This is a genomic window from Azoarcus sp. DN11, assembly GCF_003628555.1.
Lineage (GTDB): Bacteria > Pseudomonadota > Gammaproteobacteria > Burkholderiales > Rhodocyclaceae > Aromatoleum.
Genome location: NZ_CP021731.1, coordinates 4032541 through 4087987 on the forward strand (window position 1 = coordinate 4032541; position 55447 = coordinate 4087987).

53 protein-coding genes and 1 pseudogene (2 of these 54 running past the window's edge) are annotated in these 55447 nt (G+C 68.5%); 32 read left to right on the forward strand and 22 right to left on the reverse strand.

All coding sequences use genetic code 11. The annotated features are described in order from the left end of the window. Together CDA09_RS18645 and CDA09_RS18650 are read right to left on the reverse strand one after the other, a co-directional pair. A protein-coding gene (locus CDA09_RS18645; RefSeq protein ID WP_121430016.1) for a pyrroloquinoline quinone-dependent dehydrogenase crosses the window boundary here: on the reverse strand, nucleotides 1-438 show its 5' portion. Its footprint begins 1224 nt before the window's first position; only the first 438 of its 1662 coding nucleotides appear in the window; the start codon lies at nucleotides 436-438; its stop codon lies off the left edge, out of view. A gap of 29 nt (nucleotides 439-467) precedes the next feature. Then, nucleotides 468-1343, reverse strand: coding sequence for a transporter (locus CDA09_RS18650; RefSeq protein ID WP_121430017.1), 876 nt, complete (start codon nucleotides 1341-1343; stop codon nucleotides 468-470). A gap of 295 nt (nucleotides 1344-1638) precedes the next feature. Between CDA09_RS18650 and CDA09_RS18655 the strand changes: the two genes are divergently transcribed. From CDA09_RS18655 to mgtE, 11 genes are all read left to right on the forward strand, one after another. Beyond that, nucleotides 1639-2166 carry a DUF2478 domain-containing protein gene (locus CDA09_RS18655; protein ID WP_121430018.1) on the forward strand — a complete coding sequence of 176 codons (528 nt, stop codon included), beginning with the start codon at nucleotides 1639-1641 and terminating at the stop codon, nucleotides 2164-2166. Nucleotides 2167-2169: 3 nt separating this feature from the next. Further along, on the forward strand, nucleotides 2170-2460 hold the full coding sequence (locus tag CDA09_RS18660) for a YkgJ family cysteine cluster protein (RefSeq protein WP_121430019.1): 291 nt from the start codon (nucleotides 2170-2172) through the stop codon (nucleotides 2458-2460). A 71-nt stretch (nucleotides 2461-2531) separates the two neighbouring features. Beyond that, nucleotides 2532-3347, forward strand: a complete 816-nt coding sequence (locus tag CDA09_RS18665; RefSeq protein WP_121430020.1) for an undecaprenyl-diphosphate phosphatase — start codon at nucleotides 2532-2534, stop codon at nucleotides 3345-3347. Nucleotides 3348-3396: 49 nt separating this feature from the next. Further along, a complete protein-coding gene (locus tag CDA09_RS18670) occupies nucleotides 3397-3984 on the forward strand; it encodes a YqiA/YcfP family alpha/beta fold hydrolase (protein WP_121430021.1) in 588 nt (195 codons plus the stop codon). Then, nucleotides 3981-4826 carry a methyltransferase domain-containing protein gene (locus CDA09_RS18675; protein WP_121430022.1) on the forward strand — a complete coding sequence of 282 codons (846 nt, stop codon included), beginning with the start codon at nucleotides 3981-3983 and terminating at the stop codon, nucleotides 4824-4826. Before CDA09_RS18670 ends, CDA09_RS18675 begins: the two co-directional genes overlap by 4 nt. Further along, nucleotides 4823-5743, forward strand: coding sequence for an EamA family transporter RarD (gene rarD / locus CDA09_RS18680; RefSeq protein ID WP_121430023.1), 921 nt, complete (start codon nucleotides 4823-4825; stop codon nucleotides 5741-5743). The genes CDA09_RS18675 and rarD overlap by 4 nt, the downstream gene beginning before the upstream one ends. Nucleotides 5744-5835: 92 nt before the next feature. Further along, nucleotides 5836-7749: a ribonuclease catalytic domain-containing protein gene (locus tag CDA09_RS18685; protein WP_121430024.1), complete on the forward strand. Its 1914-nt coding sequence runs from the start codon at nucleotides 5836-5838 to the stop codon at nucleotides 7747-7749. Between the two features lie 12 nt (nucleotides 7750-7761). Next, nucleotides 7762-8694 (forward strand): energy transducer TonB, encoded by a 933-nt coding sequence (locus CDA09_RS18690; RefSeq protein ID WP_502697076.1) that lies wholly within the window; start codon nucleotides 7762-7764, stop codon nucleotides 8692-8694. An 8-nt stretch (nucleotides 8695-8702) separates the two neighbouring features. Then, nucleotides 8703-9533: a shikimate dehydrogenase gene (aroE, locus tag CDA09_RS18695; RefSeq protein WP_121430025.1), complete on the forward strand. Its 831-nt coding sequence runs from the start codon at nucleotides 8703-8705 to the stop codon at nucleotides 9531-9533. Further along, nucleotides 9530-10222, forward strand: a complete 693-nt coding sequence (gene mtgA / locus CDA09_RS18700) for a monofunctional biosynthetic peptidoglycan transglycosylase (RefSeq protein ID WP_121430026.1) — start codon at nucleotides 9530-9532, stop codon at nucleotides 10220-10222. Before aroE ends, mtgA begins: the two co-directional genes overlap by 4 nt. Nucleotides 10223-10361: 139 nt before the next feature. Continuing rightward, nucleotides 10362-11804 carry a magnesium transporter gene (gene mgtE / locus CDA09_RS18705; RefSeq protein WP_121430027.1) on the forward strand — a complete coding sequence of 481 codons (1443 nt, stop codon included), beginning with the start codon at nucleotides 10362-10364 and terminating at the stop codon, nucleotides 11802-11804. Between the two features lie 107 nt (nucleotides 11805-11911). Here the strand turns inward: mgtE and hemL are convergent, their stop codons facing one another. From hemL to thiD, 3 genes are all read right to left on the reverse strand, one after another. After that, a complete protein-coding gene (gene hemL / locus CDA09_RS18710) occupies nucleotides 11912-13195 on the reverse strand; it encodes a glutamate-1-semialdehyde 2,1-aminomutase (RefSeq protein ID WP_121430028.1) in 1284 nt (427 codons plus the stop codon). Nucleotides 13196-13272: 77 nt separating this feature from the next. After that, the gene (thiE, locus tag CDA09_RS18715) at nucleotides 13273-13911 is read right to left on the reverse strand and encodes a thiamine phosphate synthase (RefSeq protein ID WP_121430029.1); all 639 of its coding nucleotides are present in this window, start codon (nucleotides 13909-13911) and stop codon (nucleotides 13273-13275) included. Next, nucleotides 13898-14881: a bifunctional hydroxymethylpyrimidine kinase/phosphomethylpyrimidine kinase gene (thiD, locus tag CDA09_RS18720; RefSeq protein ID WP_174718460.1), complete on the reverse strand. Its 984-nt coding sequence runs from the start codon at nucleotides 14879-14881 to the stop codon at nucleotides 13898-13900. The genes thiE and thiD overlap by 14 nt, the downstream gene beginning before the upstream one ends. Nucleotides 14882-15271: 390 nt before the next feature. Here thiD and CDA09_RS18725 point away from each other — a divergent pair, with 390 nt between their 5' ends. The 5 genes from CDA09_RS18725 (at nucleotide 15272) to CDA09_RS18745 (ending at nucleotide 24914) form a co-directional block, all read left to right on the forward strand. Then, nucleotides 15272-15667 (forward strand): response regulator, encoded by a 396-nt coding sequence (locus CDA09_RS18725; RefSeq protein ID WP_121430030.1) that lies wholly within the window; start codon nucleotides 15272-15274, stop codon nucleotides 15665-15667. A 16-nt stretch (nucleotides 15668-15683) separates the two neighbouring features. Next, a complete protein-coding gene (locus tag CDA09_RS18730) occupies nucleotides 15684-16049 on the forward strand; it encodes a response regulator (RefSeq protein ID WP_121430031.1) in 366 nt (121 codons plus the stop codon). Nucleotides 16050-16054: 5 nt separating this feature from the next. Further along, nucleotides 16055-16570 carry a chemotaxis protein CheW gene (locus CDA09_RS18735; protein WP_121430032.1) on the forward strand — a complete coding sequence of 172 codons (516 nt, stop codon included), beginning with the start codon at nucleotides 16055-16057 and terminating at the stop codon, nucleotides 16568-16570. A 66-nt stretch (nucleotides 16571-16636) separates the two neighbouring features. Continuing rightward, complete coding sequence (locus CDA09_RS18740; protein ID WP_121430033.1) at nucleotides 16637-18772, forward strand: methyl-accepting chemotaxis protein; 2136 nt, start codon at nucleotides 16637-16639, stop codon at nucleotides 18770-18772. A 28-nt stretch (nucleotides 18773-18800) separates the two neighbouring features. Beyond that, entirely contained in the window at nucleotides 18801-24914 is a 6114-nt protein-coding gene (locus tag CDA09_RS18745) for a hybrid sensor histidine kinase/response regulator (RefSeq protein WP_121430034.1), read from the forward strand. 41 nt (nucleotides 24915-24955) lie between these two features. Here the strand turns inward: CDA09_RS18745 and CDA09_RS18750 are convergent. Beyond that, nucleotides 24956-26396 (reverse strand): annotated as a pseudogene (locus tag CDA09_RS18750) (cryptochrome/photolyase family protein). 98 nt (nucleotides 26397-26494) lie between these two features. Here CDA09_RS18750 and CDA09_RS18755 point away from each other — a divergent pair. The 5 genes from CDA09_RS18755 to CDA09_RS18775 are packed head-to-tail and all read left to right on the forward strand — an operon-like array spanning nucleotide 26495 to nucleotide 30264. Then, entirely contained in the window at nucleotides 26495-27061 is a 567-nt protein-coding gene (locus tag CDA09_RS18755; RefSeq protein ID WP_121430035.1) for a YqgE/AlgH family protein, read from the forward strand. Next, complete coding sequence (gene ruvX, locus CDA09_RS18760) at nucleotides 27054-27533, forward strand: Holliday junction resolvase RuvX (RefSeq protein WP_121430036.1); 480 nt, start codon at nucleotides 27054-27056, stop codon at nucleotides 27531-27533. The genes CDA09_RS18755 and ruvX overlap by 8 nt, the downstream gene beginning before the upstream one ends. Further along, nucleotides 27520-28020, forward strand: coding sequence for a bifunctional pyr operon transcriptional regulator/uracil phosphoribosyltransferase PyrR (gene pyrR / locus CDA09_RS18765; RefSeq protein ID WP_121430037.1), 501 nt, complete (start codon nucleotides 27520-27522; stop codon nucleotides 28018-28020). Before ruvX ends, pyrR begins: the two co-directional genes overlap by 14 nt. Continuing rightward, entirely contained in the window at nucleotides 28013-28990 is a 978-nt protein-coding gene (locus CDA09_RS18770; protein ID WP_121430038.1) for an aspartate carbamoyltransferase catalytic subunit, read from the forward strand. The genes pyrR and CDA09_RS18770 overlap by 8 nt, the downstream gene beginning before the upstream one ends. Then, a complete protein-coding gene (locus CDA09_RS18775; protein ID WP_121430039.1) occupies nucleotides 28987-30264 on the forward strand; it encodes a dihydroorotase in 1278 nt (425 codons plus the stop codon). The genes CDA09_RS18770 and CDA09_RS18775 overlap by 4 nt, the downstream gene beginning before the upstream one ends. A gap of 75 nt (nucleotides 30265-30339) precedes the next feature. Here the strand turns inward: CDA09_RS18775 and CDA09_RS18780 are convergent, their stop codons facing one another. Genes CDA09_RS18780 through CDA09_RS18795 form a run of 4 tightly spaced genes read right to left on the reverse strand, consistent with a single transcriptional unit; the run spans nucleotide 30340 to nucleotide 32817 of the window. Beyond that, on the reverse strand, nucleotides 30340-30696 hold the full coding sequence (locus CDA09_RS18780) for a DUF167 domain-containing protein (protein WP_121430040.1): 357 nt from the start codon (nucleotides 30694-30696) through the stop codon (nucleotides 30340-30342). Next, nucleotides 30693-31271 carry a YggT family protein gene (locus CDA09_RS18785; protein ID WP_121430041.1) on the reverse strand — a complete coding sequence of 193 codons (579 nt, stop codon included), beginning with the start codon at nucleotides 31269-31271 and terminating at the stop codon, nucleotides 30693-30695. The genes CDA09_RS18780 and CDA09_RS18785 overlap by 4 nt, the downstream gene beginning before the upstream one ends. A 5-nt stretch (nucleotides 31272-31276) precedes the next feature. Beyond that, nucleotides 31277-32089, reverse strand: coding sequence for a pyrroline-5-carboxylate reductase (gene proC, locus CDA09_RS18790; RefSeq protein WP_121430935.1), 813 nt, complete (start codon nucleotides 32087-32089; stop codon nucleotides 31277-31279). Between the two features lie 23 nt (nucleotides 32090-32112). Continuing rightward, nucleotides 32113-32817, reverse strand: coding sequence for a YggS family pyridoxal phosphate-dependent enzyme (locus CDA09_RS18795; protein ID WP_121430042.1), 705 nt, complete (start codon nucleotides 32815-32817; stop codon nucleotides 32113-32115). Between the two features lie 99 nt (nucleotides 32818-32916). Here CDA09_RS18795 and CDA09_RS18800 point away from each other — a divergent pair, with 99 nt between their 5' ends. Then, entirely contained in the window at nucleotides 32917-33957 is a 1041-nt protein-coding gene (locus CDA09_RS18800) for a type IV pilus twitching motility protein PilT (RefSeq protein ID WP_121430043.1), read from the forward strand. Between the two features lie 137 nt (nucleotides 33958-34094). Beyond that, complete coding sequence (locus tag CDA09_RS18805; RefSeq protein ID WP_121430044.1) at nucleotides 34095-35228, forward strand: PilT/PilU family type 4a pilus ATPase; 1134 nt, start codon at nucleotides 34095-34097, stop codon at nucleotides 35226-35228. A 234-nt stretch (nucleotides 35229-35462) separates the two neighbouring features. Here the strand turns inward: CDA09_RS18805 and CDA09_RS18810 are convergent, their stop codons facing one another. The 3 genes from CDA09_RS18810 to CDA09_RS18820 all read right to left on the reverse strand — a co-directional run bounded on the left by CDA09_RS18810 (nucleotide 35463) and on the right by CDA09_RS18820 (nucleotide 38017). Further along, a complete protein-coding gene (locus tag CDA09_RS18810) occupies nucleotides 35463-36623 on the reverse strand; it encodes a THUMP domain-containing class I SAM-dependent RNA methyltransferase (protein WP_121430045.1) in 1161 nt (386 codons plus the stop codon). Nucleotides 36624-36704: 81 nt separating this feature from the next. Beyond that, nucleotides 36705-37115 carry a CopD family protein gene (locus CDA09_RS18815; protein ID WP_121430046.1) on the reverse strand — a complete coding sequence of 137 codons (411 nt, stop codon included), beginning with the start codon at nucleotides 37113-37115 and terminating at the stop codon, nucleotides 36705-36707. Then, the gene (locus tag CDA09_RS18820) at nucleotides 37115-38017 is read right to left on the reverse strand and encodes an NAD-dependent epimerase/dehydratase family protein (RefSeq protein WP_121430047.1); all 903 of its coding nucleotides are present in this window, start codon (nucleotides 38015-38017) and stop codon (nucleotides 37115-37117) included. The genes CDA09_RS18815 and CDA09_RS18820 overlap by 1 nt, the downstream gene beginning before the upstream one ends. A 21-nt stretch (nucleotides 38018-38038) precedes the next feature. Between CDA09_RS18820 and CDA09_RS18825 the strand changes: the two genes are divergently transcribed. Together CDA09_RS18825 and CDA09_RS18830 are read left to right on the forward strand one after the other, a co-directional pair. Continuing rightward, complete coding sequence (locus CDA09_RS18825; RefSeq protein ID WP_121430048.1) at nucleotides 38039-39061, forward strand: CDP-6-deoxy-delta-3,4-glucoseen reductase; 1023 nt, start codon at nucleotides 38039-38041, stop codon at nucleotides 39059-39061. 4 nt (nucleotides 39062-39065) lie between these two features. Then, nucleotides 39066-40202: an EAL and HDOD domain-containing protein gene (locus tag CDA09_RS18830; protein ID WP_121430049.1), complete on the forward strand. Its 1137-nt coding sequence runs from the start codon at nucleotides 39066-39068 to the stop codon at nucleotides 40200-40202. A gap of 65 nt (nucleotides 40203-40267) precedes the next feature. Here the strand turns inward: CDA09_RS18830 and CDA09_RS18835 are convergent, their stop codons facing one another. The 3 genes from CDA09_RS18835 to CDA09_RS18845 form a co-directional block, all read right to left on the reverse strand. Then, complete coding sequence (locus tag CDA09_RS18835; RefSeq protein ID WP_121430050.1) at nucleotides 40268-40576, reverse strand: c-type cytochrome; 309 nt, start codon at nucleotides 40574-40576, stop codon at nucleotides 40268-40270. Nucleotides 40577-40801: 225 nt separating this feature from the next. Continuing rightward, nucleotides 40802-41653 carry an NADPH-dependent 7-cyano-7-deazaguanine reductase QueF gene (gene queF / locus CDA09_RS18840; protein ID WP_121430051.1) on the reverse strand — a complete coding sequence of 284 codons (852 nt, stop codon included), beginning with the start codon at nucleotides 41651-41653 and terminating at the stop codon, nucleotides 40802-40804. Nucleotides 41654-41785: 132 nt separating this feature from the next. Beyond that, the gene (locus tag CDA09_RS18845) at nucleotides 41786-43249 is read right to left on the reverse strand and encodes a TolC family outer membrane protein (protein WP_121430052.1); all 1464 of its coding nucleotides are present in this window, start codon (nucleotides 43247-43249) and stop codon (nucleotides 41786-41788) included. A 314-nt stretch (nucleotides 43250-43563) separates the two neighbouring features. Between CDA09_RS18845 and CDA09_RS18850 the strand changes: the two genes are divergently transcribed. Both CDA09_RS18850 and CDA09_RS18855 read left to right on the forward strand, forming a co-directional pair. Then, the gene (locus CDA09_RS18850) at nucleotides 43564-44205 is read left to right on the forward strand and encodes a transglutaminase-like cysteine peptidase (RefSeq protein ID WP_286164241.1); all 642 of its coding nucleotides are present in this window, start codon (nucleotides 43564-43566) and stop codon (nucleotides 44203-44205) included. Between the two features lie 37 nt (nucleotides 44206-44242). Beyond that, entirely contained in the window at nucleotides 44243-46153 is a 1911-nt protein-coding gene (locus CDA09_RS18855) for a bifunctional diguanylate cyclase/phosphodiesterase (protein WP_121430054.1), read from the forward strand. Between the two features lie 23 nt (nucleotides 46154-46176). On the opposite strand, the gene CDA09_RS18860 is transcribed toward CDA09_RS18855, so the two are convergent. Genes CDA09_RS18860 through CDA09_RS18875 form a run of 4 tightly spaced genes read right to left on the reverse strand, consistent with a single transcriptional unit; the run spans nucleotide 46177 to nucleotide 50718 of the window. Next, on the reverse strand, nucleotides 46177-46503 hold the full coding sequence (locus tag CDA09_RS18860) for a hypothetical protein (RefSeq protein WP_121430055.1): 327 nt from the start codon (nucleotides 46501-46503) through the stop codon (nucleotides 46177-46179). After that, nucleotides 46500-47126, reverse strand: a complete 627-nt coding sequence (locus CDA09_RS18865) for a helix-turn-helix transcriptional regulator (RefSeq protein WP_121430056.1) — start codon at nucleotides 47124-47126, stop codon at nucleotides 46500-46502. Before CDA09_RS18865 ends, CDA09_RS18860 begins: the two co-directional genes overlap by 4 nt. Beyond that, nucleotides 47123-48541: an HlyD family type I secretion periplasmic adaptor subunit gene (locus CDA09_RS18870; RefSeq protein WP_121430057.1), complete on the reverse strand. Its 1419-nt coding sequence runs from the start codon at nucleotides 48539-48541 to the stop codon at nucleotides 47123-47125. The genes CDA09_RS18865 and CDA09_RS18870 overlap by 4 nt, the downstream gene beginning before the upstream one ends. Beyond that, complete coding sequence (locus CDA09_RS18875) at nucleotides 48541-50718, reverse strand: type I secretion system permease/ATPase (protein ID WP_121430936.1); 2178 nt, start codon at nucleotides 50716-50718, stop codon at nucleotides 48541-48543. Before CDA09_RS18875 ends, CDA09_RS18870 begins: the two co-directional genes overlap by 1 nt. A gap of 222 nt (nucleotides 50719-50940) precedes the next feature. On the opposite strand from CDA09_RS18875, the gene CDA09_RS18880 reads away from it, so the two are divergent. From CDA09_RS18880 to CDA09_RS18895, 5 genes are all read left to right on the forward strand, one after another. After that, the gene (locus CDA09_RS18880) at nucleotides 50941-51384 is read left to right on the forward strand and encodes a Fur family transcriptional regulator (RefSeq protein WP_121430937.1); all 444 of its coding nucleotides are present in this window, start codon (nucleotides 50941-50943) and stop codon (nucleotides 51382-51384) included. A gap of 63 nt (nucleotides 51385-51447) precedes the next feature. Further along, nucleotides 51448-51639: a hypothetical protein gene (locus CDA09_RS23210; protein ID WP_128106584.1), complete on the forward strand. Its 192-nt coding sequence runs from the start codon at nucleotides 51448-51450 to the stop codon at nucleotides 51637-51639. After that, nucleotides 51636-52394, forward strand: coding sequence for a zinc ABC transporter ATP-binding protein AztA (aztA, locus tag CDA09_RS18885; RefSeq protein WP_121430058.1), 759 nt, complete (start codon nucleotides 51636-51638; stop codon nucleotides 52392-52394). Before CDA09_RS23210 ends, aztA begins: the two co-directional genes overlap by 4 nt. Then, complete coding sequence (locus CDA09_RS18890; RefSeq protein WP_174718461.1) at nucleotides 52391-53260, forward strand: metal ABC transporter permease; 870 nt, start codon at nucleotides 52391-52393, stop codon at nucleotides 53258-53260. Before aztA ends, CDA09_RS18890 begins: the two co-directional genes overlap by 4 nt. A 16-nt stretch (nucleotides 53261-53276) precedes the next feature. Further along, nucleotides 53277-54212, forward strand: a complete 936-nt coding sequence (locus CDA09_RS18895) for a metal ABC transporter substrate-binding protein (RefSeq protein ID WP_121430059.1) — start codon at nucleotides 53277-53279, stop codon at nucleotides 54210-54212. 19 nt (nucleotides 54213-54231) lie between these two features. On the opposite strand, the gene rhtB is transcribed toward CDA09_RS18895, so the two are convergent. Further along, on the reverse strand, nucleotides 54232-54846 hold the full coding sequence (gene rhtB, locus CDA09_RS18900; protein WP_121430060.1) for a homoserine/homoserine lactone efflux protein: 615 nt from the start codon (nucleotides 54844-54846) through the stop codon (nucleotides 54232-54234). Between the two features lie 25 nt (nucleotides 54847-54871). Next, a protein-coding gene (locus tag CDA09_RS18905) for a sulfite exporter TauE/SafE family protein (protein ID WP_121430061.1) crosses the window boundary here: on the reverse strand, nucleotides 54872-55447 show its 3' portion. It continues 231 nt past the right edge of the window; only the last 576 of its 807 coding nucleotides appear in the window; its start codon lies beyond the right edge, outside the window — the gene reads right to left on this strand; it ends in the stop codon at nucleotides 54872-54874.

Consider the following 55447-nt stretch of genomic DNA (forward strand, 5'->3'; position numbering starts at 1 on the left):
GATGAAGCGCCCGTCGAGCGTGCCCAGGAACACCTTGCCGCGCCCGACCGTCACGCCGCGACTCGCCGACGCATAGAACGCCTGCTTCGCGATCGGATCGAGCTTCGGCTCGTAATGCCACAGCGTGCGCCCGTTCGCCGCATCGACCGCCCACACGTTGTTGTTCGCCGACACGTAGTACAGCACCCCGTCGATCACGATCGGCGTCGCCTGGATGCCGTGGGTGATGTTGCCCGGCTGGTGGATCCACGCGACCTTGAGCCGCCCGACGTTGTCGCGGTTGATTGCCGCGAGCGGGCTGAAGCGCCACGCGTTGTAGCTGCGGTGATACTGCGGCCAGTTGTCCGGGTCGTCAAAACCGGGACCGCTCGCACCCCATGCGCTTCCCGACAGCGCCCCCGCGCAGGCGAGCGCGACGATCAGTTTCTTGGTTTTCATGCAGTTCTCCTCCGGAATCCGGTTCGTGCTTACCAGACGTAGGCGTACTTGAGATTGAGGCTGTCGGTCGCGCCGTGGCTCTCGCCGTCGATGCCGCGCGAATAGCGCACGGTGATCGACTGGTTGCCGTAGCACTTGAACATCACGCCGATGCCGGCGGTGGTCTCGTGGCCTTCGGGCACCTTCAAGCCGGTCGCTCGGTTCTTCCAGCCTTGCTGCCGTTCGTAGTCGAGTGCGATGAAGGGCTCGATCGCGTCGTTCAGCTGGTAGCCGAGGCGATGGTTGGTGTGGAAGAGCGTCCCGGGCGACGCATCGGCCGCGGTCGACTCGCCGGAGAACACGAAGCCCGCGTCCGCCGTGTAGGTCAGCTTGCCGAACTGCACATCCCAGAACAGACTCGACAGGTTCTTCCACACGTCGCCGCCGCCGATGTCGCCGTCGCCAACCGGCACCTGCATGAAGGACTGGAAACCGAGGGTCGAGTTGGGGGTCGGCTTGTACCACAGCGCAAGCCCCGTGATCGGATCGCCGATACCGCTCGCAGAGGTCCGCGCATCCGAATTCCGCACGCCGACCTCAGGCACGATGATCTCGTAGGCGAGGCCGATCTTCGGATTCGACTCCGGCGTCCAGAAGCGCACGTATTTCGACAGGCCAACGATCGTGCGCGTCGACGACGTATGGCGCCGGTCGCCGTCGCGGTCCCACAGGCGGTCTCCGTCCTGGAAGGTCGCGTATTGCACGAACACGTTGAAGGGCTTGAAATCGACGGGGAGGTCGTACTCGTGCGGGCCGATCACGTCGAGCGTGACCTGGGCCTGCGCCGGCGCCGTGCCCCCAAGACTGCCAGCCAGCACCACAACCGCCAGCAGCGAACCTGCGCGGCAGGGTTTCTCCTCTTGCATGAATGTCTCCTTTGGTTTTTTGCGTGGTATCGCGAGACGGTCGGGCACTTTCGCGAGCACTCCGCCGACTCCTCCCCCAATTTGCGAAACCCATGCCAGGAGACTGCTTTCTTTCGAATCAATACGTTAAGACTTCGAACGCAGTGAAACGCGAGACAGGCGTCTCTCCCGCGCTGAGACGGCCGCGACAGCTGTCTCAGGGGTGCTTCCCGCCGCGGCGACAATTTGCGCAGCGCGCTTCGCGCCGACGATGCACGGTGCGACAATTGCCGGATCGCCCGCACCCGCCGCCGCCATGACCACCGACCAGTCCCTGCCGATCGCAGCCATCGTCTATCGCCCCACCGACCACATCGAGCCGGTGCTTCTCGAGGCCGCGCGCGCGCTGGCCGGCGAGGGCGTGCGGCTGGGCGGCATCCTGCAGCACGACATCCCGACGACGATCACCGACCCCTGCGGCATGGAGCTCGAGGACCTCGCGACCGGCGAGCGTTTTCCGCTGTCGCAGGACCTCGGCAGCGGCTCGGAGGCCTGCCGGCTCGATCCGGATGCGCTCGCCCACGCTGCGATGGCGGTGCGTGCCGCGCTCGAACGCGGTACGGAACTGGTGTTCATCAACAAGTTCGGCGCGCAGGAAGCGGGCGGCTCCGGCCTGCGCGCGGAGATGGCGATGGCCGTGACGAGCGGCGTGCCGGTCATCACCGCGGTCGGTGAGCGCTTCCTCGATGCATGGCGCCATTTCACCGGCGGCAGCACAGCCCTGCTCGACCCCAAGGTGGACGACATCCTCACGTGGTGGCACGGCCTGCCCGCCCGGAACTGAACGGTGGAGTGTCGCCCCGCCTGTGCGGCCTGCTGCATCGCGCCGTCGATCTCCAGCCCCATCCCGGGCATGCCGGACGGCAAGCCTGCGGGCGTGCGCTGCGCCCAGCTCGACGAGGCCGACCGCTGCCGTCTGTTCGGCGACCCGCGCCGTCCGGCCGTATGCGGCAGCCTCGCCCCCAGCCCGCAGATGTGCGGCACGCATCGCGAGGCAGCCATCCGCTGGCTCGGCGAACTCGAAGCGCTCACCGCCCCTGACAACCCCCGATCGCTGCACGACGCACCCTGCAACTGAATCCAATTTAACTTTCGTGCCACGGTGCACGGGTATCATGCCGGTCTTCGCCAGAATTTCCCCCCTGCCCCATGGACCTGCCCCACTACCTCGTCGCACTGATTCTCGGCATCATCGAAGGCATCACCGAATTCCTGCCGATCTCCTCCACCGGCCACCTCATCATCTTCGGCGACCTCCTCGGCTATAACGACGAGGCGAGCAAGGTCTTCGAGATCGTCATCCAGCTCGCAGCCATTCTCGCGGTGTGCTGGGATTACCGCGAACGGCTGGCGAAGGTCGCAACCGGCGTCGCCAGCAGTCCCGCCGCGCAGCGCTTCGTCGCCCTGCTGATCGTCGGCTTCCTGCCGGCGGCGGTGCTGGGCCTGATGTTCCATTCCAGGATCAAGGCGCTGCTCTTCAATCCGCTCACCGTCGCGACCGCGCTGATCGTCGGCGGCTTCGTGATCCTGTGGCTGGAAAAGCGCGACCACCGGCCGCGCATCCATGCCATCGACGAGATGCGCTGGCCCGACGCGCTCAAGGTCGGCTTCGCGCAGGCGCTGGCGATGATTCCCGGCACCTCGCGTTCGGGCGCGACGATCATGGGCGGACTGGTGTTCGGCCTATCGCGCAAGACCGCGACCGAGTTCTCGTTCTTCCTCGCGATCCCGACGATGTTCGCGGCAACCGCCTACGACCTCTACAAGGCCCGCGACCTGCTCCATGCGGGCGACGTGCCGGTGTTCGTCATCGGCTTCGTCGCTTCCTTCATCTCCGCGATGTGGGCGGTGAAGGGCTTCATCCGCTTCGTTTCCAACCACACTTTCGTCGCCTTCGCGTGGTACCGCATCGCCTTCGGCCTCATCGTGCTGGCAACCTGGAAATTCGGCCTCGTCGCGTGGTAGGCGTCCGAACGCGGTTAAACTCCGGGGTCCAGCCCCGTTCCCGCATACGATGATCATCTACCTGCACGGTTTCCGCTCGGCTCCTGCGTCGATCAAGGCGCAGGCGCTGCAACGCCGCGTCGCTGAAAAGGGGCTCGCCGACGAATTCTGGTGCGAGCAGCTGCCGCCCGAACCGGGCGCCGCGATCGCGCTCGCCGAACGCCGGATCGCCCGCTGCCGCGCAGAACGCCCCGCCCTTGCGCCGATGCTGGTCGGCAGCTCGCTGGGCGGCTACTATGCGACGCACCTCGCCGAAAAGCACGACCTCAGGGCCGTGCTCGTGAACCCGGCGGTCGTCGCGCCCTTGTCGCTGGAAGCCTACATCGGCCCGCAGACCAGCATCTACACCGGCGAAACCTTCGACTTCAAAGCCGAATACATCGCCCAGCTGCGGGCGATGGACGTCGCGACGATCACCCGCCCGCACAATTTCTGGCTGATGGTCGAGACCGGCGACGAAGTGCTCGACTACCGCGACGCGGTCGCGAAGTACGCCGGCGCGCGCCAGACCGTGCTCGAAGGCGGCGACCACGGCTTCTCGCGCTGGAGCGACTACCTCGACGACGTGATCGCCTTCGCCGGGCTCGCGGCACGATGAGCGCGCCCGCAGACTTCGACGCGCGCCGCTTCAAGGCGACGGAGCGCGCCGGCTTCAATCGCATCGCCGCACGCTACGCCGATGGCGCTCCCCTGCGAGCCGACCTCGCTGCCGCCCTGCTCGACGCGGCGGAACTCGCACCGGGCCAGCGCGTGCTCGATCTCGCGAGCGGTCCGGGACTGCTCGCCCGCGATGCCGCCGCGCGGGTCACCCCCGGCGGCTGGGTGCTCGCGAGCGACATCGCCGAAGGCATGCTCGCCGAAGGCGCCCGGCGCGCCGCCGTCGAAGACAGAGCCGACGCCCTCGCCTTCACCGCCGCCGATGCCGAACACCTGTGCCTGCCCGACGCGAGCTTCGACCGCGTCCTCGCCGGCCTCGCTCTCTTCATGTTCCCGCACCCGCCACAGGCGCTCGCCGAGATGCGCCGCGTGCTGCGCCCGGGCGGGCGGATCGCGCTCTCCGTGTGGGGCCCGCGCGAGGCCGTGCCGCTGCTCGCGTGCGCGCAGGACTGCATCGCCCGGCTGCTCCCGCCCCCCAAGGTCGCCCGCCCCTCGGTGTTCCGCTTCGGCGACGCTGCCACGCTGACGGCCGCCCTCACCGACGCGGGGTTCTCGGACGTGCGCATCGCCCCCTGCCCCGTCCGCTGCCACTTTCCGGACGCCGACGCCTACTGGCAGGCCTTCCTCGATCTCGCCGGCGGCGCGGCCGAAGCGCTCTCGCGCCTGCCCGAGGCCACCCGGGACGCCCTGCGCGCCGCCGTCGCAGCCGACCTCGAAAGCCATCGCACCGCGGACGGCTACGCCGTCGACGCCCTCGCGCTCGTGGCGACCGCGCGGACATGACCGCCACACTCGCCGACGCACAGCGACGCCGCCAGGGCGTCATCGCGACGCTGATCGCCTTCACCATGTGGGGGTTGATGCCGCTCTACTTCAAGGCGGTCGGCAGCGTTTCTCCCGGCGAGATCGTTGCCCACCGCGTGCTGTGGTCGGTCGTCTTCCTCCTCGCGCTGCTCGCCCTGTGGCGCGGCTTCGGCGGGTTGCGCCGCCTCGCCGCCCAGCCGCGCCTGATCGGCCTGCTCGCCCTGTCGGCCTCGCTCACCGGCAGCAACTGGCTCGTCTTCGTGTGGGCGATCTCCGCCGACCGCCTGCTCGAAGCCAGCCTCGGCTACTTCATCAACCCGCTCGTCAGCATCCTGCTCGGCCGCCTCGTGCTCGGCGAACGCCTGCGCCCGCTGCAGCAGGCTGCCGTCGCGCTCGCCTGTACGGGCGTCGCGTGGCGTGTATGGCAGGTCGGCTCGCTGCCGTGGATCGCGCTCTTCCTCGCCGGCACCTTCGGCCTGTACGGCCTGCTGCGCAAGCGCGCCCCGGTCGACGCGATCAACAGCCTCTTCGTCGAAACGCTGGTCACCGCGCCGCTCGCGATCGCCTGGCTGGCCTGGCTCGCGAGCCGCGGCACGCTGCATTTCGGCACGGACATCCTGACCGACGCGCTGTTGCCGCTCGCAGGCGTATTCACCGCCGTGCCGCTGATGCTGTTCGCGATCGGCGCGCAACGCCTGCCGCTGTCGATGGTCGGATTTCTGCAGTACCTCGCGCCCAGCCTCAACTTCCTCCTCGCCGTCTTCGTCTTCCATGAACCCTTCGACGCCGGTCAATTCGCCGGTTTCGCCCTGATCTGGGCGGCGCTCGCGGTCTATTCGGTGGACATGCTGCGCGCGCCCCGCCTTCCCGTCGTCAGCCCGGCCGCCGAACGCTGAACGGCCTTCGGGCCGACGGCAGTGCCGCTGCCCTCTGCGCCGGGCGGGCGAATCCTTTAAACTGTCGGGCTTGCTCTAGTTAGGCGGTTCCGATGTTTGTGCTGTTCGAAGAGGATGGGGCGTTCAAGGCCGGCACCATCCTCGCTGATAACGATTCCTCGCTGCAGGTCGAGACGTCCCACGGCAAGCGCGTGAAGCTGAAAAGCAGCCACGTGCTGATGCGCTTTCGCGAGCCCGCGCCGGGCGAGCTGCTGAACCGCGCCGAAGCCGGCGCCGAGGAGCTGGACACCGCCTTCCTGTGGGAAGTCTGCGGCGAGGACGAGTTCGCCTTCGACGAGTTCGCCGCCGAGTACCACGGCCACGCCCCGAACGCCGTCGAGTCCGCGAGCATCCTGCTGCGCCTGCACTCGGCCCCCATGTATTTCCACCGCAAGGGTCGCGGCCGCTTCCGCAAGGCGCCCGCCGACATCCTCCAGGCCGCGCTCGCCGGCCTGGAGAAAAAGCGCCAGCAGGCCGAGGCGATCGAGCGCATGCGCGCCGAACTCGTCGACGGCCGCATGCCGGCCGAGATCGCCGCGATGCTGCCGCAGCTCCTCTACCGCCCGGACCGCAACCGCGTCGAAACCAAGGCCTTCGAGGCCGCCTGCGTCGATGCCGGCCTGTCCGCGCCGCGCCTGCTGCTCAAATGCGGCGCGCTGGAATCGAGCTACGACTTCCATTACAACCGCTTCCTGTTCGAATATTTCGAGGACGGCACGGCCTTCCCGGCCTTCGACGCCCCGACCGACCCGGCTAACCTGCCGCTCGCGCGGGTCGCCGCGTTCTCGATCGACGACGCGACGACGACCGAGATCGACGACGCCTTCTCGGTGACGCCGCGCGAAGGCGGCGGCTGGCGCATCGGCATCCACATCGCCGCACCGGCACTCGGCTTCGCGCGCGGCTCCTCGCTCGACGCGATCGCGCGCCGGCGCCTGTCGACCGTGTATATGCCGGGCAACAAGATCACGATGCTGCCCGATGCGGTCGTCGAGTCCTTCACGCTCGCCGCCGGGCGCGACTGCCCCGCGGTGTCGCTGTATCTCGACGTCACCGCGGCGCTCGCGGTCCAGCGCCACGAAACCGTCGTCGAGCGCGTGCCCATCGTCGCGAACCTGCGTCATCACGACATCGAACCGTTCTTCAACGAGCAGGTGCTGCACGACCATTCCGGCGGCCCCGACTTCGAATGGAAGCGCGAGCTCACGCTGCTGTGGGACCTCGCCAACGTCCTCGAGGCCGGCCGCGGCAAGGCCGAGGACAACCGCAACCAGATCGACTTCAACTTCTACGTCGACTGGCAGACGCACACCGAGGACGGCGCCGGCTACGTCACGATCTCGCAGAGGAAGCGCGGTTCGCCGCTCGACAAGCTGGTCGCCGAGATGATGATCCTGGCGAACTCCACCTGGGGCAAGCTGCTCGACGAAGCCGGCGTTCCGGGCCTGTACCGCGTGCAGAGCGGCGGCAAGGTGCGCATGTCCACCGCAGCCGGCCCGCACGACGGCCTCGGCGTGGACTGCTACGCGTGGTCCAGTTCGCCGCTGCGCCGTTATGTCGACATGATCAACCAGTGGCAGATCGTCTCCGTGCTGCGCGACGAAGCGCCCGCGTTCGCGCCGAAATCGGCCGACCTGATGGCGGCGCTGCGCGACTTCGACGTCACCTACGCCGCCTACGCCGACTTCCAGCGCCAGATGGAACGCTACTGGTGCCTGCGCTGGCTGCGCCAGCAACCCGGTGTCGCCGTCGACGGCAAGGTGCTGCGCGACAACCTCGTGCGCCTCGACGCGATCCCGCTGATGGTCAAGGTGCCCTCGCTGCCGGTCATGCTGCCGGGCACGCACGTGCGCCTGACGGTCGAACACAGCGACCTGCTCGACGTCGATATCAGCGCGCGCTTCGTCACGATGCTGGCCGAGCCCGACCCCCGGGAAGCCGCGGACGCGGCCCTCGAGGGCAACTGAGCGCGGGGCGGCATGGATCGCATGAACGCTCCCTCTTCCCGCACTCCGACCCGCGTGCCCTCGCGCCCGCCCGTCATCGGCCGCCGCCCCCTTCTGCAGGGCGATCCGCTGCTCACGATCGCCTTCCTGGTCTCCCTCGCCATCCATGCGCTGGCGCTGTCGATCGGCTTCACGATGGATCTCGGACCGCGGCCGCGCGAACCCGACCGCGGGCTGGAAGTCGTGCTCGTGAACGCCCGCCACGCCCGCGCCCCGCAAAAGGCCGAGGTGCTCGCGCAAGCCAACGTCGACGGCGGCGGCACCAGCGAACAGGACGCGCGGCCGAAGTCGCCGCTTCCGCCCCAGCCCTCGAAGCGCGAAGGCGATGCGCTGGTCGAGGCGAAGAAGCGCACGGCGGAGCGCAGCGCCGCCCACTCGGAGGTCATGACGGCGCCGAAATCCGCGGCACAGACCCAGGCCGCCGTGCAGCAGCCCGACCCGGCCACGGTCCAACCCCGGCCTTCGGGCCTCGACCTGCTCGACAGCGTCGCCGCCGCGGCGCGCCTCGAGGCCGAGATCGACCGCAAGCTCCAGGAATACGCGAAACGCCCACGCAAGACCCCGATCACCGCGGCGCGCGCGAAGGAATACCGCTTCGCGCAGTACGTCGAGGACTGGCGCCAGAAGATCGAGCGCGTCGGCACGCTCAACTACCCCGACGCCGCGCGCGGCAGACTCTATGGCAGCCTCCTGCTGTACGTCGCGATCAAGGCCGACGGTTCGGTCGACCGCGTCGAAATCCAGCGCTCATCGGGTGAGAAAGTGCTCGACGAGGCGGCGCTGCGCATCGTCAAGCTCGCCGGCCCGTTCGCCCCCTTCCCCGACAGCATCCGCGCCGACACCGACATCGTCGAGATCGTCAGGACCTGGACCTTCACCAACGCCGACCGGCTCACCGCCCAATAGACCCGTCCATGGACCGCTACGCCGTCATCGGCAACCCCGTCGCCCACAGCAAGTCCCCGGCCATCCACGCCGCCTTCGCCGCGCAGACCAGCCAGGCCCTCACCTACGCGGCGCTGCTCGCGCCGCTCGACGGCTTCGCCGCGACGGTCGCCGAATTCCGCGCGGCCGGTGGGCGCGGCTGTAACGTCACGGTCCCGTTCAAGCTCGAAGCCTTCGCGCTCGCCGCGCGCCGCTCGCCACGCGCACAGGCCGCCGGCGCCGTGAACACGCTCATGTTCGATGCCGGCGGGGTCTACGGCGACAACACCGACGGCGCCGGCCTCGTGCGCGACCTCACGCACAACCTCGACTGCCCGCTCGCCGGCCGCCGCATCCTGCTGCTCGGGGCGGGCGGCGCCGCGCGCGGGGTGATGCTGCCCCTGCTCGCGGCCGGCCCCGCTCGCCTCACGCTCGCCAACCGCACAGTGTCGCGCGCCGAAGCCCTCGTCGCCGAGTTCACCGCGGCGGCCGGCAGCACGCCGCTCGCCGCCAGCGGCTTCGCCGAGCTCGCCGGGGCGCAGTTCGACGTCGTCATCAACGCGACTGCCGCCAGCCTCGCCGACGAAGCGCCGCCGCTGCCGCCCGGCCTGTACGCCTCCGGCGCGCTCGCCTACGACATGATGTACGGCCGTGGCGATACCCCCTTCCTCGTCGCAGCCCGCCGCGACGGCGCGACGCACCTCGCCGACGGCCTCGGCATGCTCGTCGAGCAGGCCGCCGAAAGCTTCCTGCTGTGGCGCGGCGTGCGCCCCGAGACCGCGCCGGTCCTCGCCGAGCTGCGACGACAGCTGGGCCGATGAAGACGGCGTTGCGGCGCATCGGCTGGGTGTGCGCGGCACTTCTCGCGCTCCTGCTGCTGTACCAGCTGTGGATCTTCGCCCTCGTGCTGTGGTGGAGCCACTTCAACCCGTCGAGCACCAGCTTCATGGACATCCGCCGCGACGAGTTGCAGGAGAAGCGCCCCAACGCCGAACTGCGCCACGAGTGGGTGCCCTATGAGCGCATCTCGATCCACCTCAAGCGCGCGGTGATCGCCGCCGAGGACGACAGCTTCATCGACCACGAAGGGTTCGACTGGGAAGGCATCCAGCGCGCGCTGGAGAAGAACCAGCGCAAGGGCCGCGCGGTCGCCGGCGGCTCGACGATCAGCCAGCAGCTCGCGAAGAACCTGTTCCTGTCGCCGACCCGCAGCTACTTCCGCAAGGCACAGGAAGCGGTCATCACCGTGATGATCGAGGCGGTGTGGAGCAAGCGCCGCATCCTCGAGGTCTATCTCAACGTCGTCGAATGGGGCACCGGCATCTTCGGCTGCGAGGCGGCCGCGCAGCGCTATTACGGCGTTCCGGCGAGCCGGCTGGGCGCGGACGAGGCCGCGCACCTCGCGGTGATGCTGCCCAATCCGCGCAAATACGAGAAGCAATTCGGCCCGCGGCTCGCCGCCCATGCCGCGCGCATCCGCGGGCGCATGGCCTACGCGCAGGTTCCCTGAGCGGATTCGACGCCGCGACGCGCCCCGACAGCGTGCCGCATTGCAACATTTCCGGCTTTCCGGGGTCGCAAGAGCAGCGCGAAATCCGTAGAATTCGCGCCTTACGACCGATCCCACCCACACTCCCCGGAGGCGCCCGATGAGCGAGCAGGACGAACGCCACCCGGACGACGTCCAGCAGCACCTGCGCGAGGTGCAGGAGCTGCTCGCACGCCACAAGGTGGTGGAAGACCTCGTCCATCGGCAGGACATGCCCCGCCACCAACTGGTGGAGAACCTCGTCCACAAGCAGCATGTCGCCGAACTCCAGGGCAAGCTCGACGCGCTGCACCCCGCGGACATCGCCTACGTCCTCGAAGCGCTGCCGCTCGAGAGCCGCCTGTTCGTGTGGGACCTCGTCAAGGCCGAGCGCGACGGCGACATCCTGCTCGAAGTCTCCGACGCGGTGCGCGAGTCCCTCATCGAGACGATGGACCCGCACGAGCTCAAGGCCGCGGCGGAAACCCTCGATGCCGACGAGCTCGCCGACCTCGCCCCCGACCTGCCGCCCGAGGTCATGCTGGACGTGTTCCAGTCGCTCGACAGCGAGGAGCGCGAACAGCTGCGCGCGGCGATGTCCTTCCCGGAGGAGTCGGTCGGCGCGCTGATGGATTTCGACATGGTGACCGTCCGCGAGGACGTCACGCTCGAAGTCGTGCTGCGCTACCTGCGCCGCTTCGAAGAGCTGCCCGACCACACCGACAAGCTCTTCGTCATCGACCGCGAAGATCACCTGAAAGGCATCCTGACGCTGGAGTCGCTGCTCATCAACGACCCCGAGATGGTCGTCGGCGAGGTCATGCACAAGGAAAACGTCATCAGCTTCGAGCCCGAGGACGAAGCCGACGACGCGGCCCAGGCCTTCGAGCGCTACGACCTCGTGTCCGCGCCGGTCGTGGACGCCGAAAAGCGCGTCGTCGGCCGCCTCACGGTCGCCGACGTGGTCGATTACATCCGCGAGGAATCCGAGCATGAAATCCTCAGCCAGGCCGGTCTGCGCGAGGAGGAAGACATCTTCGCCTCGGTGTGGGACTCGGTGCGGAACCGCTGGGCGTGGCTGGCGATCAACCTCGTCACCGCCTTCATCGCCTCGCGCGTGATCGGCGCCTTCGAGGGCTCGATCGAGAAGCTCGTCGCGCTGGCCGCCCTGATGCCCATCGTCGCCGGCATCGGCGGCAACTCGGGCAACCAGACCATCACGATGATCGTGCGCGCGATCGCGATGGGCCAGGTCGAGCCATCCGCGATGCAGCGCCTGATGCGCAAGGAAATGGGCGTCGCCGTCGTCAACGGCCTGGTGTGGGGCGGGCTGCTCGGGGTCCTCGCGTGGGCGCTCTACGGCAGCGCCTCGCTCGGCATGGTGATGACCGCGGCGATGACGCTGAACCTGCTGCTCGCCTCCTGCGCGGGCGTGCTGATCCCGATGGTGCGCCTGCGCGTCGGCGCCGATCCGGCACTGGGCAGCTCGGTGCTGATCACCGCCCTCACCGACTCGGGCGGCTTCTTCATCTTCCTCGGCCTCGCGACGCTGTTCCTGCTGTAACGGCGACGCCAGCCGATCAAAAATAAGAAGGGGCGCCGCAGCGCCCCTTCGTGCATTCCGGCAGGCCGCAGGGCGGAATGCAATCCCGCCGCCGCCCAGCCCCCCGCTCAGCGCAGCGCGGCAAATACTTTCTGCGCCGCGGCGATCGTCGCGTCCACATCCGCTGCCGTATGCGCCGCCGACACGAAGCCCGCCTCGAACGCCGAGGGTGCGAAGTAATGGCCCGCCTCCAGCATCGCGTGGAAGAAGCGGTTGAAGGTGTCGCGGTCGGAGGCCATCACCTCCGTGTAGGAACGCGGCACGCGCGGCGCGAAATAGAGGCCGAACATGCCGCCGACCGAGTCGGCGCAGAACGTCACGCCGGCGTCGCGCGCGGCGGCCGACAGGCCCTCGACGAGCTGGCTCGCACGCGCGGCGAGATTGTCATGGAAGCCCGGTTCGCGCACGAGCTTGAGCGAGGCGAGACCCGCCGCGACCGCGACCGGGCTGCCCGACAACGTGCCGGCCTGGTACACCGCCCCCAGCGGCGCGATGTGGTTCATGATCTCGCGGCGGCCACCGAAGGCGCCCACCGGCATGCCGCCGCCGATCACCTTGCCCAGCGTCGTCAGGTCCGGCGTGATGCCATAGAGGCCCTGCACGCCCTGCGCGCCGGCGCGGAAGCCGGTCATCACCTCGTCGAAGATCAGCACCGCGCCATACTGCGTGCACAGCGCGCGCAGCCCCTCGAGGAAGCCCGGCAGCGGCTTGATCAGGTTCATGTTGCCCGCGACCGCCTCGACGATTACCGCTGCGATCTCGTTGCCGCGCGCCTTGAAGGCGTCCTCGACCTGGCCGAGGTCGTTGTAGTCGAGCACGATCGTGTGCTTCGCGAAGTCCGCCGGCACGCCGCCCGAGGACGGGTTGCCGAAAGTCAGCAGGCCCGAGCCGGCCTTCACCAGCAGGCTGTCGGCGTGGCCGTGGTAGCAGCCCTCGAACTTGACGATCGCGTCGCGCCCGGTGAAGCCACGCGCGAGACGGATCGCGCTCATCGTCGCCTCGGTGCCCGAGCTCACCAGCCGCACCAGGTCGATCGACGGCATCAGCTCGCAGATCAGCTCGGCCATCTCGACTTCGGCCTCGGTCGGCGCGCCGAAGGACAGCCCGCGCAGCGCCGCCTCGCGCACCGCCTCGACGATGGCCGGATGGGCGTGGCCGGTGATCGCCGGCCCCCACGAGCCGACGTAGTCGATGTAGTCCTTGCCGTCCGCATCCCACACGCGCGCCCCTTGCGCACGCTCGATGAAGCGCGGCGAACCGCCGACCGAGCGGAAGGCCCGCACGGGCGAATTGACGCCGCCGGGGATGGTTTTCTGGGCACGCTGGAAAAGGACTTCGTTCTTGCTCGTCATGTCGGTTTGCACTCGTCGATTTGGCAAAAGAGAAAAAGAATCGGGAAAAACGCACCTGCGCGCGCCTGCGCGCCCGCTCAGCCGGGCAGGCCGAAGGCCGCGCGGTAGGCCGCCGCACGACCACCGGGGTCGGGATGGTCGAACACGTCGGAAATCACCGCCAGCAGGTCAGCCCCCGCCGCGATCGCCTGCGGGGCATTCTCGAGGGTGATGCCGCCGATCGCCGCGACCGGCAGCTGCAGTTCGCGGCGCGCGCGGGTCAGCAGTTCGAGCGGCGCATGCACCGCGGCGGGCTTCGTCGCCGACGCGAACACCGCCCCGAAGGCGACGTAGTCGGCACCGGCCGCCACGCCTTCCTCCGCGCGTGTCCACTCGTTGTAGCACGTCACGCCGAGGATGCGCTCCGGCCCCAGCGCGGCACGCGCCGCGTGCAGATCGCCGTCGTCGCGCCCGAGATGCACGCCATCGGCCGCGACCGCGAGCGCGAGTTCGAGGCTGTCATTGACGATGAAGGGCACGCCAGCCTCGCGGCACAGCGCGGCGAGCGCCGTCGCCTGCTCGCGCCGCAGCGCGGCATCCGGATGCTTGCTGCGGTATTGCAGCAGCGCAGGGCGCCCGGCGAGCGCACGGCCGACGCCGGCCAGCAACGACGCGCTATCCGCGGTATCGGGCGTGATCAGGTACAGCCCGCGCAGGGGCCACTCACGCTTCGGCATTGTCGTCCTCCGCGCCCCGTGCCCAGAAGAAGCGGTCCGGCAGAGCCATGCCCATGCCGGGCCGGTAAGCGCCGGAAAGCGCCTGCCAGGTGAACTCCTGCGCCTCGCGGGCGGCCTCGGGCACCGTCATGCCATGCGCGAGCGCTCCCGCCAGCGCAGCGGCCAGCGTGGCGCCCGCGCCGAGGAAAGGCCCCGACAGGCGCTCCCAGGCATCCGTGCGCACCACGCCCTCGCGCCCGACCAGCACATTGACGACCTGCGGTCCGGGCTCGCCGCCCCCCGTCAGCAGCACATGGCCGACACCGCGTCCGAGCAGGCGCGCGATCGCGTCGGCCAGCGACAGCGCGTCGTCTTCGGCTTCGGCTTCTTCGCCGCCTTCGTTCGCGTCATCCTCGTCCGCGACCGGCGGAAAGAGCTCGGCGAAATCGTCGGAGTCGACCGCGTCCTCGCCCTCCTCGCCCTCCTCGCCCTCCTCACTCTCCTCGCCCTCCTCATTCAGCGGTGTCATCGCCGCCAGCTGCAGGATCTCGCTGCGGCTCGCGACCAGCACCGTCACCTGCGGGAGCACCAGCTCGGCGAGCGCGGCCAGCATGTCCTCGCCGGCGGCCTCCTCGCCATCGACGACGGACAGCGCGGGCTCCAGCACCAGCGGGACATCGGGATAATCGGACAGGATTTCGGCGATCGCCGCGACATTCTCGACGCTGCCGACCATGCCCAGCTTGAAGGCCTGCACGGGGATGTCCTCCAGCAGCGCACGCGCCTGCGCATCGACCACATCGGCGTCGAGCGCCAGCAGCTCCTCGACGCCGCGCGTGTCGCGCACCGCGATCGCGGCGAGCACCGACAAGGGATGGCAGCCCATGCTCGCCAGCGTCAGGACATCCGACTGGAGGCCGGCGCCGGCGGTCGCATCGCTGGTCGCGAAGCACAGCACTACAGGGGGAACAGCGGTGGAACCAAGAGGCATGTCGGAATCTGCCGATTGCGCCAGATGCATGCTCTGGCATGGCAGGAAAAATGCGGTAAGATGCGACGGATTTTACAGCCAATTTGCCCGGAGCATGCTCACAGATGGCCACCCCGCGCCCACATACCGGAAGCATCCGGCACGCGCGTTCGTCGGCCACCTCCATCGGCGCGTGGCCGCCCGCAACAGCCCCCGAAGTCTCCGTGCACGCCACATGGCAACGGAATGCCCGCTCGCACCCCGGTGAAAGGAGCGAGGCCCGCCCGGTTCGCCGCGAACGGCACGCGGGGAATGTCTGCATGCCAACACGCGCGACATGCCGCATCGCTCCTGCAGCACAGGAATTCGCGAACTCCGGCCGACCGGGGCCCGCCAGCAAGGATTGATGCCATGAATCTGACCGGACTCAAGGTGATGGTGATCGACGACAGCAACACGATCCGCCGCAGCGCCGAGATCTTTCTCACGCACTCCGGCTGCCAGGTGCTGCTTGCCGAAGACGGTTTCGACGCCCTCGCGAAGATCGCCGACCATCGTCCCGACGTGATTTTCGTCGACATCATGATGCCGCGCCTCGACGGCTACCAGACCTGCGCGCTGATCAAGAAAAACGCGCAGCTCGCCACGACGCCGGTCATCATGCTGTCGTCCAAGGACGGCCTCTTCGACCGCGCACGCGGCCGTATGGTCGGCTCCGACGAATACCTCACCAAGCCTTTCACCAAGGACAGCCTCCTCAAGGCGGTTGCCACCCACGCCGCACGCAAGGCCGGCGCGAATCACTGACAGGAGCCTCAACGCAATGCCGATCAAGAAAATTCTCGTGGTCGACGATTCTCCGACCGAGCGTTTCGCCCTGACCGAACTCCTGACCGCCAAGGGCTACCAGGTCGTCACCGCCGAAAGCGGCGAGGACGCCATCGCGCGCAGCAAGAGCGAGAAGCCCGACCTCATCCTGATGGACGTCGTCATGCCCGGCATGAACGGCTACCAGGCCACGCGCACGATTTCGCGCGACGAGGCGACGAGCGGCATCCCGATCATCATGTGCACGAGCAAGAGCCTCGAAACCGATCGCATCTGGGGGATGCGCCAGGGCGCGCACGACTACCTGGTCAAGCCCGTCAACCCCGCCGATCTGATCGCCCGCATCCAGGCGCTGGGCTGAGCCCGATGACGAAGCGACTCAGCCTGCGCGAGTTCCAGGAAGACCTGGTGCGGCGCTTCGCCGAGGCACAGAGCGGCAACCGCCGCGCCCTGCTGGGCGTGCGTGCGGGCCGCGAGAACTGGCTGGTCAACCTCACCGACAGCGGCGAGATCCTGCCCGTTCCGCCGCTCGCGGCGGTGCCGCTCACGCACGACTGGTTTCGCGGCCTTGCCAACGTCCGCGGCACGCTGTTCAGCGTTGTCGACTTCTCCGTCTTCCACAACGGTCCGCACACCGTTCCCGGCGGGCCGGCGCGGCTGCTGCTGGTCGGCGCACGCCACGGCACGAACTGCGCGCTGCTGATCTCGCAGGCCTTGGGATTGCGCAACCCGGACGATTTCCGCACCAACCCGGACGACTCCGCCGACGACCGGCCGTGGGTCACCGAGCGCATGCTCGACGCCCGCGACGACCCCTGGCTGCGGCTCGACGTCCCGACGCTGCTCGCGCACCGCGGCTTCCTGCAGGCCGGCCTCGAGTGACCGCACGCAGATTCCGTTCATAACCCTTCACGGCAACCCATCATCCGATTTCGCGGAGCACACACCATGGCCCTCAAGCTTCCGACGCTGAACTTCAAGTTAAAGAAGAAGGCCAACCCGGAACGCGCGCCGGTCGCCACCACGATCATGGAGGCAGCCCCGCCCCGGCGCAGCCCCGAACCGGCGGCAGCCAGCAGCGGCAAGCAAACGGCCAAGGGCGCGGCCAACCGGTTCGGCACGCTCGCCACGGTCTTCGCACTGGCGTCCATCACCGGTCTCGGCCTGCTCTACTACCAGTACCGCCAGTCGGGTAACGCGACGGCCTACATCGCTGCGGCCGGCGACATGGAGACCACCGCGCAGCGCATCGCCAAGGCCGCCCAGCTCGCACTGCAGGGCAACGAGCAGGCCTTCGTCGAGCTGCGCGCGGGCACGAACCGCTTCACCAGCCTGCTCGACGCGCTCCTCAACGGGGGCACCGTCGAAGGCCGCGACCTCCCGCCCGCCCCTGCGAACGTCCAGCCGCAGGTGGAAGCCCTCGCCGGCAAATGGCGCCCCGCCGCCGAGCTCGCGAACCAGCTCATCGCCCAGGAAAAGAACCTCGTCGTGCTGAACCGCGAGGTCGCCACGATCAACAAGCAGAACGAGACCCTGTTCGATCAGTCCCGCCGGATCGCCCAGCTGCGTGCCGGCGGCAGTGCCCGCGACATCGCGGCCACCACCAGCGGCATCGTCCTGCCCCAGCGCATCGCGAAGAATGCGAATGCGCTGCTGGTGGCGAACGCGATCGACCCGGAGACCGCCTTCGCCCTCGGCAAGGATGCCAAGGCGCTGGGCGACGTGATCAACGAACTGCGCGCGATCACCACCGACGCCGAAGGCCGCCGCCTCGTGCAGGAATATGCGACGGCGGCGACCGAGACGCTCGACTCCGTCGACGACATCCTGAAGAACATCCAGCCCCTGGTGCAGGCGAAGAAAGCGGGCAGCGAGATTTTCAGCGCCTCCGAACCCCTGTCGACTGCCGCGCGCGATCTGTCCGCCACGCTTTCGAGCACCACCGGCGGCCTGACGCCGGCCACGCTCGGCATCGCCCTTGCCGCCATCGTCGGTCTTCTCGCCCTGAGCCGGATGGCGCAGGTGAACACCCGCGAACTGGCCGCCCGCCAGCAGGAGGCGGAGCAGCACCAGCGCACCGCCGAAAGCGAGCGCAACATCGCGCAGCAGGCCATCCTGCGCCTGATGAACGAGATGGGCGACCTCGCGGACGGCGACCTGACCGTGCGCACCACCGTGTCGGAAGACATCACCGGCGCGATCGCGGACTCGGTCAACTACACCATCGAGGAACTCTCGGTGCTCGTGCGGCGCATCAACGACGCGGCGACGCGCGTGACGCAGGCGACCGAATCGGCGCAGAAGACGTCCTCCGAACTGCTCGGCGCAACCGAACGCCAGTCGCGCGAGATCGAGGAAGTCGGCGCCACCGTCGAACAGATGGCCAAGACGATGACGGAGTCGTCCGAACGCGCGCTGCGCTCCGCCCAGGTGGCACGCCGCTCGCTGGAATCCGCCCGCAAGGGTGCCGGCGCGGTGGAAAACACCATCAAGGGCATGAACGGCATCCGCGAGCAGATCCAGGAAACTTCCAAGCGGATCAAGCGCCTCGGCGAATCCTCGCAGGAGATCGGCGAAATCGTCGAACTGATTTCCGACATTACCGAACAGACCAACGTGCTGGCGCTCAACGCCGCGATCCAGGCGGCCTCGGCCGGTGAAGCGGGGCGCGGCTTCACGGTCGTTGCGGAAGAAGTGCAGCGCCTCGCGGAACGCTCCGCCGAGGCGACCAAGCAGATCGCGGCCATCGTGAAGACGATTCAGACCGACACCAAGGACGCCGTCGGCTCGATGGAGAACGCGACCCGCGACGTGGTCGAAGGCGCCCAGCTGTCCGATGCCGCAGGCCAGGCGCTGGCCGAGATCGGCGAGGTGTCGACCGAAGCGGCGCGCCTCATCGAACAGATTTCCAGCGACACGCAGCACCAGGCGGCCACGGCGACGCGCGTGGCGGCAACGATGAAGGAGATCCTCGCGATCACCGAACAGACCGCAACCGGCACGCGCCAGACCGCGGTGTCGGTCGGCCAGCTCGCAGACCTCGCGGTCGAACTGAAGGGCTCGGTCTCGGGCTTCAAGGTCTGACGCACGCCTCCTCGCTCGGGAACCGGCCATGACGCACCCCACTGAACTCGATCTGGGCCCGCTCACGTGGGTCAAGAACGAAATCGACCTCGCCCTCGCGCGGGCCGACGAAGCGCTCGAACAGGCACTTTCCGCGACCGACGCAGCCGGCCGCGTGCAGTTCGCGCAGACCCACCTGCACCAGGTGCGCGGCGCCCTCTCGATCGTCGGGCTGGACGGGCTCACGCAGTTCGCCTCGGCGCTCGACCTGTCGCTGGGCGCCTTCGCCCGCGGCGAGCGCCCCCTCGATGCGGACACCGTCGCGCTCGCGCGACGCGCGCTCGCCACGATGGGCAACTACCTCGAAGAGCTCGTGCATGGCACGCCCGACCAGCCGCTGCGCCTGCTGCCGCTGTACCGGGAAATCGCCGCTCTCCGCAGCGCCGATCCCGTCTCGCCGGCGGAACTGTTCTTCCCCGATCTCACGCAACGCCCGCCGCGCCGCCACATCGCGAACAGCACGCTTGCCGGCGAAGCCCGCCAGGCACAGCTGCGCGCGCAACGGTCGCTTTTTCAGCGCGGCCTACTCCAGTGGCTGCGCACGCCCGCGGATGCGGCCGGCCCGTCGGCCATGCTGGACGCGGTCAAGGGCATCGAGGTCCTGCATACCGGCACCCCGGTCACCAACCTGTGGTACGCGGCGCAGGCCTTTCTCGAAGCCCTGGCCGGCGGCGATCTTCAGCCCCAGCCCGAAGTCAAGCGCCTGTGCTCGCAACTCGACGCCCAGCTCAAGCGCCTGGCTGACCAGCCGGCCGCCGTGCCCGACCGCTTCGTCCGCGAACTGCTGTACTGGGTTGCGCAGGCCCCCGTGCGCACGGCCCAGCAACAGGCCGTGCGCGACACCTGGCACCCGGCGACGCTGATTCCCGAGGCCGGCTCGACTGTCAGCGTCACGCCGCTCGCCCCGCTGCTCAAGGCGCTGCAGGGTTCGATGGCCGCCACCAAGCAGGCCTGGGACGAATTCTCGGAAGGCCATGCGGCCGCCCTGCCGCGCTTCGCGAGCAGCCTCGCCGACCTCGCGGCCCAGGCGCCGCAGCTCGGTCGGCCCACGCTCGACCGCCTGCTCAAGACCCTCATCGACTTCGTCCGCTGGCTGCGCAAGGATCCGCTGCAGAACAACGAAAAGGTCGCCATCGAGGTTGCCACGGCGCTGCTGCTTGCCGAAGGGGCGCTCGACCGCGTGGTGCCGGACGCCGGCTTCTCGACCCAGGTCGCCGATACCGTCGGCCGCCTCGGTGCCGTCGCCCGCGGCGAAGCGGTCGAACCCGCGGAACATTCACCAACGGTCGAGACGGCGCGGCGCCTGCAGGAGCGCGAGGCGGTCGGCCAGTTGGCCCGCGAAATCCTGTCGAGCCTCGCGCAGGTCGAGCAGATCCTCGACGATTTCTTCCGCAACCAGCAAAAGCGTGCCCCGCTCGCGAACCTCGCGACGCCGCTCAAGCAGGTCGAAGGCGCACTGACGCTGATCGGCGATCCCGACGCGATCGCCCTCGTGCATGGCGCGGCAGCGGCCGTCGCCGAACTCGCCGCGACCGACGCCGAGCCCGCCGCGGGCCAGTTCGAGGGACTCGCGCAGCGCCTGTCGGCCCTCGGTTTCTACGTCCAGGCCCTGCAGCACGGCCCCGCGACCCTGCAGAGCTTCCTCCACCCCGGAGCACGGCCGGCGCCGGCGGTCGGCGAGGCGCCGGCCCTCACGATCGAGCTGCCGCGCTTTGCCGACGAGACTCCGTCTGCCCCGAAGGCGGCCGTCCCTGAGGCCCAGGCCGTAGCACCCGCAGCGCCTGCCCGGGAGGAGGCCGTTGCGCCACCGGCAGCGGCCTTCGAGGCCCTGGCGCCCGAAGCGCCTGCGCCCGAGGAGCAGCCCGTCGAGGCCGCCGCACCGGCCGGGGACGCCGCAACCGATCGCGGCGTCCAGCCCGCGCTCGAACCGGTCGAACCGCCCGCACCGGAAATCGGAATCGACTTCGCCCCGCTCGAGCTGGCGCCCGCCGTACCGGCGGCGGCCCTTGAGACGCCTTCCCCTGTTTCGACCCCTGTCCCCAGTGCAGCGGACATCGACGCGGAACTTCTCGAGATCTTCATCGAGGAGGCGCACGAAGTCCTCGCCAGCATCGCCGAACAGCTCGAACTGTCGCGCACCGCGCCGGGCGATGCGGAACACCTGACGTCGATCCGGCGCGGGTTCCATACACTCAAGGGCAGCGGCCGCATGGTCGGCCTGCGGGACTTCGGCGAAGCTGCGTGGGGACTGGAGCAGACCCTCAATCGCTGGCTGCAGCTCGAGTGGACGCCCACCCCGGCCCTCCACCACCTCATCGGCGACGCCTGCCAGACTTTCTCCGAATGGGCTTCGGAACTCGAGGCCGGCGGCAACCAGGCGCGCGAGGTGTCCGCCCTGATGGCGGAGGCCGAGCGCCTGCGCAGCAGCGACGCACCGATCAGCGAACCGGCGCCGCTGGCCGCCCCGGCCGCGGAGGCTGCGGCACCGGAGGGCGACGCAGCCGACCTCCCGTTCGCAGCGCTCGAACTGGCCGAGAGCGGCGAAATCCTGCCGGTCGGGGCACCGCCGGCCCCCGCCGAAGAGCCGCTCGAAGAAGTCATCGAGCTCTCGGGCCTGGACGAAGACATCCCGCTCACCGCGCAGGAGCCGGACGACGGTATCGAGTTCCCCGGCACGGACAAGTACGTACCGGAAACCATTCCGTTCCAGCCGCTCGTCGCCGCCGGGGCCACTGACGCAATCGCGCTGCCGGACGAAGCCATCGCAGCGACCGACGCGAGGCCGCTCGACGGCGGCGCAGAGTGGCTTGTCGAGCAGGAGGCACCGCTCGAGCCGCTCGAAGAGGAAACGATCGAGCTCGGCGAACTCGAGGAAGAAGTCTCGGCCACCGAGATCGGCGGCGAACTGGAGTTCCCGATCGACGTGCCGGAAGACGTTCCGACCGCGCCAGCCGCCGGCCTCGAGGAAGTGCCCGCGCTCGAAGCCGTGTCGGAAGCGGGCCTCGCAGGCACCTTCGGGAAGTCGCTCGATCTGGACGAATCCAGCGCGTTCGAACGGACCGAAGGACTCGCGCTGCCCATCGAATTCGGCAAGGAGGCGGAATTCGGCGAAGCCGCCGGCGTCGAGGAGGAGATCGAGCTCGAGGAGATCATCGAGCTCGAACCGCTCGCTCCGGCGGCGGACGAGGCCGATGCGGAAGAAGCGCTCGAACTGGAGGAGGTGGCGCTCATCGAGGAACCCCTGGCTGCCGAAGCCCTCGCGCCGGACGTGACGCCGGCGGAACCGCCCCTCCCTGCACAGGCACCCGCCGAGGCGGAAGAGGCCACGGTCGACCTCGAGGAAATCGAAACGCCGGTGGAGCGCGACACCATATACGTGGGCGACAACGAAATCAGCCGCCCGCTCTACGACCTCTATCTCGGTGAAGCGCGACATCACCTGGGCACCCTGCGGGGCGAACTCGGCCGCCTCGCCGCCAACCCGACCCTGATCCCCGCGGAATCCGCATTGCGTGCCGCGCACACGCTCGCAGGCATCTCCGGCACCACGCGCCTGACGAGCGTGCAGGTCCTCGCCCGCGGGCTGGAACACGCGATCGAGCGCCTGCGCGAGGGCGACCACCCGCCGACCGCCGAACAATCCGCGGTGCTGAAGAGCTCCAACGACACGCTCGAGGCCATGGTCGCCCAGATCGCGTCGCGACAGCTGCCGCTGGAAGTTCCCGAACTCGTCGAGCAACTGGACGGCATCGGCCGCACGCTGATCTCGCTCGACGCGGGCATCGAACCCGAAGGACAGGCGCTCGAGGAGACGGCACCGGCACAGGCGCCAGCCGCCGTGGAAGCCGGCGCCGCGCGACCCGCGGCGGTCACCGACGAGCTCGACGAGCAGCTCCTGCCCGTATTCCTCGAGGAAGGCGCAGAGCTCCTCGCCGAGCTTCACGCGTCCCTGCGCCGCTGGAGCGGCGGCGACGCCTCGGCCGATCATGCGAAGGCGACGGCACGTCTGCTGCACACGCTGAAGGGCAGCGCCCGCATGGCCGGCGCGATGAACCTCGGCGAGCATGTGCACCAACTCGAATCGCAGCTCGAGGCAGGACGCGAAGCCGGTCGGGACGCCGCAGCGCTGATCGACGAACTGGTCGGCGGCCTCGACAGCACCGAGCAGATGATGAAGGCGCTCGCCGACGGCCCGGCGTCCGCGACCGAGGGCGCAGGCACCGAAGTGGCGGTGTCCGTCGCGGCCCCGGAAGGCGAACCGGCAGAAGCCGAGAACAGCGCAACCGCCACCCTGCGGGTGCGCGCCGGCACGATCGACCGCTTCGTGAACGAGGCCGGTGAAATCGGCATCGCACGCACCCGCATCGCCGGCGAGCTGCGCACGCTGCGCCGCTCGCTGCTGGACCTCACCGAAAACGTCATCCGCCTGCGCAACCAGCTGCGCGAGGTGGAGATCCAGGCCGACGTGCAGATGCAGTCGCGCATCGCCCACACCGGCACGAGCGAAGGCGACTTCGATCCGCTGGAGATGGACCGCTACACGCGCCTGCAGGAACTCACCCGGATGATGGCCGAGAGCGTCGGCGACGTCACGACGGTGCAGCAGAGCCTGCTGCGCAACCTCGACGGCGCCGAACTTGCGCTGAACAGCCAGGCCCGGCTGTCGCGCGACCTGCAGCAGGCGCTGATGCAGGTGCGCATGGTGCCCTTCGACAGTCTCGCCGACCGCCTTTACCGCGTCACGCGCCAGACCGCGAAGGATCTCGGCAAGCGCGCGAACCTGGATCTGCGCGGCGGGCGCATCGAGATCGACCGCAGCGTGCTGGAACATATCACCGCGCCGCTCGAACACCTGCTGCGCAACGCCATCGCACACGGCATCGAAGGCCCCGAGGCGCGCCGCGCCGCCGGCAAGAACGAGATCGGCCAGATCACGCTCGGCGTCAGCCAGGAAGGCAACGAAATCGCGATCAGCCTCACCGACGACGGCGGCGGACTCGATTACGACCGCATCGCCGAGCGCGCCCGCGCCAACGGCCTGCTCGGTCCGGACGAGATCGCCGACGAGCGCCGCCTCACCAACCTCATCTTCCTGCCGGGCTTCTCGACCGCGAGCAACGTGTCGACCGTGTCGGGGCGCGGCGTCGGCATGGACGTCGTGAAATCCGAGACCGCCGCCGTCGGCGGACGCATCGACATCCGCGCGACCCGCGGGGCGGGCACTGAATTCCGCATCTACCTGCCGCTCACGCTGGCGGTGACGCAGGCGCTGCTCGTCAGCGCCGCCGGCCGCACCTTCGCGATCCCGTCCAGCATGGTCGCCCAGGTGATGGAACTGAAGGCCGGCGCGCTGCAGGAGCTGCGCGCCGCCGGCGGCGCCGACTGGCAGGACATGCACTTCACCTATCGCTACCTGCCGCGCCTGCTCGGGGATGCGACCAGCCAGCCGGAGGAGCAGCGCTTCAACTGGGTGTTGCTGCTGCGCGCCGGCGCCCAGACGCTCGCGCTGCACGTCGATGCGCTGCGCGGCAACCAGGAAATCGTCGTCAAGAACGCCGGCCCGCAGCTCGCGCGCGTCGTCGGCATCTCGGGCGCAACGGTGCTCGGCGACGGCGAGATCGTGCTGATCCTGAACCCCGTCGCGCTCGCCAGCCGCGGTCTCGCCGAGACGGCGGAAGGGGCGGGAGCGGCAGCCCCCGTGGAGGCGCAGGCACCGGCGGCACAGCCGACCGTGATGGTGGTCGACGATTCGCTGACCGTGCGCAAGATCACCGGCCGCCTGCTCGAACGCGAAGGCTACCGAGTGATCACGGCGAAGGACGGCGTCGACGCGCTGGAACGGCTGATCGAGTCGGTGCCCGACGTGATCCTGTCGGACATCGAGATGCCACGCATGGACGGCTTCGACCTGCTGCGCAACATCCGCGCCGATGCGCGCACGCGCGACGTGCCGGTGATCATGATCACCTCGCGCCTCGCGGACAAGCATCGCCAGTTCGCCGAGAAGATCGGCGCCAACGAGTATCTCGGCAAGCCTTACGAGGAAGGCGAGCTGCTGGCGCTGCTGCAGCACTACACCGCGAAAACACCCGCAGCGGTCTGACGCACCCGGGACGAAGCCCGGCGCCGCGCGGCGCCGGGCTCTCAGGCTCGTACCACGGCGAAGCGCGCGAGCGTCCGTGCGCGCGCCGCGGCGTGGTCGACGACTGGTGCCGGATAATCCCGGCCGATGCGCGCGCCCGCTGCCGCCTGCTCGGCCGCCCCCATCTGCCACGGCGCATGGATGTATCGGTCCGGCACGCGCGCGAGCTCCGGCACGTAGCGCCGGATGAAGCGCCCCTCCGGATCGAAACGCGCCGACTGTGTCACCGGATTGAAGATGCGGAAATAGGGCTGCGCGTCGCAGCCCGTCGACGCGGCCCACTGCCATCCCCCGTTGTTCGCCGCGAGGTCGTAATCGATCAGGTGGTCGGCAAAGTGGCGCTCGCCGCGCCGCCAGTCGATTCCCAGATCCTTGGTCAGGAAGGACGCGACGACCATGCGCAGCCGGTTGTGCATGTAGCCCGTCGTGGCGAGCTGACGCATCGCAGCGTCGACCAGCGGATACCCCGTGCGCCCCTCGCACCACGCCGCAAACAGTTCCGGCGCCGCGTCCCACACGAGGCGCTCGTACTCCGGCCGGAAGCATTCCGTCACCACACGCGGGTGATGCGCCAGGATCATGTGGTAGAAGTCGCGCCATACCAGCTCGCCGAGCCAGCTCTGCGCCCCGGCCCCGCCGTCGGCGTGTGCGAACGCCGCCAGTTCGCGGATCGACACCGTACCGAAGCGCAAGTGCGCGGACAGATAGGAGCCCCCCCTTCACGGCCGGGTAGTCGCGCGTGTCGCGGTAGCGCCCGATGCGGCCGGCGAAATCCTCGAACAGGGCCCGTCCGCCGGACATGCCCGTGGGCAGACGCAGTTCGGCGAGGTTCGTCGCGGTGAAGCCCAGCTCGTCGAGGCCCGGCACGCGCTCGCCGTCCGCCTTCGGCACCAGCCGCGCGGCGTAGCGCTCCACCGGATAGGCCTGCACGTAGAAGCCGTCGAGCTTCTTCAGCCACGCGTTCCGGTACGGCGTGAATACGCTGTACGGGTGCCCGCCCTGCGCCAGGATCTCGTCGCGCTCGAAGATCACCTGATCCTTGAAATCCTCGAAGCCGATCCCCGCGGCGGCGAGCCGCCCGGCCACCCGCCGGTCGCGCGCGATCGCAGCCGGCTCGTAGTCGCGATTCGCGAGTACCGCCGTCACCCCGAGCTGCGCGGCCAGGGCCGGAATCTCCTCGTCGGCCCGCCCGTGCCGCACGACGATGCCCGCCCCGCCCCCGCCTGCACGGCGCGACACCCCATCGAGCGCCACATCCAGCTCCTGCAGGCTGCACCAGATGAACTCGACGCGCCGGTCGCTGCGGCTGGGCAAGGCGTCCAGTATCTCCGCATCGAAGACGAACGCACAATGCACGCGCGCGAAGCGGCGCAGCGCGTGATACAGCGCCGCGTGATCGAAACTGCGCAGGTCGCGGCGGAACCAGACGAGGGCGGACGGCATCCAGGGGGAAAGCGGCGAAAGCGGAAGGATGCATTCTGACGCAACCATGCCGCGCAGGTTCCTGCGCCTTGCTCCGCGCGAAAGGCTAAAATGCAGCCATGAGCGAAATCATGTCGAACCTCACGCATCATTTCCTGATCGCCATGCCCGGCATGACGGATCCGAACTTCTCGCGCACGCTGACCTACATTGCGGAACACAACGATCAGGGCGCGCTCGGGATCATCGTCAACCGGCCGATCGACATGACCCTCGGCGCGCTCTTCGAGCGCGTCGAACTACCGCTCGATGCAGCCGGCTTTGCCGAGCAGCCGGTGTATTTCGGCGGCCCGGTGCAAACCGATCGCGGCTTCGTGCTGCACCGCCCGGCCGGCGAATGGCACTCGACCCTCAAGGTCAATGAAGAAGCTGGCCTCACGAGTTCGCGCGACATCCTGCAGGCGATCGGCAACACCGGCCAGCCTTCCGACGTGCTGGTCACGCTCGGCTACGCCGGCTGGACCGCCGGACAACTCGAACAGGAGATCGCCGACAACGCCTGGCTGACCGTGCGCGCGGACCTGTCGATCATCTTCGGGCTGCCGTCCGAAGAGCGCCTCGCCGCCGCCATGCAGAAGCTCGGCATCGACTTCACGAACCTCAGCGAGACCGCCGGGCATGCCTGAGGCGGCTGCGCCCGAACCCCGGCCAGTCCCGGACCTTCCCGCGCGCGGCACCCTGCTCGGCTTCGACTTCGGTCTCGCGCGGCTCGGCGTGGCCGTCGGCGAACTCGAAACCGGCCAGGCGAGCCCGCTGCTCACGATCAGCGACGAGGCCAGCGCGCCGCGCTTCGCCGCGATCGGAAAACTCATCGCCGAATGGCGCCCTGCCGGCCTCGTCGTCGGCATTCCCTGCCACCTCGACGGCACGCCGCACGAAATGACCGCGCGCTGCCGCCGTTTCGCCAACCAGCTGCGCGGCCGCTACGGCCTGCCGGTCATGGAAAGCGACGAACGCCTGTCCTCCGCCGCGGCCGAAGCCGCGTTGGAGGAAGCGGGACAGCGCAGCTGGCGCGAACGCAAGCCCGTGCTCGACGCCGTCGCCGCGCAGATCATCCTGCAACACTTCCTGGACACCTTTCACCATGCAAAAGCTTGATGCCGAAGCGCTCTTCCAGACCCTGGTCGAGCAGATGCGGCCGCACGTGACGCCCGACACCGCGCTGGTGGGCATCCACACGGGCGGCGTCTGGCTGGCCGAACGCCTGCACCGCGCACTGGGCCTGACGCTGCCGCCGGGCTCGATCGACGTGTCCTTCTACCGCGACGACTTCGGCTCCAAGGGCCTGCACCCGCAACCCAAGCGCACCGCGATCCCGTTCGACGTCGAGGACGCCCACGTCGTCATCGTCGACGACGTCCTCTACACCGGCCGCACGACGCGCGCCGCGATCAACGAACTGTTCGACTTCGGCCGCCCCGCGCACGTGGACCTTGCGGTGCTGGTCGACCGCGGCGGGCGCGAACTGCCGATCGCCGCGCGCTACTGCGCCCTCACCCTGCCCCAACCCCTGCCCGCAAGCCAGAGCCTGCAACTCGAGACCGATGCGGCCGGCGCGCTCACCCTGAGGCTGATCGATGCATAACCCCCAACTCAATAAGCATGGCGAACTGCAGCACCTGCTGACGATCGACGGCCTGCCGCGCGACGTCATCACCGCGATCCTCGACACCGCCGCGCCCTTCACCGAAGTCGCCGAGCGCGAAGTGAAGAAGCTGCCGCTCTTGCGCGGCAAGAGCATCTTCAACCTGTTCTTCGAGAACTCCACGCGCACGCGCACGACCTTCGAGATCGCTGCCAAGCGCCTGTCGGCCGACGTCGTGAACCTCAACGTGTCGACCAGCTCGACCGCGAAGGGCGAGAGCCTGCTCGACACCGTCGACAACCTGTGCGCGATGCAGGCCGACATGTTCGTCGTGCGCCACGCCGCGAGCGGCGCGCCCTTCCTGATCGCGCAGCATCTCCTCGCGACCGGGCGCGACCACATCCACGTCGTCAATGCCGGCGACGGCCGCCACGCGCACCCGACGCAGGGCCTGCTGGACATGTACACGATCCGGCACTACAAGCGCGACTTCAGCAACCTCACCGTGGCGATCGTCGGCGACGTGCTGCACTCGCGCGTCGCCCGCTCGCAGATCAGCGCGCTGACCACGCTGGGCGTGCCCGAAGTGCGCGTGATCGGCCCCAGGACGCTGTTGCCGACCGAGGTCGAGCGCATGGGCGTGCGCGTCTTCCACGACATCCGTGAAGGCCTCCGGGGCGTCGACGTCGTGATGATGCTGCGTCTGCAGAACGAACGCATGAACGGCGCACTGCTGCCGACACCGCAGGAATACTACAAGGTGTGGGGCCTCACCGCCGAGAAGCTGGCGCTCGCCAAGCCCGACGCCATCGTCATGCACCCGGGACCGATGAACCGCGGCGTCGAGATCGACTCCTCGGTCGCCGACGGCGCACAGGCCGTGATCCTGCCGCAGGTCACCTTCGGCATCGCGGTCCGCATGGCCGTCATGAGCATGCTGGCCGGCCAGCAAGGGAGCAACAAGCAATGAAGATCCGCATCACCAACGGCCGCCTCATCGACCCCGCAAACGGCCTCGACGACAAGCGCGACCTGTACGTCGCCGACGGCAAGATCGTCGCCACCGGCGCGGCGCCGGACGGCTTCGCCGCCGAGCGCACGATCGACGCGAGCAAGCTCGTCGTCGCCCCGGGCCTCATCGATCTCGCCGCGCGCCTGCGCGAGCCCGGCTTCGAGTACCGCGCCACGCTCGAATCCGAAATGGACGCGGCGATGGCCGGCGGCGTCACCAGCCTCGCGATCCCGCCCGACACCGACCCCGCGCTCGACGAACCGGGCCTCGTCGAGATGCTGTGCTACCGCGCGAAGAAGCTCAACCGCGCTCACGTCTATCCGGTCGGCGCGCTGACGATCGGCCTCAAGGGCGAGCGCCTGTCGGAGATGGCCGAACTGGTCGAGGCCGGCTGCGTCGCCTTCAGCCAGGCCAACGTGCCCATCGTCGACAACGGCGTGCTGCTGCGCGCGATGCAGTACGCGGCGACCTTCGACTTCCGCGTGTGGCTGCAGCCGCTCGCGCCCTTCCTGTCGCGCGGCGTCGCCCACGACGGCGAAGTGGCCTCGCGCCTGGGCCTGCCGGGCATCCCGACTGCCGCCGAAACCGTCGCGCTGTACACCTACATCCAGCTCGCCCGCACCACCGGCGCCCGCCTGCACATCACCCGCCTGTCGAGCGCCGAGGGGCTCGCGCTCGTCGAGCAGGGCCGCGCGGACGGCATGGACATCACCTGCGACGTGTCGATCAACCACCTGCACCTGTCCGACATGGACATCGGCTACTTCAACAGCAACTGCCACCTCGTGCCGCCGCTGCGCAGCCAGCGCGACCGCGACGCGCTGCGCCAGGGGCTCGCCGACGGGCGCATCGACGCGCTGTGCTCGGACCACACGCCGGTGGACGACGACGGCAAGCTCACCCCGTTCAGCGAATCCGAAGCGGGCGCAACGGGCCTCGAACTGCTGCTGCCGCTGACGCTGAAGTGGGCGCAGGAAGCGGGCCTGCCGCTGGTGAAGGCGCTGGCGCGCGTCACGTCGGACGCCGCCCGCATCGTCGGCATCACCAAGGCCGGCCACCTCACGCCAGGCGCACGCGCCGACCTGTGCCTGTTCGACCCCGCCGCACATGTCACGGTGAGCCGCGACAACCTGCGCAGCCAGGGCAAGAACACGCCCTTCCTCGGGATCGAACTGCCCGGCCGCGTGCATTACACGCTGGTCGAAGGCCAGATCATGCACGAACTGGCCTGAGCCTGGGCGCAGCGGACAGGCAGGTGCGTTCGACCTGCCCCCGATCCCGTTCGGACCGAGCCTGTCGAAGCCCTGTCAACGCCCGTCGACAGGCTCCGCCGAACGGAGATGCCTGACCGGCCGGGTTAACCGCCCAGCGTTTCGCAGCCGCGCGGCCGCCCCGGCGCCCGCTCCGGCCACACGCACCCGTTTCGCGCGCGAGGTCTCGCCGCTGACCAGCGTCACGGCGGATTTCGGCACGCCGCAGAATTCGGCGAGGAACGCACACAGCGCCGCATTCGCCTTACCATCGACCGGCGGCGCAGCGAGGCGGACCTTCATCGCCTCGCCGTGCAAGCCGACGAACTCGGTCTTCTTCGCACCCGGCTGGATGTGCAGCATCAGCACGAGGGCGCCGTCAGCCGCCTCGCGCAGCCAGACGGCGTCCGTCATCCGACCAGCAGCGACGCGAAGTTGCCGCGCAGGCCGCCCAGCACCATCAGCACGATCTGCAGCACCAGCAGGAGCACCAGCGGTGACAGATCGACGTTGGCGATCGGCGGCAGGATGCGGCGGAACGGGCGCAGGAAGGGCGCCGCGAGGTTGTGGAAGACCGGCGCGGCCGGCGCATGCGGACTCACCCACGACAGCACCGCCGACATCAGCACGACGCCGAACACCAGGTAGATCGCCATGCGCGCCACTTCCAGCAGCCCCAGCCCCCACAGGCCGAGGACCAACCCGCCGGGGTTGCCGTTGAACGACACGCCGCGCAGCCACAGTTCGATGAACACGAACAGCGTCTGCAGCACCCAGGCCGGCAGCAGGCTGGCGAGGTCCAGCCCCAGTACGCCGGGGATCACGCGGCGCAGCGGCCGCACGATCCAGTCGGTCGTCGCGACGACGAAGGCCCCGACCTGATTGCGGAAGGACACGCGCTGCCACTGCATGAAGAAGCGCGCCAGCAGCATGAGCGTGATGAAGCCGAAGGCCGTGTCGAGGATCAGGAGCAATACGTTGCCCAGCATCGCGCTCAGTCCTTGCCGAGTTGTTCGCCCAGTTCGCGCCCGCGCACCTCGGCGGCCTTCACCGCGGCCGCGATCGCGTCGAAGAAGCCCGACGCCTGCAGGCTCGCGAGTGCCGCCGCGGTCGTGCCGCCCTTCGAGGTCACGCGCTCGCGCAGCACGCCCGGCGCCTCGTCCGACTCCGCCGCGAGCTTCGCCGCACCGAGCACGGTGTCGATCGCGAGCCGCCGCGCGGTCGCCGCATCGAAGCCGAGCGACGCGCCGGCTGCCTCCAGCGCCTCGATGAAGTGGAAGACGTAGGCCGGACCGCTGCCCGACACCGCCGTGACCGCATCCATCTGCCCCTCGTCGCCGATCCACGCGGTACTGCCGACCGCCGCCAGCACACGTTCGGCCGCGGCACGCCCGGCCGCATCCACCGACGGATCCGCGTACAGGCCCGACACGCCCGCGCCGATCAGTGCCGGCGTGTTCGGCATCACGCGCACCAGCTGCGTGTACCCCCCGAGCCAGCGCCCGAGGTCGGCGAGCCGCAGGCCCGCCGCGATGCTCACGACCACCTGGCGCGTGAGCCGACCCGCCAACGGTGCGAGCGCCGCCTTCATCTGCTGCGGCTTCACCGCGAGCACCAGCACGTCGCACTCCAGCAGCGCATCATCGACCACCCCGGCCGCGCGCACGCCGAAGCGCTCGGCCAGACGCCTGCGCCCCTCTTCCTGCAGTTCCACGACCTGGATGTCGGCCGCGGCGAAGCCGCGCTCGAGCATGCCGCCGATCAGCGCCGACGCCATGTTGCCGCCCCCCAGGAAACTGATCCTGATTCTTTCCGTCATGATTCTGTCCGTCACGTCTGTCCCTCGGCACGCACGCTGCGTGTTCCGAAAATCGCGGTACCCACCCGCACCATGGTTGCCCCTTCGGCGATCGCCAGCTCGAGGTCGTGCGACATCCCCATCGACAAGGTATCGAGCGCGAACCCGTCGGCGTTGAGCGCGTCGCGCAGCCGGCGCAGCACGGCGAACCGGCCGCGCAGCAGCGCCTCGTCGCCGTCGGGCTCAGGGATCGCCATCAGCCCGCGCAGACGCAGCCGCGGCAAGGCCGCGATGCGTTCGGCGAGTGCGCGCACCTCGTCCGGCGCGACCCCGCTCTTGCTCGCCTCGCCGCTCACGTTCACCTGGATGCACAGGTTGAGCGGCACCAACCCTGCGTCGCGCTGCTCCGACAGCCGCTCCGCGAGCTTCGCGCGGTCGACCGAATGCACCCAGTCGAAATGCGCCGCGACGGGCCGCGTCTTGTTGCTCTGGAGCGGCCCGATGAAATGCCATTCGAGTTCGCGCGACTTCAGCTCGGCAAGCTTCGCGACGCCTTCCTGGACGTAGTTCTCGCCGAACAGCCGCTGCCCGGCATCGGCCGCCTCGGCCACGCAATATGCCGGCCAGGTCTTGCTGACGGCCAGCAGCAGCACCTCGTCGGGCCCGCGCCCCGCGGCAATCGCGGCACGGGCGACGCGCTCGCGCACGGCTTGCAAGTTGGCGGCGATTGTTGTCATATAGCGTCGGCAATAATCTCGAAAATGCGGCCCGGCGAGTATAGCACCGCGCACCGACCCGACCTTCCGCGCACACCTTCACGATCCGTCGAAGAACCCATGGACATCACCGAACTGCTCGCCTTCGCAGTCAAGAACAAGGCCTCCGACCTCCATCTCTCGTCCGGTCTGCCACCCATGATCCGGGTGCACGGCGACGTGCGGCGCATCAACCTGCCGCCAATGGAGCACAAGGACGTGCACTCCATGGTGTACGACATCATGAACGACCAGCAGCGCAAGCAATACGAGGAAGTGCTGGAGTGCGACTTCTCGTTCGCGGTGCCCAACCTCGCGCGCTTCCGCGTCAACGCCTTCAACCAGAACCGCGGCGCCGCCGCCGTGTTCCGGACCATCCCGTCCAAGGTGCTGACGCTCGAGGAGCTCAACTGTCCGAAGATCTTCAAGGACATCTCGAACCAGCCGCGCGGCATCGTGCTCGTCACCGGCCCGACCGGTTCGGGCAAGTCGACGACGCTCGCGGCGATGATCGATCACATCAATGACAACGAATACGGCCATATCCTCACCATCGAGGACCCGATCGAATTCGTGCACGAGTCGAAGCGCAGCCTGATCAACCAGCGCGAGATCGCACGCGATACGCTGTCGTTCAATAACGCGCTGCGCTCGGCGCTGCGCGAGGACCCGGACGTGATCCTCGTCGGCGAAATGCGCGACCTCGAAACCATCCGCCTCGCGCTGACCGGCGCCGAGACCGGCCACCTCGTGTTCGGCACGCTGCACACCTCGTCCGCCGCCAAGACCATCGACCGTATCGTCGACGTCTTCCCGGCGGCCGAGAAGGAGATGGTCCGCTCGATGCTGTCGGAGTCGCTGCGCGCGGTGATCTCGCAGACCCTGCTGAAGACCAAGGACGGCCAGGGCCGCGTCGCCGCCCACGAGATCATGATCGGCACCCCCGCCATCCGCAACCTGATCCGCGAGAACAAGATCGCGCAGATGTACTCGTCGATCCAGACCGGCCAGAACGTCGGCATGCAGACGCTCGACCAGTGCCTGCTCGACCTCGTGCGGCGCAACATCGTCTCGCCCGCCGAGGCCAAGATGAAGGCCCAGAACAAGGACAATTTCGGCTGATCGCCACCCCGCGCCGGGCAACGACGACTTCCGTCACACCCGCCGCCGCATCCGGCGCGCCGCAGCGTTCACCGCGGCGCGCGCGAGGACCATAATCCCACCACGCAACACCCCGAGATCCCGCTGGAGCGCAACACATGGAACGCGATCAGGCCCTCAAGTTCATGCACGACCTGCTCAGGCTGATGGTGCAGAAGAACGGCTCCGACCTCTTCATCACCGCCGGCTTCCCGCCCGCGATCAAGATCGACGGGCGCGTCATCCCGCAGTCCAACCAGTCGCTCACGCAGCAGCACACCGCCGAACTCGCGCGCGCCGTGATGAACGACCGCCAGGCGGCGGAGTTCGAATCCAGCAAGGAATGCAACTTCGCGATCTCGCCCGCGGGCATCGGCCGCTTCCGTGCCAACGCCTTCATCCAGCAGGGCAAGGTCGGCCTCGTGCTGCGAACCATCGCGCAGAAGATCCCGACCTTCGACGAGCTGGGCATGCCGGCGGTGCTGCGCGACGTCGCGATGGCCAAGCGCGGCCTCGTGATCTTCGTCGGCGGCACCGGCACCGGCAAGACGACCTCGCTCGCCGCGATGGTCGACTTCCGCAACGAGCACTCCTACGGCCACATCATCACGGTCGAGGACCCGATCGAATACGTGCATCTGCACAAGAACTGCATCGTCACGCAACGCGAGATCGGGCTCGACACCGACAGCTGGGAAGCGGCGCTGAAAAACACCCTGCGCCAGGCCCCCGACGTGATCCTGATGGGCGAAATCCGCGACCGCGAGACGATGGACTACGCGATTGCGTTCGCCGAAACCGGCCACCTGTGTCTCGCCACACTGCACGCCAACAGCGCCAACCAGGCGCTGGACCGCATCATCAACTTCTTCCCGGAAGAACGCCGCCAGCAGCTGCTGATGGATCTGTCGCTCAACCTGCGCTCGCTGATCTCGCAGCGCCTGCTGCCGAAGAAAGCCGAGAAGGGACGCGTCCCGGCGGTGGAAGTGCTGCTCAACTCGCCGCTGATCTCGGACCTGATCTTCAAGGGCGAGGTGCCGGGCATCAAGGAAGTGATGAAGCGCTCGCGCGAGCTCGGGATGCAGACCTTCGACCAGGCGCTGTTCGATCTCTACGAGGACGAGAAGATCACCTACGAGGACGCGCTGCGCAACGCCGACTCGGTGAACGACCTGCGCCTGCAGATCAAGCTCCACAGCAAGCTCGGCGAGAAGGACCTGGTGTCCGGCATCCAGCACCTCGACATCGTCTGAGTTTGCGAATAAATCTACTGCGCGACCCGATTCCGCCCCTGTGATGCTCGCCGTACCATTTGTACGGCTGCGCTTCTCGGAACGGACTCGGGCCGCTCGCTACAATTTCTTCACAAACTCGGATCGTTCGTAGGGCGGAAAAGCGCAGCGCCTTCCGCCGAATGAGGCCAGGCCACGGCACATACGGCGGATAACGCCTGTGGCGCGTCCGCCCTACCCGACACCAACCGTCGTTCAGCCTTCCTCGACCGGCTTGCGCCGATTGGTGCCAGCGACCATCTTGTACTCGAACACGCGGCACTCCAGCGCGCCGTTGAAGAGCGGCGTGCGCTTGCTCGCCTTCAGGCCGATCAGCTTGGGCAGCGCCGCATCCGCACTCAGGAAGTAGCAGCGCCAGCCGCTCCAGCGCTTCTTCAGCGCGTCACCGAACTGCGGATACAGCGCCGCCAGCTCCTCCGCCTCGCCAATACGCACGCCGTACGGCGGGTTCGTCACCATCACGCCTTCCGCCGCGGGCGCCTCGCGCGCCAGGAAATCCGCGCGGTCGAGCGTCACGCATTCTGCGAGACCCGCCGCCTGCAGATTCACGCGCGTGCGCCGCACCTGTTCGCCGACGATATCCGAACCGTAGAGGCGCAGAGGACGTACCGGTTTGCGCCGCGCCTCGGCGGCCTGGCGGATGGACGCCCAGGCGGGGCGGTCGAAATGACGGAAGCGCTCGAACGCGAAGCTGCGCCCGAGCCCGGGTGCGATGTCGAGCGCGATCTGCGCCGCCTCGATGAGGAAGGTGCCGCTGCCGCACATCGGATCGATCAGCGCCTCGCCCGGCCGCCAGCCGCTGATGCGCAGGATGCCCGCGGCGAGATTCTCCTTCAGCGGCGCCTCGACCGCGGCCGGCTTATAGCCGCGCTTGTACAGCGGCTCGCCCGAGGTATCGAGATACAACGTGACACGGTCGCGCGTCAGGAAGGCGTGGATGCGCACGGCAGGGTTCGCGGTATCGACGCTGGGGCGCTTGCCGGTCACGGTGCGGAAGTGGTCGCACACGGCGTCCTTGATCTTCAGCGTGACGAATTCGAGGCTCTTCAGCGGCGACTGCTTGGCCGTCACGTAGATGCGGATCGTGTCATCGACGGTGAACCATTTCGCCCAGGTCACGCCGTAGGCGAGCCGGTAGATGTCCTCCTCGGACTGGTAGCGCCCCTGCGCAAGGCGCCACATCACACGCGTCGCCAGCCGGCTTTCGAGGTTCGCGCGGTAGCAGGTCTGCCAGTCGCCGGAGAAGCCGACGCCGCCGTGCGCCGCCTCGACGTCCCGCGCGCCCAGCGCGGCGAGTTCCTCGGCAAGCATCGGCTCGAGACCGCGCGGGCAGGGAGAAAAGAAGGTTTCGGACATGGCGGGAACCGCAATGAAAAGAGAAACAGGGAAAGGCCAGGAGCCGGCCGCCCGAGCCGAACTCGGAGCGGCCGGGCAGGATCAGAAGGGCTTCAGCACGACGAGGAACACGACGGCGAACAGCACGAGGACGGGCACCTCGTTGAACACGCGATACCACTTGTGGCTGCGCGTGTTGCGCCCCGCGGCGAAGTCGCGCACGAGCTTGCCGCAGTACAGGTGGTAGACGATCAGGAAGCTCACGAGCGCGGTCTTGGCATGCAGCCAGCCCCCGCTGAAGCCGTAGCCGAACCACAGCCAGAAGCCGAACACGACCGCGAGGATGCCCAGCGGGGTCATGAAGCGGTAGAGCTTGTGCTCCATCAGCGCCAGCCGCTCGCGCGTCGCGACGTCTTCGACCATGGCGTGGTTCACGAACAGGCGCGGCAGGTAGAACAGGCCGGCGAACCAGCTGACGACGAACGAAATGTGCAGGGCTTTCACCACCAGCATCAGACGGCTCCTGGGTTGTTGGTTGTTGCTTGTTGACCGGGCGCCGCGGCGAACCCTTCGCGCACGGTCGGGTACAGCAGCCGCGCCCGCAACTCCCGCCGGATGCGGCGGTTGTCGATCTGGCGCGACTCGCTCATGAAGGACAGCGCCATCGGCGACAGGCGCGCCGCCAATTCGCTGCGCGACAGGCGCGGCGGCCGCGGCAGGCCGAAACAGTCGGCGGCGAAGTCGAAGTAGTCACCCATCTTCATGCACGTATCATCGACGGCATTGTAGACGCGCCCTGCGCCGGCACGAAAAAGCGCGAGGCACGCGAGACGCGCGAGATCCTCGGCATGGATGTGATTGGTATGGACGTCCTCTTCCGCACGCAGCACCGGCTCGCCGCGCTCCAGCCGCGCCAGCGGCAGACGGTCGCCCGCATAGATGCCCGGCGCACGCAGCACGCTCACCCGCACGCCGTTCCGCGCCCCGAAACGCCGCAAGCGGCGCTCCGCATCGACGCGGCGCTGCGCCCGCGCCGTCCGCGGGCGGCACGGCTGGCTCTCGTCGATGCGCCGGCCGTCGCAATCGCCATACACGCCCGTCGTACTTATATACACCAGGCGCTGTGGTAGAGTCGACGCGCACGCGAGTGCCGCCGCCAGCCTTGCCGAGCGCATGTCCGCTGTCCCGTGGTCGGGAGGAGGCGCGAAATGCATCACCGCATCCGCGATCCCGGCCAGGCGCCGCAGGCTGCGCCGGTCGTCGAGGTCGGCGAGCACCGGGGTCGCACCCAGCGCCCGCAGTCCGGCACGGTCCCCGGCCTGGCGTACCAGGGCAAACACCCTGAAGCGCCTCGCGAGCCACGGAATCGCGCGCCGAGCCACGTCACCGCTACCGACGATCAATATTCTTTTCATCGACGAATTATCTCACGCCCGATGTCGTTCCAGATTTCACTCGAACCCGGCGGCCAGCAATTCCAGGCAGATACCGACCAGACGATCCTCGAAGCGGCCCTCGCGGCCGGCCTCGTGCTGCCCTACGGCTGCCGCGACGGCGCCTGCGGCGCGTGCAAGGGCAAGGTCCTGCGCGGCGAGGTCGCCCTCACGGGATCCGCGACGGCGCTCAGCGACGCCGACCGCGCTGCGGGCATGACGCTCTTCTGCAGCGCGCATGCACGCTCGGACCTGGTGCTCGAAGCACGCAACGTGAGCCGCGCCGGCGACATCCCGGTCAAGAAGCTGCCGTGCCGCGTGCAGCGCCTGACCCGCGTCGCGCCGGATGTGATGGTGATCGAGCTGAAGCTCCCCGCGAGCGAGCCCTTCCGCTTCCGCGCCGGCCAATACGTCGACTTCCTGCTCGCTGATGGCCGTCGTCGCAGCTTCTCGATCGCGAACGCCCCGCAGCGCGAGGATGCGATGGAACTGCACGTGCGCCTCGTGGCCGGCGGCAAATTCACCGAACATGTGTTCAGCGGCATGAAGGAGCGCGACATCCTGCGTTTCGAAGGGCCGCTTGGCAGCTTCGGCCTGCGTGAGGACTCGACGGCGCCGGTGGTGGTGCTGGCAGGCGGCACCGGCTTCGCGCCGATCAAGAGCATCGTCGAACAGGCGCTCCACGCCGGCAGCACGCGACCGATGACCCTCTACTGGGGCTCGCGCAGGCGCGACGGCCTGTACATGGATGAGCTCGCGCGTTCGTGGGAGCAGGCGCTTCCGGGCTTCCGCTACATTCCGGTATTGTCCGAAGCCGGCGCGCAGGACGACTGGCACGGCCGGACCGGGCTCGTGCATCGCGCAGTCATCGAGGATCTGCCCGACCTGTCGGCACACGAGGTGTATGCTTGCGGATCGCCGGCGATGATCGATGCCGCGCGCAACGAACTCACCACGCTATGCGGCCTGCCGCATGACGCCTTCTTCGCGGACGCCTTCACCTTCGCCACCGACACGGTACGCTGAGACCATGACCCAGACCACGATCCTGACTCGCGAACCGGTCGTCAACCGGAATCGCGCGATCACGGCCAACCGGCTCATCGCCCACGGACCGAGCATCGGCGCCGTGGTCGAAACGCTGAACAGCCTCGCCGACATCTGGCCGACGCATCACACGGTCTTCGTCTGCCTGGGGCGCCTCGTGCCCACGCCCGAGCTGATGAACTGGCAGGCCCCGCCCAACGCCATGGTGGAGATCCCCTCCCAGGCGCTCGCGCACCCGCAGACGCAGGCGCTGCTTCCGCAGCTGCGCGACGCCGGGGTCAGCATGTGCCTGAGCTGGTTCGCGCCGGGGACGGCATTGCCGCCCGACTGCGACTGGCGCTTCGTGCTGATGGACCGCCGCCGTCACGCGACGCCCGCCGGCTCGCCCGGCATCACCCTCGCGTGGGGGCTGCCGAACGTCGCTGCGTTCCAGGAGTCCGTCCAGGCGGGTTTCGACGGCGCATCCGGCTGGTTCTTCCTGTACGGCAATCCGGCAGCGAAGGAACTGTCGCCGGCGCATGCGCAGATCGTCCGGCTTCTCAATCTCGTACGCAACAACGCCGACATCAAGGAGATCGAGGCGGTGCTGCGCCAGGACGTCGCGGTCTCGTACAAGCTGCTGCGCTACATCAACTCCGCGGGATTCGGACTGAGCTGCGAGATCCAGTCCTTCCGCCACGCGGTGACCATCCTCGGCTACTCCAACCTGAACAAGTGGTTGTCGCTGCTGCTGGTCAGCGCGAGCCGCGACCCGGGCGCACCGGCGATGATGCAGACCTCGATCGCCCGCGGCCGCTTCATGGAACAGGTTGGCGCATCCTTCTTCGACAAGTCGGAGCTCGACAACCTGTTCATCACCGGCGCCTTCTCGCTACTCAACGCGCTGCTGGGCACCTCGATGCAGACGGTGCTCGAAGAAATGCACCTGCCTTCGGCGATCACCGACGCGCTGCTGTACGAGCAGGGCGCATATGCCCCGTTTCTCAAGCTCGCGCGCCTGTGCGAGTCCTTCGAGTCCACCGAACTGCAGAAACAGGCGACCGAGTTGCAACTCTCGCCCGAGCAGATCAACCGCGCCATCGTCGGCGCGCTGGGTTTCGCCGACAGCCTGCAGTCCTGATCGACGGCGATCGGGCAACAAAAAAGCCAGCCCGCGGGCTGGCTTTTTGCATCGCGCTGACCCGATTACTTGAGCGACAGAACCCAGGTCGCCAGGGTCTTGGCTTCTTCGGGGTTGACCTGCGGGTTCGCCGGCATCGGCATCGTGCCCCAAACACCCGAACCACCCTTCTGGATCTTCTCGGCCAGCCTGGCGACCGCACCCGAGTCACCTGCGTACTTCTTGGCGACGTCCTGGTAGGCGGGGCCGACCAGCTTCTTGTCTACGGCATGACAGGCCAGGCAGTTCTTGGACTTGGCCAGTTCCAGGGAGGCGAACGCCGGAGCGGCGGAGAGAAGGCCCGCGGCGACCGCGGCAGCAACGAAAACTTTCATGCTCTTTTCCTTTAGATGGTGGTGTTAAACCGGCCGGATATTAAACCATGCTTCCCCGCGTTGACTACCCGGAAAACACCTCTTGCACATTCATGCCCCGGGAAGCCGCGCCGGATCGTCCGGCCCAAGCATTCAACGCCCCTGCCCGGAACAGCGTTGACATGCGTTGGTGGAGTCAAGCGCGGCCCTCGAAAGATTCCCCGCTGCACGCTGGAGCGGGTCGGACTACTGGCGCACCTCGGCGAGATTGTCCGGAGGCGCGAACCCGCCGGTGGAACGGAAGGGGTTGATGTCGAGACCGCCGCGGCGGGTATATCGCGCCCACACCACAAGTTCGCGCGGCCGGCAGCGTTGGAGAATGTCGCAGAAGACGCGCTCGACGCACTGCTCGTGGAATTCGTTGTGCTTGCGGAACGAAACGATATAGCGCAACAGCCCTGCCCGATCGATCGCCGGTCCGGCGTAGCGCACCACGATGCAGCCCCAGTCGGGCTGGCCGGTGACAAGGCAGTTGGACTTGAGCAGGTGAGAATGCAGGGTTTCGCAGACCTCGGCGCCACCCGCTGCGGCCGACAGGAAGTCCGGGCACGGCTGGTAGGTGTCGATGTCGATATCGAGTTCGTCGAGCGACTCCCCCGGCGGGGGTGCCATCACGCGCACGGGACCGCTGCCCAGCGGCTGAATCGCCACGGCGACGGGAGCGCCCGCCGCCACGGAGAGATCACGCTCGAACGTCGCCTGTACGACATCGACGCTTTCAAACCGCGTCTGGTTGCAGGAGTTGAGGTAGAGCTTGAGCGATTTCGACTCGATCAGGCGCGGAGAGTCAGCCGGCACGCGGAAAGTCGCGAGCGCGACGATGGGCTTGCCGCGCGGATTGAGCCAGGACAACTCGTAGGCATTCCACAGATCTTCGCCGACGAACGGCAGCCTGCCGGGGACGATGCCGATCTCGTCGCGCTTGATCTGGCGCGAGATCGGAAACAGGAGACCGGGGGCATAGGTGTCGCAGTAGTCGGCCGGTTTGCCGAGCGGCGAGGACTCGGCGCCGTGCGAAGGGGAGGCGGATGCGTTCATGTGGCGGATTGTAAGGGATCGCGCCACATCGACCGAACCGACAGGCGATCGTTCCCGCGAGCAGACAGAAGACCGCCGGCGCCCGCAAGGGCACCGGCGGTGAAATGCCGCGTCTCCGGCTTTCTTCCTTGCTTATTTTGTCCTGGAGCCGGCCGGGGGCACGGCGCCGACAGCCTTCATCGCTTCGGACAACAGGGCGGCCTTGTCAATGGTCATCGGCACCGGCGCTTCCGGCGGGCAGACGGTATCGGGATCGATGCCGGTGCGGTCCTGGCCGACGTCGGCGGGCGCCGGCAGATCCTCGCGCGCGACCCCCAGGGCGCCCATCAGTTGCCCCATGCTCGACAGCGCGCGCGCCTGCGCGATGATCTGATCGTAGCCGGCATTCACGTACGCGCGCTCGGCCTGGAAGTACTCGTTCTCGGTATCCAGCAGGTCGAGCAGCGTGCGCTGGCCGATGTCGAACTGGCGGCGGTAGGCTTCGCGCGCCTTCTGGATCGACAACTGGTGCTGGTCGAGGTAACGCAGCTGCTCCTGCAGGCGCTGCACGTCGTTGTAGGCGATCGCCAAGGTCTGACGCACGTCGCGGCAGGCCTTCTCGCGCAGGTCCTTCGCCTGGTTGCTCAGGTCGCCGGCCTGGCGCAGGCGCGCATCGTCGGCGCCGCCGCGGAAGATGTTGTAGCTAAGCACCAGCTCGATGACGCCCTGGCGCGTGCGCCCGTCGACGCCGTCGAGATTGTGGTCGACGATCTGGCGGGCGCGCAGGTCGAGCCGCGGATGGAAGGCGGCGCGGCGCGAATCGATGAGCGCCTGGCTGGCACGCACGTTCTCGACGGCCGCGTTCAGGGCGGGGCTGCTGTTGAAGGCGGTGCGCAAGGCGTCCTTCGCCGTCGGCGGGATCGTACCGAGCGACGTGCCGACGGGCAGGCCGGGCATGGCATCCTGCGGCACTTCGCCGACGATGCGCAGGTAGCGGGCGCTTACATCGTGCAGGTTCGACACCTCGGTGAGCAGGTTCGACTCGGCGAGCGCGACACGGCCGGTCGCCTGTTCGAGGTCGACGCGGCGACCGACTCCGGCACCGGCGCGCTCGGCGATCTGGTCGTGGATCTGCTTGTGCTGCACGTAATTCGCCTGCGCGAGCTTGACGAGTTCGCGGAAACGCGCCACGTCGCCATAGGCACGCACCGCTTCGAACGCGGCGCCTTCGGAGGCATCGACGAGTTCGTAATAGCGCGTCAGCTTGGCGTAGCCGAGGCGGGCAACCTCGCTGCGGGTGAAGAAACCGTCATACACCATCTGGTCGAGCGACAGCGTCAGGTTGCGACGCGCAAATGAATCGGAGGACTGCCCCGGGCGCCGCAATTCCTCGTGGCCGACGCTGGCGATGGCGTCCACCTGGGGCAGATAGCCCGAACGCGCAACCGACTGGTCTTCACGCGCCGCACGGAACGCGTCCCACGTGGCCTGCACTTCGGGGTTGGCCACCACGGCCTTGCGCGCCGCATCACGCAGGGCATCCGGCCCCGCACCCGTTGCGACGAACGGGAGCACGGCCAGCACGGTCAACGCAATCGCGGATCGATAAATTTTCATATTCCCCCCAACACAGCGTGATGTTTTTGCCGTTGGTATAACGCGTGGTTGCCCTGCTGTCCTGCGCGAGGCCAACCGCTCGGTTAATCTTGTAAGGGGATATTACCGCCGTGGGATTACCCGGGAATGCCAAATACGCAACACTGACCGGGCGAAACAGGCCGAAAACCGTTGCGGGGAGCGCCGCCAGATGAAAGCGATCCGATAATGCGGGTGACGAGTTGCCCGCCGACGTGATGACAGCAGCCCCTTGCCCGCGCGGACGGCGCCCCTCGCGGGGTGCCCTTGCCGCATTTGTACGCAGCCTGACGGCAATGACGTGCGTGCTGGCGTGCGTGCTGCTCGGCGTGTCCATGGCGGCACCCGACCTGGACCGCATGCAGCGGCTGGCGCGGGAGCGCTTCGGCCCGGAGGCTGGCGAGTCGGTTGGCGCCTGGCGCCAGATGCTCGGCGACGCGGCCGATCTCGATGATCAGGGAAAGCTGCAGCGCGTGAACACCTTCTTCAATCGCCGCATCGCGTTCGAGGACGACATTGTGGTCTGGCAGCAGCAGGATTACTGGGCCACGCCGATGGAGACTCTCGGACGCGCGGCCGGTGACTGCGAGGATTTCTCGATCGCCAAGTACATGAGCCTGCGCCTGCTCGGCATCCCGGCTGAAAAGCTGCGCCTGATCTACGTGCGCGCCAGCATAGGCGGGCCGGGCAGCGGCATCTCGCAGGCCCACATGGTGCTCGGCTATTACCCCTCGCCTGCCGACGAGCCGCTCGTGCTCGACAACCTCATCGGCGACATCCGCACCGCGTCGCGCCGCCCCGACCTGTTTCCGGTCTTCAGCTTCAATGCCGAGGGTTTGTGGGTAGGCGGTTCCAGCCGTTCGGCCGCCGACCCCACGACGCGGCTGTCGCGCTGGCGCGACGTGCTCGAACGCATGCGCAAGGAAGGTTTGCCATGACCGCCGCCCCTGCCAGGTTTTCCGGAGAGTCCCAGCCATGTCTCTGATCAAACAGCTTTGGATCGCCATCGCCGTGGTGACGCTCATCGCCCTGGGCGGCAGCCTCGTGGTGAGCACCCTGTCCGCCCGGCATTACCTGCAGCAGCAGCTGCAGGTGAAGAACCTCGACAACGCGACCTCACTGGCATTGTCGCTGTCGCAGATGCCCAAGGACCCGGTCACCGTCGAACTGCAGATCGCGGCGCAGTTCGACGCCGGGCACTACCGCCTCATCCGCCTCACCAGCCCGACCGGCGACATCGTGGCCGAACGCGAATATGCCGGCTCACTCGACGGCGCACCGGAGTGGTTTGCCCGCCTGGTCCCGATCGAGGCGCACGCCGGCGTCGCCCAGGTGCAGGACGGCTGGCGCCAGTTCGGCACACTGACGCTCGAAAGCCACAAGCGCTATGCCTACGAGGCGCTGTGGCAGGGCACGCTGCAACTCCTGGGGTGGTTCGCGCTCGGCGGTGCCCTCACGGGCCTCGTCGGCACGCTCATCATCAAGCACATCACGCGCCCCCTGGGCCAGGTCGTCGAACAGGCGGAGGCAATCGGCGGGCGCCGCTTCGTCACCACGCCCGAACCGAGCACGATGGAGTTCCGCAGCGTGGTGCGTGCGATGAACACCTTGTCGGAACGCGTCCGCACGATCCTCGCCGAGGAATCGCGGCGCCTGGAGCAGTTGCGGCGGCAGACCCAGCACGACGAGACGACCGGGCTGCTCAATCGCAGCCAGTTCCTGAATCAGCTCGACTCCGCGCTCGCGCGCGACGATGCGCATGCGGCCGGCACGCTGCTGATCGCACGTGTGGGCGACCTGACCGGGCTCAATCAGCGCATCGGCCGCGCGCCGACGGACCGCCTGCTGCGCGACCTCGCCGGGCAGCTCTCCGGGTTCTCCGCCGGGCGGGCGAACTGGGCGATCGGGCGCATGAACGGCAGCGACATCGCGCTGCTCGCCCCCGGCGAGGACGATGCCGGCGCGCTCGCGGCAGCGCTGGCGAAGACGCTTCACGCCGGTCTCGACGCGCTGCCGGATGTCGCCCTGCCGGTCGCCGCGACCGCCTATGCCGCAGGCGAAACCCGCTCGCAGGTCCTGGCGCGCGCGGACGGCGCACTTGCGGCGGCCGAGCAGGCGGGCGATCGCTGCGTGCGTGTCGACGATGGCGCCAAGGCGACCGCGCCTTATCCGGATCTCCAGGCGTGGCGGGCGGCCCTGCTGTCGGCGCTCGAACGCGACGGGGTGCATCTCGGAGCCTATCCGGTCGTCGCCAACGACGGCCGCCTGCTGCATGAAGAGGCACCGATCCGGCTGCTGCTCGACGGCGTCTGGCAGCCCGCCGGCTATTTCATGCCACGCGTTGCACGCCTGGGCCTGATGCCGCGCTTCGACATGGCGGTCGTGCATGCGGCCTTGCGCGCGATTTCGGCCGATGGCCGCGAGCGCGGCATCAACGTGTCGGCCGAATCGCTGTGCGACGCCAACTTCCGCGGCGAACTGTTCACGTTGCTGCAGGCGGACACGGCGGCAGCAAAACGTTTGTGGATCGAGGTTCCCGAATATGGCGCGCTACGCCACCTGGCGGAGTTCCGCGCGCTGTGCGTGGCGCTGCAGCCGCTCGGGTGTCGGGTCGGCATCGAACATGTGGGAGCACATTTCGGCGAGCTGGGCGACCTGCACGAACTGGGGCTCGACTACATGAAGATCGATGCCGCGGTCATCCGGGGCATCGATGCCAACGCCGGGAACCAGGCGTTCCTGCGCGGCCTGTGCATGATCGTCCATTCCCTTGGCCTGATGGCGATCGCCGAGGGCGTGGAATCGGAGGCCGAAAGCCGGGTGCTGCCCGACCTCGGCCTCGACGGCATGACCGGACCGGCAGTGCGCGCACCGTCGGCCGCGTGACGCGCGCGGCCGACGACGGCGGCTCAGATCACGCCGTCGTCGTCGAGCAGGCTCAGGTGTTGCAGGGCCTCGCGCGCACCGCGGCGCTCCATGAGCTTTTGTTGCGCTGGCGCGGGAAGATCGGTGAAGCGGATCACCGAACGCTCGACAAGCAGCTCGATCAAGTCCTCGAGCACACGTACGAGGCCGAGGTCCGACGAGCCCATCGGGTTCGCGCCCTCGATCACGTCGCGCCCGAAGACGATCAGATCCGCCTCGGCACCCTCCGCGGCGCTCCATCCTTCCGCCACCATCGGCTCGCGGCTCACCGCCACGATTTTTCCCTGGGTATCGCGTTTCACATACATCATGAATTCACCGGATGCGGAATTTCGCCATGTTCCGACAGCCGCAACACCAGTTGCAACCGGTCACGCACGCCGAGTTTCTCGAAGATCGCCCCCAGATGGGCCTTCACGGTGCGCTCGGTGATGCCGAGCTTCACTGCGATCTCCTTGTTGCTCAAGCCGTTGGCGATTTCGTGGGCCACCTCGAGCTCTCGCTCCGACAGCAGGGGCAGCGGAGCATTCTCCGGCGAAACGAGGACGCGGCCAGCCGCGCCGACGACACGCGTCATCAGCTCGGGGCCGACCCACAGGCCGCCGTGGCGGACGACCAGCTCGACATCCCGGAACACGCTCGGCACCGCCATCGCGTGACAGTAGGCGCGCGCGCCACGGTCGAAGGCCGCGACGGCTTCGGCACTGTCCGGCGTCATGCTCACGACGGCAAGGTGACACGCCGGCAGCGTCTGCATGAGCGCGCCGATCAGGTCGCACCACCGGGCATGCGCCGTATCGACCCAGATCACGTCACCCGGACACGCCTTGCCGCCGAGGGCCCACCGCTCGCAGCTGGTCCCTTCGGGGAACGCGTCCAGCCAGCGCGTCGATGCGCGGACCGTGTCGGAGCAGAGAAAGATGTTCTGACTCATCGTTCGGACAGTGCGTTGGCCTTGGCCCGCAGGACGGGTTTCAGCAGATAGGAAAGAATGGTCTTCTTGCCCGTGAGGATGTCGATCTCCGCCACCATGCCGGGAATGATCGGCAGGCTTTCGCCCAGACTCGATTTCAAGGTCCTCACGCGCACAATGTAAAAGGCATTGCCCTTCTCGTCGGTGACGGTATCCGCACCGATCTGCTCGACGACGGCATCGAGTCCGCCGTAGATCGCGAAGTCGTACGCGGTGAACTTGACGAGTGCATTTTGTCCAGGCCGCAGGAAGGCGATGTCCTTGGGCTTGATCTGCGCCTCGAGGATCAGCGCATCGTCCAGCGGCACGATCTCGACGACCTCCTTGCCCGGCTGCACGACGCCGCCGATCGTATTCACGAGCAGGCGCTTGACCGTGCCGCGCACCGGCGAACGCACCTCGGCATGCTTGACGCGGTCCTCCAGCGCGCGCCCACCTTCGCTCAGCGCACCGAGTTTGGCCATCGTGTCGGAGAGGTCGATGCGCTGCTGGTTGCGCACGTTGAGCTCGACCTCCTGGATCTTGCGCGTGGCTTCTGAGATCGCGGACAGGATGCGCTGGATCTGCGCCGCGGCCTGATCGCGTTCTCCCCGCAGGCGTGCCACGTCGCGCTGCAGGCGCAGGATCTCGACTTCCGACACGGCCCCGGACGTTACCAGCGGCCGAGTGACGTTGAGCTCCTGCTGCGCCAGATTGAGCCCGTTGCTGCTCTGCTCGTGGCGCGCGCGTACCTCGTTGAGCTCCTGCTGGCGTTGTGCCAGCTGCTGCCGGGCGATCGACAGCTGGGCGTCGAGTTCGGCCACGCTCGATTCGTACAGGCGCCGCTCGTGGTCGGCGATCTCGGGAACTTCGCGCAGCACGTCGCGCGGCATGTTCAGCGCCGTGCCCGCGGTCAGGGCATCCAGCCGCGCCGCCTTGGCGCGCAGGGCGAAATACTGCGAGCGGTTCTCCGCGAGCGATGCGACAAAACGGGTCGGATCGATGCGCAACAACAGCTGCCCGGCCTCCACGACCTGCCCTTCGCGCACCAACATCTCCTCGACCACGCCGCCGTCCACGCTCTGGATGATCTGCACCTGCGAGGACGGGATGACCTTCGCATCGCCCCGCGTGACCTCATCGACCGACGCGAACGCCGACCACAGCAACAGCACGAGCAGGCCGATCACGAGGACGCGCAGCAGCATGCGCGCACGCAGCGGCTCCTCCTGGATGAGCGCCCAGTCCGCGTCCGCCGCCCACTCGAGGCGACCGCCAGGGGACGCATCGGGGATGACGCGCGCGAAGGCCCGGTCGAGCCACGGCCGCAGCGGCCTGCCGACCCGCTGCGACACGTCGCCGATGCGCTGGAACGATTCCTGACCGATCTCGCTCATCACCTGGCCCTCCCGACCCGTCCCTGGCGCAGGGCGTCGACAACCTGATCCTTCGGACCGTCGGCCACCACCCGGCCGCCGTCGATGACGATGATGCGGTCGACCAGTTCCAGCAGCGAGGTCCGGTGCGTGACGACGAGCATCGTCCGGCCCTGTGCGAAGCCGCGCAGGCGGCGCTTGAGTTCCTCCTCGCTGGTGAAGTCCATCGATGCGGTCGGCTCGTCCAGCAGCAGCACCGGCGGCTGGTGGATCACCGCCCGCGCAATCGCGACGCACTGGCGCTGCCCGCCGGAGAGCGACGCGCCGCGCTCGCCGACCTGCATGTCGAACCCCTGCGGGTGAGTGTTGGCGAACTCGGTCACGCCCGCGGTTTCCGCCGCGCGCAGCACGTCCGCATCATCCGCGAGCGGGCTGGCGAGCGTGATGTTCTCGCGCAGCGAACCGTAGAACAGGGTCACGTCCTGCGGCACGTAGCCGATATGCCGGCGCAGCTCGGCGGGGTCGAGCTGGCGCTGGTCGATGCCGTCGATCAGGATCGCCCCCGAGGTCGGGCGGTACAGGCCGAGGATCAGCTTCTCCAGCGTGGTCTTGCCCGAACCGACACGGCCGATGATGCCCACGTGCTCGCCCGCGCGGATGCGCAACGAGATCTCGGACAGCGCCGCGGTCTCCTGCCCCGGGTAATGGAAGCCGACGTCACGGAACTCGATCTCGCCGCGGAAGGACTGGCGGCTGATGAAGTTGGTGTCGTCCGGGCGCTCGACCTCCTGGTTCATCAGCTTGTCGAGCGAGCTCAACGCCGTCGCGGCGTTGTGATACTGGACCAGCAGGCCGGCGACCTGGCCGATCGGCGCCATCGCGCGCGACGACAGCATGTAGCACGCGATCAGGCCGCCCATGCTGAGCAGGTTGTCGCGGATCAGGTACACGCCGAGGACGATGATCGCCACGCTGACGGCCTGCTGCACCCATGCCGCGCCGTTCATCGCCGTCGATGACAGCAGGCGCAGCTGCGTGCCGACGCGCGCGAGCAGCGCCGCGCTCTTCTCCCACTTGCGCTGGATCGGCCCTTCCGCGCACACCGCCTTGACCGTCTCCATCGCGACGAGCCCCTCGACCAGCGTCGCGTTGCGCTGGGCGCCCGCGCGGTAGGTCGTTTCCGCGAGCTCGTGCATGCGCCCCTGCACGGTCATCGCATACACGAGCAGCACGACGACGCCGATGACGAAAGGCAGCATCAGCGGCCAGGCGATCCAGCCGATGACGAGCAGGAAGACCAGCGCGAAGGGCACGTCGATGAACGCCACCACCGTCGCCGAGCTGATGAAGTCGCGCACCGACTCGAACGCACGCAGGTTGGCCGCGAAGGAGCCGGCCGATTCGGGACGCTGCTCCATGCGCAGCCCGAGGACGCGCTCCATGATCGCCGCCGACAGCTTGACGTCCGCGCGGCTGCTGGCGAGATCGACGAAGTAGCCACGCATCGTGCGCAGGATGAGGTCGCCCGCGAGCACGATCAGCACGCCGAGGCCGAGCACCCACAGCGTTTCCATCGCGTGGTTGGGCACCACCCGGTCATACACGTTCATGACGAACATCGGCATCGCGATGGCGAACAGGTTGATCATGAACGCCGCGAGAAGGACGTCGCGATACAGCGAAGCGTTCTCCGCGATCACGCCCCAGAACCAGTGCTGCCGCCGGACCGCCCGCACTTCGGGCGTGCGGGCGTCGAAGCGGAAGATCGGGCGCGCGTAGATCGCATACCCGTCATGGCGTGCGGCCAGCTCGGCGCGCGGCATCTCGACCGCGGCCTCGCCCAGCTCGGGAAACACCACGCGGGCATGGCCGCTGCCCTCGCTCCACCCGAGCAGCACGCAGGCCTTGTCGCCTTTCAGCAGGAGCACCGCGGGCAGCAGCGACGGATTGAGCCGCTCGGGCGCGCAACGCACGACCTTGCTGCTCAACCCGGCACGCTGCGCCGCCCGCGCGAACAGGGAGGGATTGAGCCGCCCGTTCTCCAGCGGCAGGCCGGCGACCGCGGCGTCGCGCGTGGTTGCCGCACCGTGCGCCCGCGCGATCAGCAACAGACAGTCGAGCAGCGCGTCGCCGTCCGCCCGGGGATCTCCTGCCGCCGCGCCTTTCGCGTGGGCAAATACGCCATTGAGTTCAAGCACTTCGGCCACGAAATCTCTCGCTATAGTGATGAGGATGACTCCCCCTCGACCGCTTGCCCTTCGCGTAGCAAACGTAACAATTTGCGTCATCTGGGCAAATTGTCGCACCTAAGCAGAAACCGGTACGTGACAGGCTGCTCACACGACGCGCGCAGAAACAGCCCCGGGCACGACGGATCTAATGCTACAATGTTGCATTAGATCCCCATGCCGTGCGCCGCCATGCCCACCCCCCTCGTTTCTCCGGCCGCCAACCTGATTGCCGCCCGCGGTGGTCGCGTGACGCGCACGCGGACGGCCGTGCTGGAAGTACTGCAGCACAGCGCACGTTCGCTGAATCATGACGACATCGCCGTCGAACTCGCCGCCAACGGCCTGCCGCACGACCGCGTGACGCTGTACCGCACGCTCGACTGGCTCGTCGAGCAGGGCCTCGCGCATCGCGTCATCGGTCCGGACCGCGCGCGGCGTTTCAAGGCCGGCGGCGCGGCCAGCAGCTCGCACGCGCACTTCCACTGCGACCGCTGCGGCCATGTGCTGTGCCTGGAATCGATCCGGCCCGACGACCGATTCACGCTGCCGGCCGGCTACCAGCCGGAACGGGCCGAGCTGGTCTTCCACGGCACCTGCGCCGACTGCGGCCGCCGGCGCGGGGCGAAGGCCTGAAGGCGCGCTGCGCCCCGGCCTGCCGCCCCTTCCACAACATCAATGTCCCGACGCGACGACATCATGCCCCCGACATCGAGCAGTGCGCTCCCGCACATGCATCACCACCACGACCATGGAAGCGGCCATGAGCACGGCGCCGCGTCCGCGCCCTTCCCCGGCACCGCGCTGCTGCTCGGCATCGGCGCACGCATCGCCCTCGCCGCCGGCGCGGCCGCGGTACTCTGGCTCACCGTAGGCTGGGCACTCGCATGAACACTCGCGAAGCGATCCTCGAGCTCGACAACCTGACCCTCGGCTACGACCGCCACCCGGCCGTCCACCATCTCCGCTGCAGCATCGCGCCCGGCGCGCTGGTTGCCATCGTCGGCCCCAACGGCGCGGGCAAATCCACGCTCTTCAAGGCCTTGACCGGCGAGCTGCCGCCCCTGCAGGGCCAGTTCCGCGTGCATGCGGGCCAGGGCGGCATCGCCTACCTGCCGCAACAGAGCGAACTCGACCGCAGCTTCCCCGTGTCCGTGTTCGACATGGTGTCGATGGGGCTGTGGCGCGAGATCGGCGCCTTTCGCGGTCTCAAGCGCAGTCAGGCGGAACGCGTACGCGCGGCCCTCGCGGCGGTCGGGCTGTCCGGCTTCGAGGCGCGGCAGATCGGCACGCTTTCGGGCGGGCAACTGCAGCGCGCGCGCTTTGCGCGGATGATGCTGCAGAACGCGAACCTGCTGCTGCTCGACGAGCCCTTCAACGCGATCGACGCGCGCACCATCGAGGACCTCGTCGCCCTGATCCTGCACTGGCACGCGGAAGGCCGGACCATCCTTGCCGTCCTCCACGATCTCGCCCTGGTGCAACGCCACTTCCCCGAGTGCCTGCTGCTCGCGCGCGAATGCATCGGCTTCGGCCCGACCGCAGAGATCCTCACCCCCGAGCGCCTCGCCACCGCACGCCGCCTCGCCGGCGAGTTCGACGCCACCGCGCCGGTGTGCCATCGCCCCGAAGCGGAGGCGGCATGATCGCCGACGGTCTGCTCGGCCCCTTCGCCGACTTCGAGTTCATGCGCCGGGCGCTCGCCGGCTGCCTCGCCCTCGCGCTCGGCGCGACGCCGGTCGGCGTGTTCCTGCTGCTGCGGCGCATGAGCCTGATGGGCGACGCGATGGCCCACGCGATCCTGCCCGGCGCCGCGCTCGGCTACCTCGCCTTCGGCCTGTCGCTCGGTGCGATGACGGTCGGGGGGATCGTCGCCGGGCTCGTCGTCGCGCTCGCCGCCGGCCTCGTCGCGCGCTCCTCCATCCTCAAGGAAGACGCCAGCCTCGCCGCGTTCTACCTGCTCTCGATCGCCACCGGCGTGATGATCGTGTCGCTGCGCGGGCGCAACCTCGACCTGCTGCATGTGCTGTTCGGCTCCGTGCTCGCGCTCGACGACGCGTCGCTGCTGCTCATCAGCGCGATCACGACCGTGACGCTCGTCGCCCTCGCGCTGCTGTACCGCCCGCTCGTGCTCGAATGCTTCGACGCCGCCTTCCTGCGCGGCGTCAGCGCCGCCAGCCCGATCGCGCACTACGGCTTTCTCGTGCTCGTGGTGCTCAACCTCGTCGCCGGCTTCCACGCACTCGGCACACTGATGGCGGTCGGCATCATGATCCTGCCGTCGGCCGCCGCGCGCCTATGGGTGAAACGCCTGCCGGCCATGCTCGGCCTCGCCGTCGTCATCGCCTTCGTCAGCGGCGTCGGCGGACTGCTGGCTTCCTTCTACGCCGACGTGCCGGCGGGACCGGCGATCATCCTCGTGACCGGCATCGTCTACGTGCTGTCGCTGATCCTCGCCCCGGGCGGCATGATCGGCGCACGGCTCGACCGCCGCCCCCACCTCGAATCCTGACCCACTGCCAGACCGCATGCGCCAGATCCTGCTCCGTTTCGTCGTCGCCCTCGCCGCGCTCTTCGGCCTCGCCGCGCCGCTCCACGCGGCGGCGCCCCTCGAAGTGGTCACGAGCTTCAGCATCCTTGGCGACTTCATCCGCCAGGTCGGCGGTGACCGGGTCAGGGTGACGGCACTCGTCGCCGCCGACCAGGACGCACACAACTTCCAGCCGCGCCCCTCCGACGCGCGCCGCATCGGCACCGCCCAGCTCGTCGTCGCCAGCGGCCTCGGTTTCGATCCGTGGCTCGACCGGCTCGCCCAAACCGCGGGCTACAAGGGTCGGATCCTCGTCGCCAGCCAGGGCATCGAACCGATCGCCGGCACCGACGAACACGACGACGCCCACGGCTACGACAGGGGGCCCCATCGCAATGCCGTCGATCCGCACGCATGGCAGGACGCCGCGAATGCGCAGCGCTACGTCGCGAACATCGCCGACGCGCTCGCACAGGCCGACCCCGCGAACGCCAGGGCGTACCGCGACAGCGCCGCACGCTACACCACGGAACTGAAGGCGCTCGACGCGGAAATCCGCAGCGCCCTTGCGGCGATTCCGGTCGAGCGGCGCAAGGTCGTCAGCGCCCACGACGCGTTCGGCTACTTCGCCCACGCCTACGGGGTTCGCTTCCTCGCCCCGGCGGGCATCAGCAACCAGTCCGAACCTTCGGCCGCCGGCGTTGCGCAGCTGATCCGCCAGCTGCGGCGCGAAAACGTGCCGGCCGTGTTCGTCGAAAGCATCAGCGACCCCCGGCTGATCGAGCGCATCCGCAAGGAAAGCGGCGCACGCCTCGGCGGCACCCTGTATTCGGACGCGCTATCGGCCGCAGACGGTCCGGCACCGACCTACGTCACGATGATGCGCCACAACCTGCGCACGCTGCTCGACGGCATGTCCGCCGGCAGCCGGTGAGCCTGCCGGACCTGACCGATCAGCGCGAGGACGCCGCGAGCAGCGAGCCCGCCGCGACGAACATCCCGCCGAACACGCGGTTCTGCGCCTTCATCATGCGCGGGCTGCGCAGCCAGTGACGGCAGCGGCCGGCAAGCAGCGCATAGCAGGACATCACGACGATGTCGGTACCGATCATCGTCGCCGCGATGATGAAGAATTGCGGCCACTGCGGCAGCCGCGGGTCGATGAACTGCGGCACGAGCGCGACCATGAAGACGATCGCCTTGGGATTGGTGAGGTTCACCAGCACGCCCTGCAAATAGACGCCGCGCGTGTCGCGCGCCTCGGCGCCGTCTTCGAGCAGCTCGACCGGCGCGCGCCACTTGCGCACGCCGAGCCAGATCAGGTAGGCCGCCCCGGCGATCTTCACGACCAGGAAGGCCGTCGCCGACGCCGCCAGCACCGCCCCCAGGCCGAGCACGACGATCGCGAGCTGGATCAGCAGCGCCGTCTGCAGGCCCAGGATCGCGCGCAGCGCCACGCGGTAACCACCACTCAACCCCGTCGCCATGCTCAGCACCGCACCCGGGCCGGGCGACACGGCGATCACCACCGCTGCGGCCAGAAACACCAGCCACACGTTCCAGTTCATCCCTTCGCTCCTTTTCCGTTTCCGGTCAGAAGAACAGCGCGTGCAGCATCTTCGCCGACAGCAGCATCAGCACGCCGGCAAAGATCTTCTTGAGGGTAGCCACCGGCAAACGGTGCGCAAGCCGCGCGCCGACCGGCGCCGTCCATGTGCTGACGACGCTGATCAGCACCAGTGCCGGCAGGTAGACGAAGCCGAGACTCAGGGCCGGCATGCCGGTCACTCCCCAACCGTTCACGAGATAGCCGACCGTCCCTGCGAGGGCGATCGGCAAGCCGATCGCGGCCGAGGTTCCGATCGCATGATGGACCTTGACATTGCACCAGGTCATGAAGGGCACCGACAAGGACCCGCCACCGATCGCCACCAGCGCCGAAACGCCGCCGATGCCCAGGCCGACCGCACTCATCCCGACCGGTCCGGGCAGGTCGCGTGAGGGCTTGGGCTTGATGTTGGCGAGCATCTGCAGCGACACGTAGGCCATGAAGCACGCGAAGAAGATCGCCAACGGCTTGGAAGCTATCCGCGAGGCGACGAAGGTCGCGGCGAAAGTCCCGACGACGATACCCGGCGCAATGTAGCGCACCACGTCCCAGCGCACCGC

What these genes read in the sequence shown, in the direction of transcription:
- CDA09_RS18650 (WP_121430017.1), bottom strand. Translation starts at nt 1,343, where the DNA reads ATGCAAGAGGAGAAACCCTGCCGCGCAGGTTCGCTGCTGGCGGTTGTG.
- CDA09_RS18655 (WP_121430018.1), top strand. Translation starts at nt 1,639, where the DNA reads ATGACCACCGACCAGTCCCTGCCGATCGCAGCCATCGTCTATCGCCCC.
- CDA09_RS18665 (WP_121430020.1), top strand. Translation starts at nt 2,532, where the DNA reads ATGGACCTGCCCCACTACCTCGTCGCACTGATTCTCGGCATCATCGAA.
- CDA09_RS18670 (WP_121430021.1), top strand. Translation starts at nt 3,397, where the DNA reads ATGATCATCTACCTGCACGGTTTCCGCTCGGCTCCTGCGTCGATCAAG.
- CDA09_RS18675 (WP_121430022.1), top strand. Translation starts at nt 3,981, where the DNA reads ATGAGCGCGCCCGCAGACTTCGACGCGCGCCGCTTCAAGGCGACGGAG.
- rarD (WP_121430023.1), top strand. Translation starts at nt 4,823, where the DNA reads ATGACCGCCACACTCGCCGACGCACAGCGACGCCGCCAGGGCGTCATC.
- CDA09_RS18685 (WP_121430024.1), top strand. Translation starts at nt 5,836, where the DNA reads ATGTTTGTGCTGTTCGAAGAGGATGGGGCGTTCAAGGCCGGCACCATC.
- CDA09_RS18690 (WP_502697076.1), top strand. Translation starts at nt 7,762, where the DNA reads ATGGATCGCATGAACGCTCCCTCTTCCCGCACTCCGACCCGCGTGCCC.
- aroE (WP_121430025.1), top strand. Translation starts at nt 8,703, where the DNA reads ATGGACCGCTACGCCGTCATCGGCAACCCCGTCGCCCACAGCAAGTCC.
- mtgA (WP_121430026.1), top strand. Translation starts at nt 9,530, where the DNA reads ATGAAGACGGCGTTGCGGCGCATCGGCTGGGTGTGCGCGGCACTTCTC.
- mgtE (WP_121430027.1), top strand. Translation starts at nt 10,362, where the DNA reads ATGAGCGAGCAGGACGAACGCCACCCGGACGACGTCCAGCAGCACCTG.
- hemL (WP_121430028.1), bottom strand. Translation starts at nt 13,195, where the DNA reads ATGACGAGCAAGAACGAAGTCCTTTTCCAGCGTGCCCAGAAAACCATC.
- thiE (WP_121430029.1), bottom strand. Translation starts at nt 13,911, where the DNA reads ATGCCGAAGCGTGAGTGGCCCCTGCGCGGGCTGTACCTGATCACGCCC.
- thiD (WP_174718460.1), bottom strand. Translation starts at nt 14,881, where the DNA reads ATGCCTCTTGGTTCCACCGCTGTTCCCCCTGTAGTGCTGTGCTTCGCG.
- CDA09_RS18725 (WP_121430030.1), top strand. Translation starts at nt 15,272, where the DNA reads ATGAATCTGACCGGACTCAAGGTGATGGTGATCGACGACAGCAACACG.
- CDA09_RS18730 (WP_121430031.1), top strand. Translation starts at nt 15,684, where the DNA reads ATGCCGATCAAGAAAATTCTCGTGGTCGACGATTCTCCGACCGAGCGT.
- CDA09_RS18735 (WP_121430032.1), top strand. Translation starts at nt 16,055, where the DNA reads ATGACGAAGCGACTCAGCCTGCGCGAGTTCCAGGAAGACCTGGTGCGG.
- CDA09_RS18740 (WP_121430033.1), top strand. Translation starts at nt 16,637, where the DNA reads ATGGCCCTCAAGCTTCCGACGCTGAACTTCAAGTTAAAGAAGAAGGCC.
- CDA09_RS18745 (WP_121430034.1), top strand. Translation starts at nt 18,801, where the DNA reads ATGACGCACCCCACTGAACTCGATCTGGGCCCGCTCACGTGGGTCAAG.
- CDA09_RS18755 (WP_121430035.1), top strand. Translation starts at nt 26,495, where the DNA reads ATGAGCGAAATCATGTCGAACCTCACGCATCATTTCCTGATCGCCATG.
- ruvX (WP_121430036.1), top strand. Translation starts at nt 27,054, where the DNA reads ATGCCTGAGGCGGCTGCGCCCGAACCCCGGCCAGTCCCGGACCTTCCC.
- pyrR (WP_121430037.1), top strand. Translation starts at nt 27,520, where the DNA reads ATGCAAAAGCTTGATGCCGAAGCGCTCTTCCAGACCCTGGTCGAGCAG.
- CDA09_RS18770 (WP_121430038.1), top strand. Translation starts at nt 28,013, where the DNA reads ATGCATAACCCCCAACTCAATAAGCATGGCGAACTGCAGCACCTGCTG.
- CDA09_RS18775 (WP_121430039.1), top strand. Translation starts at nt 28,987, where the DNA reads ATGAAGATCCGCATCACCAACGGCCGCCTCATCGACCCCGCAAACGGC.
- CDA09_RS18780 (WP_121430040.1), bottom strand. Translation starts at nt 30,696, where the DNA reads ATGACGGACGCCGTCTGGCTGCGCGAGGCGGCTGACGGCGCCCTCGTG.
- CDA09_RS18785 (WP_121430041.1), bottom strand. Translation starts at nt 31,271, where the DNA reads ATGCTGGGCAACGTATTGCTCCTGATCCTCGACACGGCCTTCGGCTTC.
- CDA09_RS18795 (WP_121430042.1), bottom strand. Translation starts at nt 32,817, where the DNA reads ATGACAACAATCGCCGCCAACTTGCAAGCCGTGCGCGAGCGCGTCGCC.
- CDA09_RS18800 (WP_121430043.1), top strand. Translation starts at nt 32,917, where the DNA reads ATGGACATCACCGAACTGCTCGCCTTCGCAGTCAAGAACAAGGCCTCC.
- CDA09_RS18805 (WP_121430044.1), top strand. Translation starts at nt 34,095, where the DNA reads ATGGAACGCGATCAGGCCCTCAAGTTCATGCACGACCTGCTCAGGCTG.
- CDA09_RS18810 (WP_121430045.1), bottom strand. Translation starts at nt 36,623, where the DNA reads ATGTCCGAAACCTTCTTTTCTCCCTGCCCGCGCGGTCTCGAGCCGATG.
- CDA09_RS18815 (WP_121430046.1), bottom strand. Translation starts at nt 37,115, where the DNA reads ATGCTGGTGGTGAAAGCCCTGCACATTTCGTTCGTCGTCAGCTGGTTC.
- CDA09_RS18820 (WP_121430047.1), bottom strand. Translation starts at nt 38,017, where the DNA reads ATGAAAAGAATATTGATCGTCGGTAGCGGTGACGTGGCTCGGCGCGCG.
- CDA09_RS18825 (WP_121430048.1), top strand. Translation starts at nt 38,039, where the DNA reads ATGTCGTTCCAGATTTCACTCGAACCCGGCGGCCAGCAATTCCAGGCA.
- CDA09_RS18830 (WP_121430049.1), top strand. Translation starts at nt 39,066, where the DNA reads ATGACCCAGACCACGATCCTGACTCGCGAACCGGTCGTCAACCGGAAT.
- CDA09_RS18835 (WP_121430050.1), bottom strand. Translation starts at nt 40,576, where the DNA reads ATGAAAGTTTTCGTTGCTGCCGCGGTCGCCGCGGGCCTTCTCTCCGCC.
- queF (WP_121430051.1), bottom strand. Translation starts at nt 41,653, where the DNA reads ATGAACGCATCCGCCTCCCCTTCGCACGGCGCCGAGTCCTCGCCGCTC.
- CDA09_RS18845 (WP_121430052.1), bottom strand. Translation starts at nt 43,249, where the DNA reads ATGAAAATTTATCGATCCGCGATTGCGTTGACCGTGCTGGCCGTGCTC.
- CDA09_RS18850 (WP_286164241.1), top strand. Translation starts at nt 43,564, where the DNA reads ATGACGTGCGTGCTGGCGTGCGTGCTGCTCGGCGTGTCCATGGCGGCA.
- CDA09_RS18855 (WP_121430054.1), top strand. Translation starts at nt 44,243, where the DNA reads ATGTCTCTGATCAAACAGCTTTGGATCGCCATCGCCGTGGTGACGCTC.
- CDA09_RS18860 (WP_121430055.1), bottom strand. Translation starts at nt 46,503, where the DNA reads ATGATGTATGTGAAACGCGATACCCAGGGAAAAATCGTGGCGGTGAGC.
- CDA09_RS18865 (WP_121430056.1), bottom strand. Translation starts at nt 47,126, where the DNA reads ATGAGTCAGAACATCTTTCTCTGCTCCGACACGGTCCGCGCATCGACG.
- CDA09_RS18870 (WP_121430057.1), bottom strand. Translation starts at nt 48,541, where the DNA reads ATGAGCGAGATCGGTCAGGAATCGTTCCAGCGCATCGGCGACGTGTCG.
- CDA09_RS18880 (WP_121430937.1), top strand. Translation starts at nt 50,941, where the DNA reads ATGCCCACCCCCCTCGTTTCTCCGGCCGCCAACCTGATTGCCGCCCGC.
- CDA09_RS23210 (WP_128106584.1), top strand. Translation starts at nt 51,448, where the DNA reads ATGCCCCCGACATCGAGCAGTGCGCTCCCGCACATGCATCACCACCAC.
- aztA (WP_121430058.1), top strand. Translation starts at nt 51,636, where the DNA reads ATGAACACTCGCGAAGCGATCCTCGAGCTCGACAACCTGACCCTCGGC.
- CDA09_RS18890 (WP_174718461.1), top strand. Translation starts at nt 52,391, where the DNA reads ATGATCGCCGACGGTCTGCTCGGCCCCTTCGCCGACTTCGAGTTCATG.
- CDA09_RS18895 (WP_121430059.1), top strand. Translation starts at nt 53,277, where the DNA reads ATGCGCCAGATCCTGCTCCGTTTCGTCGTCGCCCTCGCCGCGCTCTTC.
- rhtB (WP_121430060.1), bottom strand. Translation starts at nt 54,846, where the DNA reads ATGAACTGGAACGTGTGGCTGGTGTTTCTGGCCGCAGCGGTGGTGATC.